Annotated in this window: 55 protein-coding genes (1 of these 55 cut by a window edge); 17 read left to right on the forward strand and 38 right to left on the reverse strand. The window is 62.4% G+C overall.

The features are described from left to right. The first annotated feature begins 153 nt into the window (after nt 1-153). The 6 genes from ACX3M4_RS24170 to ACX3M4_RS24195 all read left to right on the forward strand — a co-directional run bounded on the left by ACX3M4_RS24170 (nt 154) and on the right by ACX3M4_RS24195 (nt 7028). Complete coding sequence (locus ACX3M4_RS24170; RefSeq protein ID WP_459355522.1) at nt 154-1728, forward strand: acyl-CoA dehydrogenase family protein; 1575 nt, start codon at nt 154-156, stop codon at nt 1726-1728. A 562-nt stretch (nt 1729-2290) separates the two neighbouring features. After that, the gene (locus tag ACX3M4_RS24175) at nt 2291-3199 is read left to right on the forward strand and encodes a LysR family transcriptional regulator (RefSeq protein WP_459355523.1); all 909 of its coding nucleotides are present in this window, start codon (nt 2291-2293) and stop codon (nt 3197-3199) included. Between the two features lie 73 nt (nt 3200-3272). Next, nucleotides 3273-4112 (forward strand): putative hydro-lyase, encoded by an 840-nt coding sequence (locus tag ACX3M4_RS24180; protein ID WP_459355524.1) that lies wholly within the window; start codon nt 3273-3275, stop codon nt 4110-4112. Nucleotides 4113-4137: 25 nt separating this feature from the next. Then, on the forward strand, nt 4138-5178 hold the full coding sequence (locus tag ACX3M4_RS24185) for a TRAP transporter substrate-binding protein (RefSeq protein ID WP_459355525.1): 1041 nt from the start codon (nt 4138-4140) through the stop codon (nt 5176-5178). An 18-nt stretch (nt 5179-5196) separates the two neighbouring features. After that, on the forward strand, nt 5197-5745 hold the full coding sequence (locus ACX3M4_RS24190) for a TRAP transporter small permease subunit (RefSeq protein ID WP_459355526.1): 549 nt from the start codon (nt 5197-5199) through the stop codon (nt 5743-5745). Continuing rightward, nucleotides 5745-7028, forward strand: coding sequence for a TRAP transporter large permease (locus ACX3M4_RS24195; RefSeq protein WP_459355527.1), 1284 nt, complete (start codon nt 5745-5747; stop codon nt 7026-7028). The genes ACX3M4_RS24190 and ACX3M4_RS24195 overlap by 1 nt, the downstream gene beginning before the upstream one ends. A 244-nt stretch (nt 7029-7272) precedes the next feature. On the opposite strand, the gene ACX3M4_RS24200 is transcribed toward ACX3M4_RS24195, so the two are convergent. The 13 genes from ACX3M4_RS24200 to ACX3M4_RS24260 all read right to left on the reverse strand — a co-directional run bounded on the left by ACX3M4_RS24200 (nt 7273) and on the right by ACX3M4_RS24260 (nt 21835). Beyond that, the gene (locus ACX3M4_RS24200) at nt 7273-9456 is read right to left on the reverse strand and encodes a hypothetical protein (RefSeq protein WP_459355528.1); all 2184 of its coding nucleotides are present in this window, start codon (nt 9454-9456) and stop codon (nt 7273-7275) included. Between the two features lie 9 nt (nt 9457-9465). Continuing rightward, nucleotides 9466-11283, reverse strand: a complete 1818-nt coding sequence (locus ACX3M4_RS24205) for a hypothetical protein (RefSeq protein ID WP_459355529.1) — start codon at nt 11281-11283, stop codon at nt 9466-9468. 357 nt (nt 11284-11640) lie between these two features. After that, entirely contained in the window at nt 11641-12918 is a 1278-nt protein-coding gene (locus tag ACX3M4_RS24210; RefSeq protein ID WP_459355530.1) for an FCSD flavin-binding domain-containing protein, read from the reverse strand. 47 nt (nt 12919-12965) lie between these two features. Further along, nucleotides 12966-13721, reverse strand: a complete 756-nt coding sequence (locus tag ACX3M4_RS24215) for a c-type cytochrome (RefSeq protein WP_459355531.1) — start codon at nt 13719-13721, stop codon at nt 12966-12968. 24 nt (nt 13722-13745) lie between these two features. Continuing rightward, a complete protein-coding gene (locus ACX3M4_RS24220; RefSeq protein ID WP_459355532.1) occupies nt 13746-14846 on the reverse strand; it encodes a c-type cytochrome in 1101 nt (366 codons plus the stop codon). Next, a complete protein-coding gene (gene soxC, locus ACX3M4_RS24225) occupies nt 14830-16104 on the reverse strand; it encodes a sulfite dehydrogenase (protein WP_459355533.1) in 1275 nt (424 codons plus the stop codon). The genes ACX3M4_RS24220 and soxC overlap by 17 nt, the downstream gene beginning before the upstream one ends. A gap of 30 nt (nt 16105-16134) precedes the next feature. Continuing rightward, nucleotides 16135-17829, reverse strand: coding sequence for a thiosulfohydrolase SoxB (gene soxB / locus ACX3M4_RS24230; protein WP_459355534.1), 1695 nt, complete (start codon nt 17827-17829; stop codon nt 16135-16137). A 191-nt stretch (nt 17830-18020) separates the two neighbouring features. Further along, a complete protein-coding gene (gene soxA / locus ACX3M4_RS24235) occupies nt 18021-18869 on the reverse strand; it encodes a sulfur oxidation c-type cytochrome SoxA (protein WP_459355535.1) in 849 nt (282 codons plus the stop codon). A 52-nt stretch (nt 18870-18921) separates the two neighbouring features. Continuing rightward, nucleotides 18922-19248 (reverse strand): thiosulfate oxidation carrier complex protein SoxZ, encoded by a 327-nt coding sequence (soxZ, locus tag ACX3M4_RS24240; RefSeq protein WP_459355536.1) that lies wholly within the window; start codon nt 19246-19248, stop codon nt 18922-18924. Between the two features lie 98 nt (nt 19249-19346). Further along, nucleotides 19347-19796: a thiosulfate oxidation carrier protein SoxY gene (gene soxY / locus ACX3M4_RS24245; protein ID WP_459355537.1), complete on the reverse strand. Its 450-nt coding sequence runs from the start codon at nt 19794-19796 to the stop codon at nt 19347-19349. 23 nt (nt 19797-19819) lie between these two features. Continuing rightward, nucleotides 19820-20299, reverse strand: coding sequence for a sulfur oxidation c-type cytochrome SoxX (gene soxX, locus ACX3M4_RS24250; RefSeq protein ID WP_459355538.1), 480 nt, complete (start codon nt 20297-20299; stop codon nt 19820-19822). Between the two features lie 174 nt (nt 20300-20473). Continuing rightward, a complete protein-coding gene (locus ACX3M4_RS24255; RefSeq protein WP_459355539.1) occupies nt 20474-21067 on the reverse strand; it encodes a SoxW family protein in 594 nt (197 codons plus the stop codon). Nucleotides 21068-21100: 33 nt separating this feature from the next. Then, nucleotides 21101-21835, reverse strand: coding sequence for a cytochrome c biogenesis CcdA family protein (locus ACX3M4_RS24260; RefSeq protein ID WP_459355540.1), 735 nt, complete (start codon nt 21833-21835; stop codon nt 21101-21103). A gap of 90 nt (nt 21836-21925) precedes the next feature. Here ACX3M4_RS24260 and ACX3M4_RS24265 point away from each other — a divergent pair, with 90 nt between their 5' ends. From ACX3M4_RS24265 to ACX3M4_RS24275, 3 genes are all read left to right on the forward strand, one after another. Then, entirely contained in the window at nt 21926-22300 is a 375-nt protein-coding gene (locus ACX3M4_RS24265; RefSeq protein WP_459355541.1) for a transcriptional regulator, read from the forward strand. A 104-nt stretch (nt 22301-22404) separates the two neighbouring features. Continuing rightward, nucleotides 22405-22755 (forward strand): ArsR/SmtB family transcription factor, encoded by a 351-nt coding sequence (locus ACX3M4_RS24270; protein ID WP_459355542.1) that lies wholly within the window; start codon nt 22405-22407, stop codon nt 22753-22755. A 273-nt stretch (nt 22756-23028) separates the two neighbouring features. Next, nucleotides 23029-24135 carry a YeeE/YedE family protein gene (locus ACX3M4_RS24275; RefSeq protein WP_459355543.1) on the forward strand — a complete coding sequence of 369 codons (1107 nt, stop codon included), beginning with the start codon at nt 23029-23031 and terminating at the stop codon, nt 24133-24135. Between the two features lie 12 nt (nt 24136-24147). On the opposite strand, the gene ACX3M4_RS24280 is transcribed toward ACX3M4_RS24275, so the two are convergent. Beyond that, the gene (locus tag ACX3M4_RS24280; protein ID WP_459355544.1) at nt 24148-25086 is read right to left on the reverse strand and encodes an MBL fold metallo-hydrolase; all 939 of its coding nucleotides are present in this window, start codon (nt 25084-25086) and stop codon (nt 24148-24150) included. Nucleotides 25087-25210: 124 nt separating this feature from the next. Here ACX3M4_RS24280 and ACX3M4_RS24285 point away from each other — a divergent pair, with 124 nt between their 5' ends. Next, nucleotides 25211-26293 (forward strand): YeeE/YedE family protein, encoded by a 1083-nt coding sequence (locus ACX3M4_RS24285; protein WP_459355545.1) that lies wholly within the window; start codon nt 25211-25213, stop codon nt 26291-26293. 15 nt (nt 26294-26308) lie between these two features. On the opposite strand, the gene ACX3M4_RS24290 is transcribed toward ACX3M4_RS24285, so the two are convergent. The 3 genes from ACX3M4_RS24290 to ACX3M4_RS24300 form a co-directional block, all read right to left on the reverse strand. Next, nucleotides 26309-26935, reverse strand: coding sequence for a LysE family translocator (locus ACX3M4_RS24290; protein ID WP_459355546.1), 627 nt, complete (start codon nt 26933-26935; stop codon nt 26309-26311). Nucleotides 26936-27027: 92 nt separating this feature from the next. Continuing rightward, nucleotides 27028-27891 carry an alpha/beta fold hydrolase gene (locus tag ACX3M4_RS24295; protein WP_459355547.1) on the reverse strand — a complete coding sequence of 288 codons (864 nt, stop codon included), beginning with the start codon at nt 27889-27891 and terminating at the stop codon, nt 27028-27030. A 77-nt stretch (nt 27892-27968) separates the two neighbouring features. After that, nucleotides 27969-28385, reverse strand: coding sequence for a VOC family protein (locus ACX3M4_RS24300; protein ID WP_459355548.1), 417 nt, complete (start codon nt 28383-28385; stop codon nt 27969-27971). A 271-nt stretch (nt 28386-28656) separates the two neighbouring features. Here ACX3M4_RS24300 and pdxR point away from each other — a divergent pair, with 271 nt between their 5' ends. Both pdxR and ACX3M4_RS24310 read left to right on the forward strand, forming a co-directional pair. After that, nucleotides 28657-30105 carry a MocR-like pyridoxine biosynthesis transcription factor PdxR gene (gene pdxR, locus ACX3M4_RS24305; RefSeq protein ID WP_459355549.1) on the forward strand — a complete coding sequence of 483 codons (1449 nt, stop codon included), beginning with the start codon at nt 28657-28659 and terminating at the stop codon, nt 30103-30105. A gap of 158 nt (nt 30106-30263) precedes the next feature. Further along, nucleotides 30264-30896 (forward strand): LysE family translocator, encoded by a 633-nt coding sequence (locus ACX3M4_RS24310; RefSeq protein WP_459355550.1) that lies wholly within the window; start codon nt 30264-30266, stop codon nt 30894-30896. 100 nt (nt 30897-30996) lie between these two features. Here ACX3M4_RS24310 and ACX3M4_RS24315 read toward each other — a convergent pair whose 3' ends face one another. From ACX3M4_RS24315 to ACX3M4_RS24340, 6 genes are all read right to left on the reverse strand, one after another. Continuing rightward, on the reverse strand, nt 30997-32091 hold the full coding sequence (locus ACX3M4_RS24315; RefSeq protein WP_459355551.1) for a glycoside hydrolase family 88/105 protein: 1095 nt from the start codon (nt 32089-32091) through the stop codon (nt 30997-30999). After that, nucleotides 32081-33586, reverse strand: a complete 1506-nt coding sequence (pglA, locus tag ACX3M4_RS24320) for a polygalacturonase PglA (RefSeq protein WP_459355552.1) — start codon at nt 33584-33586, stop codon at nt 32081-32083. The genes ACX3M4_RS24315 and pglA overlap by 11 nt, the downstream gene beginning before the upstream one ends. A 65-nt stretch (nt 33587-33651) precedes the next feature. After that, nucleotides 33652-34929, reverse strand: a complete 1278-nt coding sequence (locus ACX3M4_RS24325) for an ABC transporter substrate-binding protein (RefSeq protein WP_459355553.1) — start codon at nt 34927-34929, stop codon at nt 33652-33654. A gap of 31 nt (nt 34930-34960) precedes the next feature. After that, nucleotides 34961-36079: an ABC transporter ATP-binding protein gene (locus tag ACX3M4_RS24330; RefSeq protein ID WP_459355554.1), complete on the reverse strand. Its 1119-nt coding sequence runs from the start codon at nt 36077-36079 to the stop codon at nt 34961-34963. Further along, complete coding sequence (locus tag ACX3M4_RS24335; protein WP_459359497.1) at nt 36079-36933, reverse strand: carbohydrate ABC transporter permease; 855 nt, start codon at nt 36931-36933, stop codon at nt 36079-36081. The genes ACX3M4_RS24330 and ACX3M4_RS24335 overlap by 1 nt, the downstream gene beginning before the upstream one ends. A gap of 66 nt (nt 36934-36999) precedes the next feature. Beyond that, entirely contained in the window at nt 37000-37884 is an 885-nt protein-coding gene (locus tag ACX3M4_RS24340) for a carbohydrate ABC transporter permease (RefSeq protein ID WP_459355555.1), read from the reverse strand. Nucleotides 37885-38036: 152 nt separating this feature from the next. On the opposite strand from ACX3M4_RS24340, the gene ACX3M4_RS24345 reads away from it, so the two are divergent. Then, entirely contained in the window at nt 38037-38168 is a 132-nt protein-coding gene (locus ACX3M4_RS24345) for a hypothetical protein (RefSeq protein WP_459355556.1), read from the forward strand. A gap of 38 nt (nt 38169-38206) precedes the next feature. Then, a complete protein-coding gene (locus ACX3M4_RS24350; protein WP_459355557.1) occupies nt 38207-39073 on the forward strand; it encodes a helix-turn-helix transcriptional regulator in 867 nt (288 codons plus the stop codon). A gap of 24 nt (nt 39074-39097) precedes the next feature. On the opposite strand, the gene uxuA is transcribed toward ACX3M4_RS24350, so the two are convergent. The 9 genes from uxuA to uxaC form a co-directional block, all read right to left on the reverse strand. Then, entirely contained in the window at nt 39098-40285 is a 1188-nt protein-coding gene (uxuA, locus tag ACX3M4_RS24355) for a mannonate dehydratase (protein WP_459355558.1), read from the reverse strand. Further along, nucleotides 40282-41751, reverse strand: a complete 1470-nt coding sequence (locus tag ACX3M4_RS24360; RefSeq protein WP_459355559.1) for a mannitol dehydrogenase family protein — start codon at nt 41749-41751, stop codon at nt 40282-40284. Before ACX3M4_RS24360 ends, uxuA begins: the two co-directional genes overlap by 4 nt. Further along, the gene (gene kduD / locus ACX3M4_RS24365; protein WP_459355560.1) at nt 41723-42451 is read right to left on the reverse strand and encodes a 2-dehydro-3-deoxy-D-gluconate 5-dehydrogenase KduD; all 729 of its coding nucleotides are present in this window, start codon (nt 42449-42451) and stop codon (nt 41723-41725) included. Before kduD ends, ACX3M4_RS24360 begins: the two co-directional genes overlap by 29 nt. After that, nucleotides 42448-43272 (reverse strand): 5-dehydro-4-deoxy-D-glucuronate isomerase, encoded by an 825-nt coding sequence (gene kduI / locus ACX3M4_RS24370; RefSeq protein ID WP_459355561.1) that lies wholly within the window; start codon nt 43270-43272, stop codon nt 42448-42450. The genes kduD and kduI overlap by 4 nt, the downstream gene beginning before the upstream one ends. Before the next feature lie 28 nt (nt 43273-43300). Further along, nucleotides 43301-43618, reverse strand: coding sequence for a cupin domain-containing protein (locus tag ACX3M4_RS24375; protein WP_459355562.1), 318 nt, complete (start codon nt 43616-43618; stop codon nt 43301-43303). A gap of 8 nt (nt 43619-43626) precedes the next feature. After that, on the reverse strand, nt 43627-44907 hold the full coding sequence (locus ACX3M4_RS24380) for a TRAP transporter large permease (protein WP_459355563.1): 1281 nt from the start codon (nt 44905-44907) through the stop codon (nt 43627-43629). A gap of 1 nt (nt 44908) precedes the next feature. Beyond that, a complete protein-coding gene (locus tag ACX3M4_RS24385) occupies nt 44909-45436 on the reverse strand; it encodes a TRAP transporter small permease (protein ID WP_459355564.1) in 528 nt (175 codons plus the stop codon). A 68-nt stretch (nt 45437-45504) separates the two neighbouring features. Beyond that, nucleotides 45505-46485, reverse strand: a complete 981-nt coding sequence (locus ACX3M4_RS24390) for a TRAP transporter substrate-binding protein (protein WP_459355565.1) — start codon at nt 46483-46485, stop codon at nt 45505-45507. A 23-nt stretch (nt 46486-46508) separates the two neighbouring features. Further along, entirely contained in the window at nt 46509-47951 is a 1443-nt protein-coding gene (gene uxaC / locus ACX3M4_RS24395; RefSeq protein ID WP_459355566.1) for a glucuronate isomerase, read from the reverse strand. Between the two features lie 93 nt (nt 47952-48044). On the opposite strand from uxaC, the gene ACX3M4_RS24400 reads away from it, so the two are divergent. From ACX3M4_RS24400 to ACX3M4_RS24410, 3 genes are all read left to right on the forward strand, one after another. Next, a complete protein-coding gene (locus ACX3M4_RS24400; protein WP_459355567.1) occupies nt 48045-48737 on the forward strand; it encodes a GntR family transcriptional regulator in 693 nt (230 codons plus the stop codon). A gap of 1 nt (nt 48738) precedes the next feature. Continuing rightward, nucleotides 48739-49677, forward strand: a complete 939-nt coding sequence (locus tag ACX3M4_RS24405; protein WP_459355568.1) for a sugar kinase — start codon at nt 48739-48741, stop codon at nt 49675-49677. 171 nt (nt 49678-49848) lie between these two features. Next, nucleotides 49849-50511 (forward strand): L,D-transpeptidase, encoded by a 663-nt coding sequence (locus tag ACX3M4_RS24410; protein ID WP_459355569.1) that lies wholly within the window; start codon nt 49849-49851, stop codon nt 50509-50511. 512 nt (nt 50512-51023) lie between these two features. Here the strand turns inward: ACX3M4_RS24410 and hpaI are convergent. The 6 genes in view from hpaI to hpaE are tightly spaced (at most 27 nt apart) and all read right to left on the reverse strand, a layout consistent with a single transcriptional unit that may run on beyond the window. Beyond that, nucleotides 51024-51800 (reverse strand): 4-hydroxy-2-oxoheptanedioate aldolase, encoded by a 777-nt coding sequence (gene hpaI, locus ACX3M4_RS24415; protein WP_459355570.1) that lies wholly within the window; start codon nt 51798-51800, stop codon nt 51024-51026. Nucleotides 51801-51813: 13 nt separating this feature from the next. Continuing rightward, the gene (hpaH, locus tag ACX3M4_RS24420) at nt 51814-52620 is read right to left on the reverse strand and encodes a 2-oxo-hept-4-ene-1,7-dioate hydratase (RefSeq protein WP_459355571.1); all 807 of its coding nucleotides are present in this window, start codon (nt 52618-52620) and stop codon (nt 51814-51816) included. Then, on the reverse strand, nt 52617-53471 hold the full coding sequence (locus ACX3M4_RS24425; RefSeq protein WP_459355572.1) for a fumarylacetoacetate hydrolase family protein: 855 nt from the start codon (nt 53469-53471) through the stop codon (nt 52617-52619). Before ACX3M4_RS24425 ends, hpaH begins: the two co-directional genes overlap by 4 nt. After that, nucleotides 53468-54886, reverse strand: coding sequence for a pyridoxal phosphate-dependent decarboxylase family protein (locus ACX3M4_RS24430; protein WP_459355573.1), 1419 nt, complete (start codon nt 54884-54886; stop codon nt 53468-53470). The genes ACX3M4_RS24425 and ACX3M4_RS24430 overlap by 4 nt, the downstream gene beginning before the upstream one ends. A gap of 27 nt (nt 54887-54913) precedes the next feature. After that, entirely contained in the window at nt 54914-55894 is a 981-nt protein-coding gene (gene hpaD, locus ACX3M4_RS24435) for a 3,4-dihydroxyphenylacetate 2,3-dioxygenase (RefSeq protein WP_459355574.1), read from the reverse strand. A gap of 26 nt (nt 55895-55920) precedes the next feature. Continuing rightward, nucleotides 55921-55927 carry the end of a 5-carboxymethyl-2-hydroxymuconate semialdehyde dehydrogenase gene (gene hpaE / locus ACX3M4_RS24440; RefSeq protein ID WP_459355575.1) on the reverse strand. 1505 nt of this gene lie beyond the right edge of the window, so the window shows 7 of its 1512 coding nt (coding positions 1506-1512); its start codon lies beyond the right edge, outside the window; the stop codon is at nt 55921-55923.

The raw sequence follows: 55927 nt of genomic DNA on the forward strand, positions 1-55927 counted from the left end.
ATCCTGAGGAGGTCCGCAAGGACCGTCTCGAAGGATGGGCTGCTTGCTCCGGAATATGCCGCCCATCCTTCGAGACGGGCTCGCGCCCTCCTCAGGATGAGGGTGAACGGGTGGCAGACGCACAACACTTTTCTTGTCATAGGCCATTGACCCATGAAGCCCTTTGCCGCTCCGCTGGACGATATCCTGTTCTCCTTGAACCATGTTGCCGGTGCAGGTGACCTGCCGCATTTCGATGCGGAACTGGCGGCTGAAATCGGCGGTCATTTTGCTGCCTTCGCGGAGGAGCAGCTGGCACCTCTGAATGAACCGGGTGACCGGCAGGGCTGCCGGCTGGAAGAGGGGCGCGTCCACATGCCGGACGGCTTTGCACAAGCCTATGCGGACTATGCGGAACAGGGCTGGCCGGGGCTGACTGTGCCGGAGGATTTTGGCGGACAGGGCCTCGATGCCATGGCGCTGGCGATCACCTCCGAGATTTTCACCGGGGCTAATCACAGCCTGCAGATGGTGACGAGCCTCGGGGCGGGAGCGGCCCGCACTCTGCTCGCCTTCGGCACGGACGACCAGCAGCAGCGCTACGTTCCCTCCCTCGCTTCCGGCGAGGCAATGGCGACCATGTGCCTGACGGAGCCGGAAGCCGGATCGGACCTGTCGCGTATCCGCACCAAGGCAGAGCGGTCTGGCAACGGCTGGTCGATTTCGGGCGAGAAGATCTTCATATCCGGCGGCGACCAGGACATGAGCGCGCGGATCCATCACCTGGTTCTGGCGCGCACTTCCGGCGAGGGCATCAGGGGCCTGTCGCTGTTTGTCTGTCCCTGCACGCTGGAAGACGGCAGCCGCAACGCGGTCAGTGTCACCCGCATCGAAGAGAAGATGGGCCTCCATGCCTCGCCCACCTGTCAGCTCAGGTTCGACGGTGCGACGGCAGAACTGGTCGGCGAGGAAGGCGATGGCCTCAAGGCCATGTTCACGATGATGAACCATGCCCGCGTGGATGTGGCGCTGCAGGGCGTCGCCCATGCCGCGCGTGCGGCCGATATCGCCACCGCCTATGCCGCCGAGCGTAAGCAGGGACGCGATGCGTCCGGCGCTCCGGCGACACTCAATGCCCATGCGGATGTCCGGCGCATGCTGGACGAGATCGACGCGCTGGCGCTGGGCGGGCGGGCGATCGCGCATCTGGCACTGGTGACGGTCGAGGCCGGCGACAATCCGGACCTCGCCGAATTCCTGACCCCGGTCGCAAAGGTGTTCTGCACCGAGGCCGGCATGCGGGCGACGGAGCTCGGCATGCAGGTGCTGGGCGGCTACGGGTACTTGAAGGAATACTTCCTCGAACAGTCCTATCGCGACGTCCGCATCACCGCGATCTACGAAGGGGCCAACGGCATTCACGAGCGTGCCCTGGTCACCCGGTTGTTGCAGGGCGCGGAAGGTCGGGCCTTCGAGGCGTTCCTGCGTTCAGAATGCGGGAGGAACGACACCGGCTGCACGAAGCTTCAAGAGGCACTGCGGCACTGGTGTTCGGTGCTCGACCGGCTGCTGCAAAGCGATGATCCGACGCCGATTGCACATGAGTTCATGACGCTGACGAGCAAGACACTGCTCCTGTTCCTTTGGGCCCGCATGGCGGAGAAGGCGGACATGCATCCGGATCCGGACCGGATCCGGCGGCTGGCGGGGAAGGTGCTGGATCGGACCGGACCGCAACTGACGGCCTGAGTGCGTCGTCTGGCTCTCCCTCTCCCGCCCTGCGGGTAGGTCAATCGCATTTGGAATAGTCATTCAGAAAACACTGGTGTCATCCCGGGCGAGCATCGCGAGATCCGGGGCCCACTCGTTTCCAGAGAGCATGAGTGGTGGCCACTTTTTCATGAAACATTGCGCGTTTCGACAAATGGCTCTGCGAGTAGGCCCCGGATCTGCGCTTCGCTTGTCCGGGGAGACACTGCGGAGGTGGTATGGCAAATGCGCTTGATAAGGATCTCTTGCATAAGCGGTTGCCCCACCCACTAGTGGAGCGAATTTGACATTTGAGTCCCGCTCGCGGCTAGGCTGATGCTCAAATGTCAAATTCAAAAGCTCCGCTAGAATCATATATTTATCTAGTGGTTCTTATGATTCTGACATTTGCTCCAGCGCTAGCAGCAGGGGGATGCAAATGTCAGAATCGAACCACTAGGGGGTGACCAGAGCAAGCTGCAGGGTCTGCGTCTCACCCAAAACTTTTCAATTTCCGCAGCTTCGCGCATGGTAGCCGGAATCGATCAATCCGGGATCCGTCATGCATCCGCTCAATCTCGATCAGCTCCGGGCGTTTCTCGCCGTAATCCGCCATGGCGGGGTGAACAAGGCGGCGCATAGTCTGAACCTGACGCAGCCGGCGGTGACGACACGGCTGAAGCGGCTGGAAGAAGCTCTGGGGACGGAGCTTTTCGAGCGCTCGCCCGGTCGGCTCAAACTGACCAAGCGGGGCGAGTTGCTGCAGACCTTTGCCGAGCAGTTCGAGCGGCTTTCCGACAAGGTGGAGGAGACGGTGGTCTCGGCCGAGGGCATCGACAGGCACCTGCGTATCGGTGCCTCGGAGACAATCGCCCAATGCTGGCTGCCGGATCTGGTGGGTGCGCTGCGCGAGGATTTCCCGAACCTCATCGTCGAAATCAATGTCGATATCTCGGTGAACCTGCGCGCCGGGCTGCTCGACCGGGAGATCGATCTGGCCCTGCTGCTCGGCCCAATCTCGGAATATTCCGTCGACAATGTCGACTTGCCCGGATTCGAGCTGGCCTGGTATGCGGCAGCCGGCACAGACATCGAGGGCGACAAGGCCAGGGCCTTGCTGCGGGAAAAGCCGGTGATCACCTACGCACGGCACACGCGCCCCTACCGGGAGCTGAAAACGCTGCTGTTCGAGCGGGTCGCGCCCGATGTGCAGATGTTTCCGTCCTCCTCGCTTTCCGCCTGTTTCCGTCTTGTGGAAGCGGGCCTTGGCGTCGCAGCCCTGCCGCAGGCGCTGGCCCGGCCCTATGTCGCGGGCGGGCGCATCGTTGCCTTCGATCCTGGCTGGGTGCCGGACGCCCTGAGGTTTTCGGCAAGCTACCTTGGCGACCCGCGCAGCCACATCGTGGCGTCGGCGGCAAGGAAGGCGCTGGAAGTCGCCAAAGCCTACTCAGATAATAAAAATCCTTTATAGTTTCCGCTAAAATCATTCAATTTGAGTTTATATGCATGATGCGGGAGCCTTTCTCCATTGGAGGAGGAAGGCCGTGCTGCAATCTTATGAAAGTCTCCGGCAGGAAAGTATCGAAGCGGTTCGCGCACAGATCCGCAGCGGCAGCTATACCGCTCATACGGCGGGGCTCGGCCGCAATCTGCTGCAGGCCAATCTGGCGATCATTCCTGAAGCCTATGCGCTCGATTTCATGCGCTTTTGCCAGCGCAATCCGAAACCCTGCCCGTTGATCGGCGTGTCCGACACCGGCAATCCGATGCTCTTCACCCTTGGACACAGCCTGGACATTCGCACCGACGTTCCCGCCTACGACCTCTATCGCGAAGGCCGGCTTGCAGGCTCCGTGACGGATCTGGGCGGCCTCTGGTCCGACGATCTGGTCGTCTTCGCCCTCGGCTGCTCTTTCACCTTCGAACATGCGCTGATCGAGGCGGGGATCGATCTCTGGCACATCTCCAACAATCTCACCGTGCCGATGTTCCGCTCCCTGATCGAGACGGTTCCGGCCGGACCTTTCCACGGGCCGATGGTGGTCACGTTGCGGATGATCCCGAATGACCGGGTCAAGGACGCGATCGCGATTTCGGCCCGCTATCCGCTGGCGCATGGGTCGCCCGTCCATATCGGCGATCCGGCAGCCATCGGCATTGCCGATCTGGGGTCTCCCGACTGGGGCGACCCGGTACCCGTCGAGGACGGTTTCACACCCGTCTTCTGGGCCTGCGGGGTGACGTCGCAGGCGATTATCCGCAGCGCCGGACTGCCGCTGCTGATCACCCACAAACCGGGGCACATGCTGATCACCGACATCCCCGACGACGCGGAAATTCCGATCCTCGCAACAAAGCCAATCATAACAACAAAGACAGAGTAAACTCGAACCTTCACGGAGTGGACACATGAACAAGATCCTGACTTCTCTCCTGGCGACAGCGGCCATGACGACGACGGCAAGCGCCGCGGAAGACCTTTCCATCGTCGGCAGCTGGTCCAGCCTGCCGCTGCACCAGCAATTCGAAGCGCCGTTCTGGCAGACCACCCTGCCGGAAGCCTCCGGCGGGACGATCGAGACCACGGTCACCACGCATAACCAGATGAATCTCGGTGTCGGCGAAGTCTTCCGGCTGCTTGGCCAGGGTGTCTTCGACGTCGGCATGACGGTCGCCGATTATGCCGTCGCCGACGCGCCGGAGCTGGAAGGTCTCGACGTCCCGCTGGTGGCCATGACCGCCGACAAGGCCCATGCGGCCGTCGAAGCCGCGCGGCCGATGGTGGAGGAAATCTTCGAGACTCGCTTCAATTCCAAGGTCCTGGCGATTGCGCCCTATCCGCCGCAGGTGGTGTTCTGCAACGCCGAGGTCGGCTCGCTCGACGACCTGAAGGACAAGAAGATCCGCGCTTCCGGCCGCATGACGGCCAAGTTCCTCGAAGCGCTTGGCGCGGAAGGCATCACCGTTGCCTTTTCCGAAGTGCCAGGTGCGCTTCAAAAGGGTGTCGTCGACTGCGCCGTCACCGGGGCGGGCTCGGGCTACAGCGCCGGCTGGTGGGAGGTCAGCACGCACCTTCTGCCGATCCCGCTCGGCGGCTGGGACCCGGTCGTCACCGCCATCAATCTCGACAAGTGGAATGCTCTCTCCGAGGAGACCCAGGGGCTGATCCAAAGCCAGATCCATTCGGAATTCGAGGCACCGGCCTGGGTTGCGGCGGAAGGTGCGCTTGCCAACGACATCGCCTGCCTTACGGGCGAGGGCGAGTGCAGCTCCGGCGACAAGCGCAGCATGGTGCTGGTCGAAGCCAGTGACGGCGACATCGACCGGGCCCGCCTGATCCTGGAAACGCAAGTGTTGCCGGAATGGGCGGAACGGGCCGGCGGCGACTGGGCCACGCGCTGGAACGACAGTGTCGGCGCCGTCGTCGGCGTTGCGATCAAGACCAACTAAGCGTCGGGAGAGGTCAAGGTGGCGGAGAAGCTCTTATCAATCCTGTCGCAGACCAACCGCCGGCTGGCCATTGCCGTCGGCGTGTTGTTCCTCACCTGTGCAGGTCTTGTTCTCATTGATATCTGCCTCCGCCAGCTTGGCGCTTCAATCGGCGGCACGGACGAGATTTCCGGCTATGTCATGGCCATCGGAACCGCCTGGGGCATGGCCTTCGGCCTTTCGGAACTGTCGCATATCCGGATCGACTTCCTGCGCCGCTCCGTCGGTGTTCCGAAATGGCGGGCGGTGCTGGATCTCCTGTCCATTTTCACCCTGTCCTCGACCGTCTCCGTCATCGCGCTGAAGTGCTGGCCGGTAGTCGAGACGTCCTTGCGCAATTCCTCGCGGGCGAACACGCCACTGGAAACGCCGCTCGCGCTTGTACAATTGCCGTGGTTTGCCGGCTGGGTGTGGTTTGCCATCACCGCCTGGCTGACATTCCTTGCCGGCACGCTGCTGGTGTTCAAGGGCGAGTTCTCGAAATCGGAACAGGCCATCGGTGCCTTTCCGGAAGGGGAGACGGCCTGATGCTGTCCTTTGTCTCCATCGGCCTTCTCGGCCTTCTCAGCCTCTCCATTCCGGTCGGCATCGTGCTCTTTCTTTTGGGCTTCGGCATCGACGAATTCTTCAGCGCCTTTCCGCTGACCCGCGGTCTCGGCTCCATGGTCTGGTCGACCTCGGAAAATTCCGCACTGATCGCCATTCCCTTCTTCGTCATGCTGGGCGAGATCCTGGTGCGGACGGGCATTGCCGCCCGGACCTATTCCGCGCTCGACCGCTGGGTCTCGTGGCTGCCGGGCGGGCTGGTCCACGCGAATGTCGCGACGGCCACCATGTTCTCCGCAACCTCGGGCTCTTCCGTCGCGACCGCAGCGACGGTGGCGACGGTTGCGATGCCCCAGGCCGACCGGCTGGGCTACGACCCGAAGCTCTTTTCCGGCGCGATTGCCGCGGGCGGCACGCTCGGGATCATGATCCCGCCGTCGATCAACCTGATCGTCTACGGCTTCCTGACCCAGACCTCGATCCCGCAGTTGTTCCTGGCCGGTCTGCTGCCCGGCATCCTGCTGGCTCTGGCATTCCTTGTGGTGACGGCGCTGGTCTGCCTGGTACGGCCGGATCTCGGCGGGGCGCGGCGGACCTTTCCCTTGCGCGAAATGGCGCTCGGGCTGGCGGACCTCCTGCCGATCATCCTGCTCTTCACCGCGATCATCGGCTCGATCTACAAGGGATGGGCGACCCCGACCGAGGCAGCGTCGGTCGGGGTCGCCGGGGCGATGGCCATCGCAGCGCTTTTCGGCGGACTGAACGTCCGCATGATCGGTGCGGCGATGATCGGCACGGTCCGGGTCACCGCAATGATCATGCTGGTGGTGATCGGCGCTTCGTTCCTGAACTTCACCCTGTCGGCCGCCGGCCTGTCGCAGGAGCTGCGCGGGTTTCTGGAGGGGTTGGGGTTCGGCCCGCTGCAGATGCTGATGGTGATCGTTGCGATGTATATCGTGCTCGGCTTCTTCATCGAGACGCTGTCGCTGATGGTCATCACCATTCCGATCGTCGTGCCCATCGTCATCAGTCTCGGCTATGACCCGGTCTGGTTCGGCATCCTGATGATCGTGCTGATCGAAATGGCGCTGATCACACCGCCGGTGGGGCTCAACCTCTTCGTGGTGCAAAGCGCCCGGCGCGGCGGCTCGATCGCCGAGGTGATGCTGGGTGCGATCCCCTATGTGCTTGCCATGCTGGCAATGGTCGCGGCGCTGATCGCAGTGCCCGAGATCGCACTCTACCTGCCGACGGCGATGCGCTAGAGCAAATCGCGTTTTATCGGAATCGCTTTTCGCTGTCTGAAATCAGAGATTTCAACGCAAAAAGCGATGCAAGACATTTCCAGTTAAACGCGACACGCTCTGGATCAGCGGACGCACAGCCGGAATCGATCGAGCGTCCAAAAGCTGATCGATCTTAAGGCGGTAGAGCATCTTCAACTCCTCCCCAGACCCTTGCCGGCCGCGCAGTCTTCTGCCCGGCCGGCTTTTTCAATCGGCAGCCGTGTCAATGCGCCGGTGCATTGCTGGCGAATAGAGCGTCAATGGCCTTGCGGGTGCCGGGACCAATGGCACCGTCAATGCCGCTTGTATAGAGGCCTTCGTCGGCGAGAACACACTGGAATTCGAGCCGCAGCTTCTTCTTCCAGTCCTGGAAGCCTGTCATGACCTCGTCATGGAGATAACGGTCGCCGTGGCGCAGTCCGTCCGCAATAAGGCTGGCCAGCTCCTGCGCCGACAGCCCTTTTTCCTCTTCGTCGTAAAGCGAGATCAGGGTCTTGACGGAAGCAGCGCTGCCCGCATTGGCGGCGATGCGGTGGTCGTTGATTTCCTTGAAACGTCTTTCGTCGTCACTGAGGTCTTCCTGTAACCATTTCGCCAGGGCTGCGCGGGCGGTGGGTTCGATTTGGCGGAGGGCTTCGTCCCGGGCCATGGCATAGCGTTGCCGGGTTTCCTGCGGCAACCAGACGGCGCTTTCCGGATCGAGTTTTTCCAGCGCGGCGACGGTCATCCGAGCCTCACCCCAGGCGCCCGCGGCATAGTCCAGCGAACCGATGATGCATTCCGCCTTGGTGTCCGACCAGCAATGCTCGGTGTTGAGCGCACTCTTGATGGCCTGGTCGAGGCTCTCCACGCTGCCGGAAGAGAATTTGTAGTGGTCGGCAACCTTTTTCCAACGGGCCACGCCTGCAAGGTGGTCATCGGACGAGGGTTTCCAGCTGCCCCGCACTTCCGTCTCGACCGTGTCCGCCTGAAGGCGCATGTCCGCAGCTGCCTCGGGTTGCCCCTCCTGATCCAGCCGGTCCGCCAGTTCACGCAGCATCTCCGCCATTTCAAAGGCGCGCACGCCCTGCCGGATCATCTCTCCTGCTTCCCCGAACCGGCCATTTGCCATCAGGGAACGGGCGGCGACCTTGGCGGCGCGGCCGAAATAATAGTCCATCGACTGTTCCCAAACGTCCCATTCTCCTTCCCGATTTTTCGTGGTTGCAATCGCCTCGCCGACCTGCCCCTTGGCCGTCAGGAGCAACAGGTCGGTCATGCGGCTGTAGTCGGTTTCTTCCCCCGAGAAGGCGATCACCTGCTTGCGGGCGCGGGCAACGCCGTCCATGTTGCCGATGGCAAAGGAAAGCCGTGCGACCATCACCGAGTAGTTCCATTCGCCGAGCGGATTGAACGGGTTGCCGCGATTGCTGCTGATGATCTTCAGCGCCCTTTGTGCCTGCGCAAGTGAAGCGAGGGCGTCGAAACTTTCCGGTTTTCGCCGCAGGATCGCTGTTGCAAGCGGTTGCCACTCTTCCGGGGAATGAAGAGCGAGCACGGCGTCGGTAAGCGCGGTCTCCTTCATATAGATGAAGTCCTTGTCCCACTCCCGCCGCACGTAGAAGGGATCTGTGGCTCCACTTGCCAGGGCGAGCTTGATCAGGTTCCTGACCTTGTAGTCATCGGATGCCAGCAACTCCTTCGGCAGGACTTCCAGAAAGGGCAGGGTTCTGTCGGGAGCAAAGTCGGTCAGGGTGCCGAGGGCATTCACAAGCCCGTCGAGATAGTCCTCCGGATCGTCGAAATCCTGTGCAGCGGCAACGAGGGCAACAATATCACCGGCTTCGTCGAGGTTCTCACGGAACCTGCCGGCTGCGTCCGAAGGCTCGTATTCCTGGCTGTGTCTCGCCGAAGCCGCTACAGCCGCCTTGTTGGCTTCCGCAGCAATTTCGGCGTTGCCGACATCCTCTGCCTCCCGGGCAATGGAGCTGAAGAGCCTGGTTTTTTTGGGCGTTGAATATGTGCTCTCGGGCGCCACATCGGGGAATTCGGTCGCGGCGGCCAGGGCGCGGCGAAAGAGATCGGTTTCCCTGGCGCGGATTTCCTCATCGAGCCGGGCAATTTCCTTGCGGACGCCATCGGCGTTCGCAGCGTCAGGCACCATCACCAGATATTGCCGGAACAGCATGGCGGCCCTGAAGAGATTGCCGTTGCGTGCGCTTGCCAGGGCAAAATTGAAGACAACGCCGGGATTTCGTTCCACCTCATTGTTGACGAGGTCGAGGATCTCGACGGCCTTCTTGAAATCGCCTGCCCTGGCCGCATCAAGGCCCCGCTGATACTCCGCCTTCCAGTCCCTGAGTTCCGCAAGCGCCGGCTGAGACAGGAGCAGGCAGGCGGCTGCAAGCAGGGTCAGGAACCGGGTCATGTCGGACACCTATTGTTGGGCCTGGACGATTTCCCCGGCGGTGGCAAAGGGATCGGTGAGGAATTCCGCAAAGGCGTCAAGCTCCTCCTTGCGCAGCCGGTCGCGGATCACTTTCCAGGGCGGTCTCAGCTTCGGATCGTGGCGGATCAGCACGTTCGCATCGAAGCGGGTCTGTTTCAGATCGCGCCAGGTGGCCTCCAGGCGGCTTTCAAGATCGGAGATCAGGAACACTTCACCGCTCGGCGTGTGGTCCTCTGCAAGCCCCATTGCGTGGAAATAGGCGAAGGTCGCGGCTTTGTCGTCCTGGAAGGCAATCGGGTCGAGCATGTCGATGGCGCCCTGATAATCGCCACTGCCGATGCGGATATAGGCTTCGGTGAGAGTGCGCATGTCTGCTCCAGTGGAGGCGCGCTCCAGAACCCGGCTCCGGAAATCGTCCCAGGCGGCCAGGCCCTCGACATATTGCAATGCGGCCCTCCGGTCGGGATCCGCGCGTGGATCGGAATAAAGGGAGCGGGCCCTGACCAGGTCCTCCCGTTCGACGTCGCTTAAAAGTTCATAAGCGCGGCTGTTCAGAAGCGACGCAAAGTCCTTGGGATAGCGCAGAGGGTCGGGGGGCGGGCAGACCAGCTTGCCGCAATTGCCGGTCCATTCGAGATATTGCTTCGTCTGGGCAAGACCGGAAACCAGTCCATAGGCTTCCAGCGCCCCGTAATCATCCGGATCGGCCAGGTAGCTTTCTGCCAGGTGGTTCGCCGCGATGTCGTAATTTCCGTCCATCCAGGCATCGATGCCCTGGCGGTAGCGGATGTTGTTCATTTTCGAAACCGCGAGCTGGCCCTGATAGAGGCCTTTCAGGTAGAGCAATGCGTCGCGGGCAGCCCGGTCGTCCGGATTGTCGCGAACAATCCCTTCCAGGTCCTCGATACTCTTTGTCCAGTCGCCCTGCCCAAGGGCGAGTGCATCGAGGAGGTAGTTGGCCTTGGCGGAGGAGACGACGGCATCCGCATCAAGGAAAGTCAGACCGATGTTGCCGGTGTCTCCGGTCTCGTCGGAGCCCGGCGTGCTCCTGGTCGCGGCAGCAAGAATGCGGTCCTGGCTCCGGTCGGCCTCCCGTTGCAGGTCGGCCAGGCCGGCGACCCGCTGACGGTTGCTTTTGACGTTTTCACAGCCGTCATCCGCTTCACAAAGGGTCAGCGCGGTATCGTAATGGGAGACGGCGTCAGCGTAGCGCTTCTCGTCCTTCGCCTTGATGGCATTGGCAAGAGCCAGGTTCCAGCGGTCGGCCTTGCACTTGCCGCGTCCTTTCTCGCAATAGTCCAGCGCTGCGGAACAGTGCTTGATCAGCGTCTCGATCTGGTCCTTCGTGTAGATAAGCGAGTCGAAGGCCTCGATGCACTTCTTGTTTTCCTGTGCGGATTTCCTGCGCAGGCCTGCCAGCCGGTTCTGCTCCTTGATCTTCTTGCGCTGGCTCACGCTCGGCTTCATCTTGCCGGTGTTTTTCCTGGTCGTGCCGGGTTGCCGGTTGCTCCGCTGCATCTGCTCGTACTGGTAGCTGTAGCCGCCGCTTCCGCCATAACTATCGGAATAGTCGTCCTGGGGCGGGGTGTAGCTGTAATCGTCGCAAAAAGCGACGCAAACGCCGTCGCCGACACCTGGTACCTGTGCGGTTGCGGGGAGGCAGAGGGCAAGGCATCCGATCGCCGCAATCGCGAGAAAGAGCAAGATCTTCAGAAGATTATCGGAGATTTTCGTCCAAAGGACGCCATGCCGCAGCGTACAGTTGCGGGTATCTGTTCCGGTGAAGTGCGTGCCGATCCTAATCATCGCGGTGAAACAGGCTGCTGAAAACCTGCCCTCGACTGGCTGTTCGATCGCGTCCGTATCATAGCGTTTTTTTCAGTTCAGGAAAATTGTCATTACTGCCCTTCAAATTGTAAGTATCTGGTGTAACTGGAAAAACTGCTCCCTTTGCGCGCAAGCGCCCGCCAGGTTGGGGCGGAGGCAAATTGTGGCGGCGAAATCAGGTGGGCAGCAGGACCGGGAAAAGCTCTAGACGGAACCGGTTTTTCGGGTCCACCAGCCGGGCGGCACAGCCCCGGTCACATCGGGATGTGGTGCTCCCGGCATTCCTTTTTGGCAATGGCCCGCGGCCGGTGAGGCTGGCCGCGGGGAGGGGGGCGATCAGCTGCCGAAGATATCGGCGGTGATGCCATTGTACCAGCCTATGGATTCTTCGTAGGTTGCCTGGCGCAGAGCTGCGTCTTCACCCGTCTGGCTGATGAAGCTCGAGGTCGAGGCGATCTTCTCGTCGGTCGGGGCGTATTGAGCGCCTACCTTCACGCCGTCATTGGTCTCGATCAGGCTCCAGCAGGTGTTGGAGTATTTGGCCGGGAACACTTTTGACCCGGTCAGGTCGCCGCGCACCGCCATAGCCGCGACCTTGGCCTGGCTGTTGGCGGAGAAGCCGGATTTAGGCATGTCGCCGGCAATCGAAGCGTCGCCGATGACAAAGATGTTCTCGTCAGCCGTGGACCGCATCGACTTCGGATCGATCGGGCAGAAGCCGCCGTCGTTGGTGAGGCCTGCCTTGGCTGCGATCATGCCGGCCTTCTGTGCCGGGATGACGTTGACCAGCGCGCCCTTGAAGGTGTCGAGATCGGTTTCCACCTCGCCGGTTGCCGGGTTGACGCTCTTGATGCCACCATGCACGTCCGGGCCATACCATTCGACCATGCCGGGATAGTGTTTCTCCCAGCCTTCCTGGAACAGGCCCTGCTTGGAGAACTTGTCCTTCGGGTCGATGACGATGATCTTGGCGTCGGTAAAGCCCTTCTGCTTCAGGACGTGGGCCATCATCGAGACGCGCTCGTAAGGACCGGGTGGGCAGCGATAGGGGTTGGGCGGGGCGACCATGACGATCTGCTGGCCGTTTTCGATCGCATCCAGCTTGGCTTTCAGGAGCTGCGTCTGCGGTCCGGCCTTCCAGGAATGCGGCATGATCTCGGCTGCTTCCTCCGAATATCCCGGCACGCTGTCGTAGATGAGGTCGATCCCCGGCGCCACGATCAGCCGGTCGTAAGGCACTCTGGAGCCGTCGGCCATGACTACTTCCCTGGCATCCCTGTCGACGCTGTCCGCCATGCCGTTGACGACGGATATGCCGTAGTTGGACGCCAGCTTGTCATAGCCGTGGGTAATGGATTCAAAGTCGCGGTAGCCGCCGAGATAAAGATTGGAGAAGAAACAGGTCGTGTAGAGCGGGTTGGCCTCGATCAGGGTGACATTGAGGTCCTCACCGGCATCCTTGGCCATGTAGCGGGCCGCCGTGGCGCCGCCGGCGCCGCCGCCGATGACGACAGCTCGTGGTTTGCCCTGGGCCCGGGCGTAAAAGGGCATCGCCAGGGTAGTGGTTCCGGCACCGAGCAGCAGGCCGAAGTGACGGCGTGTTAGATTTGGCATTTCCTTCCTCCCAATAAGGCAGCGGGCGGCGGGTTTTCCAAATGGTTCTACTGCGGCTCAAGAGAACCGAAGTAAGCCGCAAGTGCTGCGATTTCCTCGTTACCGAGATTGACGGTCATGTTCTGCATGACCTGATGGCTGCGGACATTGGTCTTGTATTCAAACAGGGCCCGGATGAAAGGGGTCTTGGGCCAGCCGATGATTGACGGAATGCCGTCGGCGCGGCCGGAAATCTGGTGGCAGGTGACGCATTCGCTGGAGAGGTACTCGCCATAGTCCCTGTCGCCTTCGATTTGCATCGCGGCTGCCCCGATTTCAGGACGTTCCGCCGCCGCCCGCATGGGATCTTCGGCCGGCGCCTCCTGCGACTGGGCTTTCAGATAGGCGATCACGTCCGTCCGCTCCTGCTTGTCTTTCATGCCGAGAAAGGACATGCGCGTGCCAGGCACGTAGGCACGCGGCTTTTCAAGATACTGGTCGAGCGTGAAATCGTTCCAGACGAGACCTTCCTCGCCCAGTCTTTTCATGGCTCCGGAATATTTGAAGCCCTCGATGGACCCGGCCCGGCGCTCGAACAGGCCATCGAGATGCGGTCCGATCCCGTTACGGGCCCCGGCGCCGACCTGGTGGCAGGATTTGCAGGCCTGAAAGGCCTTCTCGCCCTTTTCCGGGTCTCCTGCCCAGGCTACGGCCGGGACGCAAAGCAGCAGAGTTGCTGCAAGCCACCTTGTCCTGACACGAGGTCTCCGGTCTCCCCCTCCAGAGAGCCGGAGCCTGCGTCTGTCTTGCCTTGCTCCGTCCATCGCGGGTCCTCCCAACCCGTGAAATCAGTCGACACCTCCTGCGCCGGCAGCCTCGTCGTCATCCACCGAGCCCGGCGTCACGTCAAGGATGCGTGCACGCATGGTGATCTCAACCGGAGCCGGTTTGCAATCCTTCATACAGGGGTCGGACTTTTGCGCGTAGTGCGGTTCGTCGGCGCGGGTGTCGGCAATGAAGTTGTCTTCGTTGGGCAGGCGAATATCGGCGAAGTTCTCATTCGACAGCTCGAATTCCTCGTCGGTCACGACGTCGTTCAGATAGAGAAGGTAAGCCGTCAGCGCATAGACCTCGTCGTCGGAAAGCGAGCGGGCATTGCCGTAGGGCATGGCGCGGCGGACATAGTCGTAGACGGTCGACAGATACGGCCAGTAGGAGCCGACGGTCTTTTCCGGGCGATCGTCCTTGAGAGTGTCCTGTCCACCGGCCAGGACAGGCCAGCGGCCGACGCCCTCGCCGAAATCTCCGTGGCAGACGGCGCAGTTGTCGGTGAAAAGCACTTCACCATCCGCCACTGTGCCCCTGCCTTCCGGCAGGCCCGTGCCGTCGGCGCGCACATCGATGTCCCAGGCGGCGATTTCGTCCGCCGTCGCGACCCGGCCGAGACCGAAGACGCCGCCGTCGCGCGTGGCGGAGACCGGCGTTGCCACCACGGCAGCTGCGGCGGTCTCCGTTTCCTCCACTGGTTCCGGTTCGGCGGCGCCCTGCTGATCCGCGGGGGCGGCGCTGGAGAAGCTCGCGAGATAGGCGATGACGTTGTCGAGGTCTTCCTGTTTCTTCAACCCCGCAAAGGCCATCTTGGTGCCCTTGATCATGTCCTTGGGCTTGGTGAGGTAGGTTGTCAGGCTCGTCTCGTCCCAGACCAGTCCACCGTTGCCGGCCTCGACCATGGCGTTGGAGTATTTGTAGTCTTCCAGAGAGCCTGCCGTGCGGCCGAGAATGCCGTTGAGCTCCGGCCCGACCTTGTTCCTCGCCCCGTCGCCGACGGCATGGCAGGCAGCGCATTTCTTGAACACCTTCTCGCCCATCGCCGCATCGCCGGCCGATGCCGCAAACGGCAGGGTGGTCAGAAGGGTTCCGAGGAACAGAGTTTTAAGAAACTTCGACATTTTCCACCATCCCGTCTGCTTTGACATGCCAGGTCTGGATGCCGTTGTTGTGGTAGATCGAGTTGTCGCCACGGGCGGCGCGCAGCTCGTTCTTGGTTGGCTGGAAATACCCGAACTCGTCCGTTGCGCGGGACTGGATCAGCATGTCGGAGCCATCCCAGTTGATGTCGAGATAGAAGCGGTGCAGGGCCTTCGGCAGGCTCGGTCCGTCGATCCGGGCTGTCTGCCAGTTGCGGCCACCGTCTAGGGAAACGTCGACGCGGGTGATGCGACCGTTGCCGGACCAGGCAAGGCCGGAGATCACCATCGGGCCCTTGCCATAGGTGACCGGTGCCTGCGGGCTCGGCGAGGTGATGACGGATTTCGGGTCCATGACCCAGGTGAAGCGGCGGGCCTTGCCGTTTGCAAGCAGGTCCGTGTACTTGGACGTTTCCTCGCGCTGCTGCCAGGGCTCGTCGCCGATCTCGATGCGGCGCAGCCACTTGATCCACATGTTGCCTTCCCAGCCGGGAACAACCAGGCGCAACGGATAGCCCTGTTCGGGGCGAAGCGCCTCGCCGTTCATCTTGAAGGCGACAAGGCAGTCGTCCAGGGCCTTTTCAAGGGGGATTGAGCGGGTCATGGCGGAGGCGTCCGCGCCTTCCGGCATCACCCATTTGGCATTGGTCTTGATGCCGGCCTCTTCCAGGATCAGCTTCAGCGGCACGCCGGTATACATGACGCAATGGACCATGCCATGGGTGTACTGGCAGCCGTTCAGCTGCGAGCCGCGCCATTCCATGCCGGAATTGGCGGCACATTCCAGGAAGTAGAGCCGGTTCTCGCGCGGGAACCGCTTCAGGTCTTCCATGGTGAAGACGAGCGGCGTGTCGACAAGGCCGTTGATCATCAGCCGGTGTTCGGCCGGGTCTATCTCCGCGATGCCGCCGTGATGGCGTTCGAAACAGAGGCCGTTGGGGGTGATGATGCCGTCGAGCTCATGCAGCGGCGTGAAGTTGACGGAGCTTTCCGTCGAGGCGGTCAGCCATTCGACGTCGCGGCGGATCACATGCTCCTCGAAGAAGGACGGCGTGCCGTAGGGACGCGCCTGCACACCTTCGCCGAGATACCGGTTCCAGTCCTGGATCTCGGTGATGGCGGGATCACCGGCGGCGCGGGCTGCGCCAGCGGTGCCGGCAACTGCGCCGGCGGCAAGGCCCGCCTTCAGGAGGGAGCGCCTGGATAGATGGGGTGTCCCGGAAAGAATTTTATCGGTCATTTTGGTCCTCAGGATCTTCTGAAGATAGCGTCAGCCCGCCAGCTTGACGGACTGGTTGTCCGGCAGCTTCACAACGGGGTTCTTGATGAGATGGTTCTCGACGACGTCCCAGACTGGTGGGCCTTCGGTGGCCTCGTTAACCGAGGCCCAGCCGGCGACGACATAGTCCTTCGCCGGATCGATGGCCTCGCCGGTGGCAAGCAGCGTCATGTTGGAGATGCGCTCGCCGATCTCCTTTGCCGGGTCGATCGTGTAGCCCATGCCGCCGACACGGACCATGTCGCCGCCCTGCTGGTAATAGGGGTCCTTGTTGAAGAGGTTGTCGCCGACATCTTCCAGAATGTCCTTCAGCATCTGCCCGCTCATGGAGGAGCGGTAGGCCGCCGGATAGGTCATGGCGCAGACGTTGTGGAGGTCCTCAAGCGTGATCTCCTGGCCCGGCAGCAGCGAGGTGCCCCACCTGAAACCTGGGGAGAGGGCAATCTGGGCATCGCGTTCACTCAGGAGCGCCTGGCAGATCAGGTCGTCGAAGGTGCCGTTGAAATTGCCGCGCCGGTAGAGAAGGTCCTCGGTGCGGCCGAGCACGCGGGCAAGGTCCGCCTCGTAAGGCGCGCGCACCTCGTCGATGAGGGCAGCCATGTCGGCATCGGGTGAGATCACGTCCGAGAAGACCGGGATCAGCCTGTAGGCATAGCCGGCGAGCTTGCCGTCCTGGATATCGAGATCGAGGCGGGAGACGAACTTGCCGTTCGAGCCGGAGGCAATCACCAGCGTGCCGTTGACGATCACCGGTTCGGGCAGGGCATCGTGGGTGTGTCCGGTCAGGATCACATCGATGCCGTCGACGCGCGAGGCGAGCTTGCGGTCGACGTCGAAGCCGTTATGGGAAAGAAGCACCACCAGCTCCGCGCCTTCGTCGCGGGCCTCAGCCACATGCTTGGCAATGTCTTCCTCGCGGATGCCGAAGGACCAGCCGGGGATCATCCAGCTGGGATTGGCAATCGGGGTGTAGGGGAAGGCCTGACCGATGACGGCGACCTTGGCACCGCCGCGCTCGAACATCTTCCAGGCCTCGAAGGCCGGTTCGTCCCATTCCGCGTCGTAGATATTTGAGCCGAGGAAGGCGAAGGGCAGGCTGTCCAGGATCTCCTGCACCCGGTCGGTGCCGTAGGTGAATTCCCAATGGCCGGTCATGGCATCCGGGGCGAGCGCGTTCATGACCGTGATCATGTCCTCGCCCAGGGTCTTGTTGGCAGTATAGCTGCCCTGCCAGGTGTCGCCGCCGTCAAGCAGCAACACGTTGTCCTCGCCGCGCTCGGTGCGGATCCGCTTGATGACCGTAGCCACCCGGTCCATACCGCCCATCCTGCCATAGGTCTTCGCCAGGGCCGTGAAATCTTCGGAGGTCAGTGCATAGGCATCGGGCGAACCGGGCTGGATATTGTAGAGCTTCAGGAAATCCGCACCGGTCACATGCGGCGGCTTGCCGGCGACATCGCCGACGCCGAGATTGATCGACGGCTCGCGGAAATAGATCGGCTTCAGCTGGGCGTGGATGTCTGTGACATGCACCAGGGTGAGACTGCCTTTCGGCTCCATGCCGAGCAGCAGATCTTCTGTCAGGGTCTGCTGAGCCATCAGCCGCGACCAGGACCCAGCCATGCCCGATCCGATCAGGGCGCTGGTTGCGGTTGCCGCCATCAGGAACTCGCGTCTGGAAAACATGCCTGCCTTCTCCAAGCCGGGGCCGGAACGCTCCGGCCGAATGCACAGTTTTATCGTCGAGGCGCGTTGGTCCACGCGCACCGTGTTATCCCGAAACGGGGCCGGTTTTTTAAGTCGCTCGGCCCTGAAAGGTGCCGATCAAAAAGGTCCGGCGCGGCGGCTGTCACCGCGCCGGGGAGGAGACGGCCGGCCTACTGGCGGACCGCCGGGGTTTCGACGCCAAGGCCGGAGCCGCGCCATGTGACATAGACTTCCAGTGCCATCAGGTCGTCCGAGAATGCTGCCGGGAAGGCCCCGCGCGTGTCGCGGATGCAGCCGCGGAAGCGGTTGTGCAGGGAAACCATTTCCGACTGCTTCAGACGATAGGTCGGGAAGCCGTTGACATTGCCCTGGCTGAGGTGGTCGGCACGAATGTACATGCCGTTGTAATCCTCGTGGCAGTTGGCGCAGGCGAGGTTCAGCTGGCCGGTGCGCGTGTAGTAGAGTTCCTTGCCCTTGTCCCACCAGGCCTGCATGTCACCCTCAGTCAGATCGACCGCCATCGGTGTGCCGAGCGACTGGTGCTTGATGAAGGTGGTGAGCGCCTTCTGGTCCGCCGCATCGAACTTGTAGGGCTTCGCCTGCATGTTCTTTTCGCGGCACTGGTCGATCTGAAGTTCGATATTGAAGGGCTTGCCGGCGTCCGCGTTCCATTTCGGATAGTTGGCGCCGATGTCCTTCAGGAACTCCGCACCGTCGCCATGGCAGGAGGCGCAGGACTTGCCTGCATCGCCTTCCACGGTGTTCCAGATCTCCTGGCCGCGCTCCACGTAGAGCATGCCGGGGTTGGCAAAACTGTCGGCTTCCAGTTCACGGGTTTCGTCGGTGCGGTAATGCCAGCCGGAAATGACTTCGTCGAAGGGGTGTCCCTCCGGTGCGGCGACCCGCGTCGGGATCTCCAACTCGCCGTCAATGACAAGCTTTTCGTCGACCGGCCCCCCGGCCAGGCTCACACTTGTGCCAACCATAAGGGCTGCGAACACGGTGGCGATGCGTTTCATGTTATTGGCCAAATCGTCTCCTCCCGATTTGTGCGGTCCTTAAGCCCGCCACTCATTCGACCGTGATCTCGTTCTCCGTCTCGTAGACGCTGCCGTCATCGTCGACCCAGCTGAACTTGAACGTGCCGGATTCGTTCACCTTGGCGTTGAACTCCATGTAGGGGTTGGCCGAGACCGCCGGGTCCATGTCGCACGAAAACACGACCTGGCCGTTGAACTCGCAGGTGAACTTGTTGATGATCTGCCGCGGAACAAGATTGCCGTCCTTGTCCTTGCGCTGGCCCGATTCCATCGGGTGGCTGATAAGCGTCTTGATGGTGATGACTTCACCCGCAGCTGCCTTCTTGGGCACTTTCACGCGGGGTTTCGAATCTGCCATGGTCTACAGTCCTTCATGTTCCTGGTAGGCCCGCCCGGCGCCTGTTCACTCCCTTTCGGAGCCCGGCTGCCATGGCGGGGGCTTGATGGTGTGCCGCCTTAACCGCCGCAGCCGCCGATCGTGACCTTCACTTCCTTCCTGTCGATGAAGGTGGAACCGTCGCTCATCCTGGCGACTGCGATCACGTTCTGCGTCTTGGCGAGGCGGATGCGGGTCTTGGCATCGGCGACGCCGCTCATGGCGGTGAAGTGGAAGGTGGCGACAGCCGGGTTGGGGTTGCCGTCGGCGAGGATCAGCACGGATTCGACATAGTTGTCGGCCGTCATCGGGCTCTCGACGGAAACGCCGACCGGCACCGTGTTGCCGTTTTCGGCGATCTCCGGCGTGTCGAGGCTTACCTTGCCTGCGGCCGGTTCCGCCCCGCCTGTAAAGGCCTTGATGGCAGCGTCCGTCTCGGCAGCTGCGGCAAAGGCCATGCGCGGGCCGGTGGCCAGAAGGACGGCGGCACCGGCTGTAAAGCCAATCACCTGGCGTCTTGAAAAGGTCATTGCTTGCTCCTTGAAAGCCGGGATCAATTTTCTTTCAGCGTCAGAAGATAGGAGACGACGTCTTCCACTTCCTGTGCGCTGAGGATGGTTGTTCCGGCGAATTCCTCGTCGACATTGACGCCCACCTTCATGGTGTAGAAGCCGGGCATGATGCTCTGGTCGCCGAAGACCTCCTTGCTGTTGACGACGATGGCACGCAGCTGGGCTTCTTCCCAGCGGTCGGCAACCCCGTCGAGCGTCGGGCCGACCTCGCCGTGGAAGAGTTCTTCCTTCAGGTCGGTGTTGGCGTGGCAGGCGAGGCAATTGCCCTTCTTGCGGTCGGCGAAGGCCTCGCGGCCGGCGGCCGGATCTCCGGCAACGTCCGTCAGCGACTGGGTCAGCGCCATGTCCTCGATCGGCACGCTGTCCGGAGCGACCGTACCCGCGGTCGCCGCCGATGCGGCCAGAATGGCAAGTCCGGCATAGGCCGCCGGCAAGCTCAAATGTGTCGCGCCCTTCAACATTGTGTCGGCTTTCCTCCTCAGTGCGGACAGGCCGGCTTTCTACCGGTTCCCGTCCAACGGCAGGTCCGATTCCCCAGCCTGTCCGTTCTCCTCATATTAAAAGATATGATTTTTTGCATATGTTATGCAAGTGGCCTTTTGTCGAAGGCGCAATTTTCCTTGAGGCGAGGGCGCCTATTCGGCGTCGAGACGGCCCTTTTCCCGCAATTCGTTGATGGTCCGGGCGTGATATTTCTGGAAGTGCTCGTCGCCCTCGTAGCCTTTTTCCCGCACCCAGCGAAACATGTTGAGGAAGGTCCACTTGCCGAATGCGCCGGGCATGGTGGCAACGGCGACTTCCGAAACCGTGCCCTCGGAGGGTGCTTCCTCGGGCAGGAAAACGATGGTGGGCGTGAAGACGTATCCCCATTTGCGGGCCGCGGTCTTTTCGGTCAGCTCCTCGCCGTCGAGGTCGATCACCTCCTCGTCGCCGAACATGTTGTACTGGACGACCATGAAGTTCTCTTTGATGTAGTCGGTGACTTCCGGGTCGGAGAGTATCTTCTCGTGCATCTGCCGGCAGTAGATGCAGCCCCGCTGTTCGAAGATGATGACGAGTCGCTTGCCGTCGGCGGCGGCGGCCTCGATGTCCTCGGCCATGTCGCGGAAGGTCACCGTGAACCAGTCTTCCTTGTGCAGGCCGTCGTCGCCCATCGTGGCGGCAAGCGATGCCCCGCCGGAGAGCCCGGCGAGGAAGAGAGCGAACGTCAGAAGCTTCAGGATACGCATGTCAAAGTCCTCCCTGGACTGGGGCGGCAGCTGTCAGCCGATAGTGGAAAACGCCGGAAAGGTTTCGAGTAGCCAGTTGGCGATGAGGGACATCTGGCCTGTCAGGATCAGGAGGCCCGTCAGCACCAGAAAGCCGCCCATGATCTTTTCCACCGTGCCCATATGCTTGCGGAAACGCCCGGCAAGCTTCAGGAACTGGCTGGCAAAGGCGGCGGCCAGGATAAAGGGCAGGCCGATGCCGAGGGCATAGAGCGCAAGGAGGCCGGCACCCTTCCAGATCGTGTCGGAAGACCCGGCGACAAACAGGATCGTTGCCAGGACAGGACCGACGCAGGGGGTCCAGCCAAAGGCGAAGGCGAGGCCGATAACGAAAGCGCCGAGAAGTCCGGCGGGCTTGCGGTCCACATGGAACCGGGCTTCGCGGAAGAGCAGGCCGATGCGGAAGAGCCCGAGGAAATGCAGGCCCATGACGATGATGATGGCGCCCGCGACGTAGGAAAGGATGTCGTAATAGCGGGCGATCGTCTGGCCGACCACGCTGGCAGTCGCGCCGAGGGCGACGAAGACAACGGAAAAGCCCAGCACGAAGGCGACGGCCGCGAAGATGACGCGCCGGCCGGTGGCCGCCGTCGCGGCGTCGCCCTTCAACTCGTCGACGCTGACGCCCGCCAGGTAACACAAATACGGTGGTACGATGGGCAGGACGCACGGCGAGATAAAGGACAGAAGGCCCGCCAGAAAAGCGCCGCCAAGGGAAACATCGAGCATCCAGATCCTCCCGGTGAAACCCGATTTGGTTGCTTTAAAATATTCAAAAGTTCCTATATATTGCAATCCAAGAAATTCGGAGATCGCCAAATGGTGTTCGCAACACGTGTCCTGGCCGCTGCCGCGGTGCTGATCGGCAGCCTCGCCGGCACGCTGCCTGCCTGGAGTGCGGAGCTGATCATGCTCGAGCAGCCGGGCTGTGTCTGGTGCAAACGCTGGAACGAGGAAGTCGGCATCGCCTATCCCAAGACGGCCGAGGGAATGAGGGCTCCGCTGCGCCGTGTCGATATCACCGGCGACTGGCCGGACGACCTCGCGGGCATTACCCGCGAACGGTTGACGCCGACCTTCGTGCTGGTGGCCGACGGGGTCGAGATCGACCGGTTGCGCGGCTATCCGGGTGCGCATTTTTTCTGGCCTCTGCTCGACGAAATGCTCGGCAAGCTGCCGGAAAAGACGAACTGAAAGATGAACCGAGATTGTTGATCGGCCCATAAACTTAAGGCATGTATCAATGTTACCGGTTTTGTGCGTTGCGAAACCGATTCTGACTGGGATGTAATCACCGGATGATACTGCCGGCCCTGAGCAAGGACATGACCGAGAAGGACCTCGACCTGCTGATGGAGCAGGCGCGGAAGGCGAGCGACTTGCTCAAGGCCCTGTCGCATGAAGTCCGCCTGGTCATCCTGTGCCTGTTGTCGGAAGGCGAAAAATCGGTATCCGAGCTGGAAGAGATCCTGACCATGCCGCAGGCGGCGGTGTCCCAGCAGCTTGCGCGGCTCCGGCTGGAAGGCCTGGTGCAGTCGCGGCGCGACGGCCGCATGATCTATTACAGCCTGATGAATGACGAGGTGAGTTCGATCATCTCCAGCCTCTATGACCTCTTCTGCAAGGAGGTGCGCGCGCCCGACAGGTAGCGCCGCCAGCCGCCGCGATCCCGCGTGCGATGCAGCAAGGTCCCCGATTGCTGCGGTTTTGACCGCCTGCTACGTTTTGAAAATCGCCGCAAGATCAGCGGCTGTGCAACCGGTGCAGGTTGCCCAGCCAAAGCTGATCGCCTCTTGTGGAGCGAATTTGACATTTGCTCCAGCGCTAGCAGCAGGGGGATGCAAATGTCAGAATCGAACCACTAGGGCAAAAGAGCGATCGGGAGGGTTGCCGGTACGGCGGCCCGGGGAGGAAAGACGCGCATGATCATACTCGACCCGGTGGTGCTGACACCGCTGCTCGGCGTGATTGCCGGATGTGTTTTAGGATTTGTCGCCCGATCCACTCATTTCTGCACCTTGAGCGCACTGGAACGGCACTGGTATGCGGGCGACAGCAGCGCCCTTCGAACCTGGGTTCTGGCAGCCGTCACCGCCCTGATCGGCACGCAGTTGCTTGTTGCCTTCGGGTTGGCCGATCCCGGCGCATCCTTCTATCTGGACCCGGACTTTCCCTGGACGGGCGCGATCCTTGGCGGATTCATGTTCGGCATCGGGATGGCGCTGGTGGGTACCTGCGGTTTCGGCGCCGTATTGCGGCTCGGCGGCGGCAGCCTCCGGGCGCTGGTGGTGCTGACGGTGATCGGCCTGTCCGCGCTTGCCACGCAGCGCGGTATTATCGGCATCGTCAGGGTGCCGCTTGTCGATGATCTTGCCGTTTCCCTTGAAGCGAGCGGCAGTCAGTCCATCGGCGATATCGTTTCCAGTTTCTTCGGTATTCCGCTGCAGGGCGTTGTTGCCGCACTGATCGCCCTTGCGGGTCTTGCGTGGATCTTCAGGCCCGCCTCCTACCGCCGCCAGACGAGCAGGATCGGCTCCGGCATCCTCATCGGCAGCGTCATCGCCTTCGGCTGGTGGGCGACCACCTTTGCCGCCGCACGCTCCTTCGAGCCGGTGCAGATCGAGGCCGGATCCTTTGTCGTACCGGTGGGCGATACCATCATGCAGCTGATCACCTATACCGGCACCTGGCCCGACTACGGCGTCGGCCTGATTGCCGGGACGCTCCTCGGTGCCGTCGTGGCGGCGCTGTGGAACCGGGACATCCGCTGGGAGGCCTGCGACGATGCCCGCGAACTCGGACGGCACCTTCTCGGCGGTACGTTGATGGGCATCGGCGGGGTCTTTGCCATGGGGTGCACGGTGGGGCAGGGCATCACCGCCTTTTCGGCGATGGCCATTTCGGCGCCTGTCGTCATGCTGTCCATGGCACTCGGCGCCAAGGTCGGGCTTGCCTGGCTGGTGGAAGGCTCGGTGCTGGCCGCGTTCCGCCGCAGCCATGACGGCACCCATCATTCGGCCGCCGAGTAATCCTGAAGACGGTCAGTCCGCCACGAACCGGTACGCCGTCCCCGAGCGTTCGACAAAGCCGCCACCCGGATGCGGGAAGTGGTAGCCGATCACCCGGGCACGGTCCTGCGCCAGCCGGTCGAGAAGCGCCATCCGGGTCTTGATGCCGAGGTCGCGATCCTGATCCGAGCCGGAGACCCAGTCCGGCCGCTCAAACGAAATCACGGAGTTGGTAATCGCGTCGCCGACCACCAGCAGGTTCTCCGCGCCGCCGTGGATCATGTAGGACATGTGGCCGGGCGTATGTCCGGCCGTATCGACCGCCTCGACGCCGGGCAAGACCTCCTGCCCGGGCGTGACCATGGCAACATTGTCCTCGATGGCCTCGAAGCGGGACTGGGCACCGACGACGAAGGCCTTGCGTTCGTCCGGCATCTTTTCCAGCGTGTCGTCCGCGCGCCAATAGTCCCACTCCGCCTGCGGCACCCACAGCCGGGCTTCCGGATAGAGCGGGTCGTCGAACTCATCAAGAATACCCCAGAGATGGTCAGGATGAGCGTGGGTAAAGACGACGTCGGTAACGTCCTCGGGGGCAATGCCGGCCGCCTCGAGGTTTGCCGGCAAAGCTCCGGCCGTCGGCTGGAAATTGGGGCCGGCGCCCGTATCGAACAGCACCACCCGGTCGCCGGACGTCATCAGCGTGACATTGCAATCCGGTGTCAGCATGTCGGTGGCAAGGCCGTGCGGCGACAACAGGGCGGCGATTTCTTCCGGGCTCTGTTCGGGCAGGATGAAGTTCATCGGCAGGGACAGGTGGCCGTCGGAGAGGACTGTGATTGTGTGATCGCCGATGGTGAGGCTTGCCCTGGCGGCGGCCAGCCTCGGGAAACCGGTGAGACCGGCCACGGTCACAGCCAGGCCCGTCCCCAGAACGCTGCGCCGCGATAGTTCTTTCCCTCTTTGCCCGGCCATGTCGATCTCCACATATTCAAACTTTTGAATTTATCTATGTTTCCTTGAGAAAGGTCAATGCCCGTTCGCGCGGGGAGGGAGAGGGTGGCGGGGAGGAAAGTGGGACAATGCGCTGGAGAGCCCGATGGATCTGACAATCCTGCTTGAGGAACTCCCCGAACCCTGGCTGCTTGCGCTTGGCGGGCTGGCCGTCGGTGTGCTCTTCGGCGCCTTCGCGCAGCAGAGCCGCTTCTGTCTGCGGGCGGCGAGCCTTGAGTTTGCGCGCGGCAAGCCGCAGGACCGGTTGCCGGTCTGGCTTCTGGCCTTTTCAACCGCCGTGCTCGTCACCCAGATCCTGGTCCGGCTGGACGAGGTACAGGCGGGCGAAGCGCGCCAGCTGGCATCGCCGCAGAGCCTTTCCGGAGCCTTGCTCGGAGGGCTGATGTTCGGGGTGGGCATGGTGCTTGCCCGGGGCTGCGCCAGCCGGTTGCTGGTGCTGTCGGCAACGGGGAACCTCCGGGCTCTGCTATCCGGCCTGGTCTTTGCCGTCGTCGCCCAGGCGAGCCTGCGCGGGATACTGAAACCCGCGCGCGAATGGGTCGCCGGGCTCTGGACGACGGGCGAAATCGGCGGCAACGACCTGACCGCAATGTTGGGCCTCAGCACCGAAATGGTTCTTGCATTCGCCACTCTCTGGCTTGCTGCCGGGCTGGTATTTGCGTGGCGATCCAGGGTGAAGGCCTGGCAGCTCGTGGCAGCGGCAGGCGCCGGGCTGGCCATTCCACTGGCGTGGTGGTTTACCTCCGCCATGGCGCGGCAGGCCTTTGACCCGGTGCAGGTGGAGGGCGTCACCTTCACCGGTCCTTCCGCCGACACCTTGATGCTGGTGCTGTCGCCGCCGGGCGATGTGCTCGATTTCGATATCGGCCTGGTGCCGGGCGTCTTTCTGGGGTCGTTCCTGGCGGCCCTGGTGACCCGGGAGCTGGCCCTGCAGGGGTTCGAGGGCGGCCGCTCGATGGCGCGCTACCTGACCGGAGCAACGCTGATGGGCTTTGGCGGCATGCTGGCCGGCGGCTGCGCGGTCGGGGCCGGGATCACCGGTGCGTCGATCTTTGCACTGACTGCCTGGATCACGCTGACGGGGATCTGGTTTTCCGCCGGCATCACCGACCGTTTGCTCAGAGGCAGGGATGGGCTCGACCCCGGGATGGCCACACAGGTGCCTTGATGCGGGTGCTTCAGGTCAGCGTTCCTGCAGGGCGAGGCGAAGGCCGAGGGCGCAGTAGAGGCTGCCGATGACCTTGCCCTGCCACTTCAGGACGGCGGCGTTGCGGCGCAGGAAATTGCCGAGATGACCGGCACCAAGCGCAAAGACCACCGTGCTGAAAAGCCCCAGCAGCACGAATACGGTGCCGAGAATGGTCAGCTGCAGCGCGACGGCGCCGTTTTCCGGATGCACGAATTGCGGCAGGAAGGCCAGGAAGAAGAGGGCGGTCTTGGGGTTCAGCACTTCCGTCAGGATCGCCTGGCGAAAGGCCTTGGCGGCGGTGATCGGCAGGGCGGCCTTGCCGGGGCCTTTTGGTGCCTTTTCCAGGATCGCACGGATGCCGAGATAGATGAGATAGGCGGCGCCTGCATATTTGATCAGGCTGAAGAGCATCGCCGAGGTGGCGATGATGGCCGACAGACCGACGACGGCCATGGCCGTGTGGAGGATATCCCCGAGCGCAATTCCGGCACCGGTCGCAATCCCGACTTTCGTGCCCGACCCGGTCGCCCGCGCGACGGTCAGAAGGGTTGCCGGTCCCGGAATGAAGACGAAACCCAGCACGATGGCAATGAAGGTCAGCAATGTCGTGAGATCGACCATGAGTGGCTCCGGCGTGGCAGGGAAAGTCGAATGCAAGACTTGCCCGCTTTTCGCATCGCGGGCAAGTCTTGCGATTGTTGCGTGCCGAGAGCTTACTCTTCGAACATGCCCTTCGGCGTTTCTCCGGCGAGGAACGGTTGGATGAAGGCCATCAGAAGATCGGGCTGATTGATCACCGCCGTGTGCGATGTCGCGGGCAGGACGGCAAGGCGCGAGGCGGGCAGGGGGACGCCCATGTCGCCCATGACACCGCCGCCGAGCAGCCGGAACATGGCGACCGCATGCTCCAGGGTACCGAAATCCGCATCGCCCGTGATGATGAGAACGGGATGCTTCAGGGCTGCCACGTCCTCGCCCCAGGCCTGCGGCTCGTGCTCCAGCGCGATCAGCTTTTCAGCAAGCGCGGGAAAACCGTCCGGGTCGACCGCCAGTTTCTTGTAGTCCTCGACAAAGGGCAGGGACGACATCATCTCCACCGTCATGTTCGGCAGGAATTCCTTGAAGGCAGGCTGCCAGCCCTCGACATCGTAAGTCACCGAGGTGGTGATGAGCCTGTTGACCTTGTCCGGGTGGCGGATGGCGACTTGCAGGGCTGCAGCAGCACCCATCGAATAGCCGAACACATCCGCCTTCTTGAGGCCGACCGCGTCCATGAAGGCGGCGACATCGTCGGCGAGCGCGGGATAGGTGATCGGCCGGTCGATATCGTTGGTGCGGCCGTGTCCCTGGAATTCCAGCGCATAGACCTTGCGATGTTCCGCCAGTGCCGGAACGATCCCGCCCATGGCGGGAATGTTCATGTAGGCACCGTGCAGCAGGATTAGCGGATCGCCCGATCCGGAGACCTCGTAATACATTTGCATGCCGTTGACGTCGGCATAGCCGCTTTCTGTGTCGTCGGCGAGAGCCGGGCTGGTGCAAAGGAGGGCGGCAACGGCAAAGAGGAAGCGTTTCATTTTCATCCGTCCGGTTTCTTCGGGAAGCGGCCTTGCGCTGGCCGCGTTGGGGACCGGGACCAGCTGGCCCCGGCCGGTTATGCCTGGCCCTGGCTGGCGGCGGCCATGTCCATCCAGATGGGTTCGAACACATTGCCGTCCGGATCCTCGAAGGAGCGGCCATACATGAAGCCCATGTCCATCGGCGGGCGGACGTCCGCCTTGCCGCCGGAAGCACCAGCTGCTTCGGTCACCTTGTCCACCGCCTCGCGGCTGTCGAAGGAAAGCGCGACCAGGTGCCCGCAGGCTTCGTGCGCATCGGCGATCCGGCGCGGCGCGAAGTCGGCGAAACGGTCATGCGTCAGCAGCATGAAGAAGATGGTATCCGACCAGACCATCGAGGCGGACTTTTCGTCGCTGAACTGGTGGTTCTGCGTGCAGCCGAGGGCCTCGTAAAAACGGATCGAAGCGGCAAGATCCTTCACGGGAAGATTGACGAAAATCATTTTGGTCATGTCGTTTTCCTGAACGAAAGCAGTGGTTTGTTTCACCGGTGTGCGAAGGTTCCGTTGAATGAAGAGAACATACCGACTGGTTGGTATGTTGTCAATTCCCGTTTTCGTTTTTTTTGAAGAAGGCGGCTGCCAGGCTTTTCAAAGGGTAGGGTCTGCCGGTGCCGGCAAGCATTTTCCAGGGCAGGAAGATGGCCGGAAACACGGGCTAGGCCGGTCTCTTGCGCCAAGGGAATGTCAACTTTATGGTTCTGAAAAAGAGCCAAAATATGAAATGTCTACGGTACCAATTCTGAACATCGCGATCGCGCTTCCCGGAAGAGGGTCGCGCGAGTTGCTGCGGACACTGCACCGGCAACTGAAGACGGCGATAATCGACGGGCGCCTGAAACCGGGATTGCGCCTGCCGCCGACCCGTGCGCTCGCCAGGGCGCTTGGCATCTCGCGAAACACCGCAATTGCGGCCTATGACATGCTGCTCAGCGAAGGTTATGTGGAATCGCGTCAGGGTGCCGGCACATTTGTTGCGGATCTCGGAACCCGCTTCACCCGGCCGGAGCCGTCGGCGGATGGCGATGAGGGAGACCCACGGCTCGCCGCACCGTGGCGGGGGGCGCGGCCGGTGAAGGAATTCAGCGGCGGGGACGGCTACCGTTTCGACTTCGTCGCCGGAGTGCCGTCGATGACCTTTCCCTTCGACATCTGGCAGCGGCTTCTGGTGCGGGCCTCACGCCGCGTGGCCCGGCGCCAGATGCAGGAGCGCGATCCCGCCGGTGAGCCGGAACTGCGCGCGGCCATCGCCAACCATGTCTCCTTCGTGCGTGCGGTTTCCTGCCGCGCGGAGGACATCGTCGTCACCGCCGGGACACGCCAGGCGATCGACCTCATCGCCCGCATTCTTGTGACGCGGGGTGAAACCGAAGTGGCGGTCGAAGATCCGGGCTACGGCCCGACCCGGCGTTCCCTGCAGACGGCGGGAGCGCGGCTGAGGCCAATTCCGGTCGATGGCGAGGGATTGATCGTGGAGCGCCTGCCCTCTTCGGCACGCATTGTCTGCACCACGCCCTCGCACCAGTTTCCGCTTGGCGTCGTTCTTTCCGCTGCCCGCCGCGCCGCACTCATGGAATTTGCTGTGCGCAACAACGCGGTGATCATCGAGGACGACTACGACAGCGAGTTCCTGCATGGCGGTTCGCCGCTCGACGCTTTGCAGACCCTCGACTGGTCGAACAGCGTCTTTTACGTCGGCACATTCTCCAAAAGCATGTTTCCTGAGTTGCGGCTCGGTTTCGTCGTGGTGCCGGCCTGGGCGCGCACAGCGCTGACCCTTGCCAGGCAGTTGTGTGACGGGCACTCGCCGCTCATCCCGCAGCTGGCCCTTGCCGACTTCATCTCCGAAGGCCATCTGGCGCGGCATGTGCGCCGGATGCGGCGGGTCTATTCGAAGCGCTACCTTGTGTTGTCCAGTTCCATTCAGGAGCGGCTTCCGGCCCGGTTGCAGCCCTATCCGGCCCGGGCCGGTGTCCATCTTGCAGCCTGTGCGGACAAGGATTTCGACGAGCAGGCTCTGGTGCGCAAGGCGGGTGAAAACGGTATCCGCGTGGAGGATATCGGCCGCTATGTGCTCGGCTCTGCCGGCCAGCGGGGTCTGGTCTTCGGCTTTGGCATGATCGAGGCAGCGGATATCGACCCGGCCATAGAGACACTCGCCCGACTTTTCTGAGCGACCGAAAAGTGAAACACGGCGACGGGAGGTATATTGGCTCCATTGAAATCTATGTATCCGGATCTTTTCAGGGGCCATTACTCCGGCAAAGATCGTTCCTTTCAATCGCGACGAAGCGGCCGTAAACGGCTGTTTCGCCCAGACGGGAGCCGGTCATGTTCGACGCCACCTGTTCCGGATTGCTGCTTGCCTGGAGCGCCTATGGTCTCGGTATCCTGAGCCCCGGCCCCAATGTGCTTGCCGTCATGGGAACCTCGATGGAAGACGGACGGCGTGCCGGGCTCACGCTTGCAGCCGGCATGGTTGGCGGGACGCTGGTCTGGGGCACGATGACACTGCTCGGGCTGACGGCCCTCCTGGCGGTCTACGCTTCCGCCCTGACCGTAATCAAGTTCGCAGGCGCTGCCTATCTGTTGTTCCTGGCGTGGAAATCCTTCAGGTCCGCCCTGCGATCAATGCCCGACCAGGCGGCAAGAGCGGTTATGCCCGGCAGCACACGGCACTTCTTCGGCCGCGGACTTGCCATCCAGCTCGGCAATCCGAAGGCCGCGCTAACCTGGATCGCGATCATGTCGCTGGCCTTGCGGGACGGTGCTCCCGTCTGGACAGGACCTGCCGTCGTCGCCGGCTGTCTTGCGATTTCGCTCGCGGGTCACATGGTCTATGCGCTGTTATTCTCCGCGCCCCCGGTTGCCCGGCTTTACTTCAGCGCCCGCCGCTGGATCCAGGGCGGTCTCGGCTTCTTCTTCTGCTTTGCAAGCTACAAGCTGGCATCGGCCCGGCTGTGAAGTGACCGGTCACAAATTCCTAAGGGACGGCGTCCGGGGCGGGTCAAGGCAAGCGTGGGTCGTCCCTTGCGAAAACGGCGTGGATGTTCGGCTGCAACCTTCAACCGGCTGTCGCGAGTGTTTGCACCGGCTGGCGTGCTGTGGCGAGTGCCACGCACATCATCAGCGGGCCGACGCCCTTGGCGTCGTCGGCGACGACGGGCTCGCTCAGGTAATATTCCGCCGACCCGTCGCGGAAACGGCCCTCGAACCCGCCGAGACCGGCAACCTCGCAGATGCCCGCCATATGCAGCTTGCCGTCCTCGCCCCGTTCCAGCGCCTTGCCGGTGAGAACGGACACCAGATCGCGATCCCCCAGGTCCACCAGTCCGAGGGACGCCCCCCGTTCCAGGGCATAGACGAACATTGCCGATGCTGAAGTTTCCACATAATTGCCGGGTAGGGCGGGAGCGTCGATTACCTGCAGCCAGAGGTCACCGGGTTGACGAAGCTCGGCAATTCGCCGCAGGAGGCCGGAAGTTTGCTGTTCGAGCGGGGAGAACGCCTCAGGCCCGACCAGTTCGGCGATATCGACGAGACACATGGCCAGCCAGCCGAGCGCCCGCGACCAGTGTGCTTGCGACCGGCCCGTGTCAGCGTCTGCCCAGGCCTGCTGACGGGCTTCGTCGATGCCGTGGGCATAGAGCCCTGTCTCCGGCACATAGGTCTGCGACAGCGCCGTCGCGACCTGAGCGAGTGAATCCCCGATGAGGTCCTGCCTGCCGGTGACATGGGCATAGGCGATCTGAAAGGGAGCGGCCATATAAAGGCCGTCCAGCCAGATCTGCCAGGGATACCGCAGCTTGTGCCAGTAGACGCCGGACCTGGTGCGCGGATGGGTCGCCAACTGATCCGCCAGCAGATGTGCCGCGCCGAGATATTTCGGGTCACCGGTAATTGCATGCAGGTAGAGCAGTGCGCAGCCCGGCCGGATGTTGTCGATATTGTATTCGGAAAGGACATAGCCGGAGAGCTTCGGCCCGGCGAGGATCTGCCGGTCGACAAGGCGCTTCAGATGCGCCCGCCAGCGATCGTCGCCGGTCGCCATGTGCAGCAGCTCCAGGCCGCGGTAGACAAGCCCGTCCTCATAACACCAGTTGCCGCCCTTGTAAGGCGCGTAGTTTCGCGCAAATCCGTCGAAAAACTCAAGAAGCATGGCGGATATCCTTGTTTGTCACGGTCACCTGGCCGGAAACTTCGGCCCGTTCGCAAAGCAGTGTCTCGTGCCTGCAGGCGGCAACGTCCGAAGCCATCAGCGGCACGCCGGGCCGGGCGTCCGGGTCGAAACTGACAGTCATGTTTTCGATACTGACGCCGGTTATCGGAGCTTCCGGCAAACCAAGCAGGGCGACTGCTGCGAGCTGGACATTGGCGGCAGTGACATTGTTCACGCGAATGCCCTCGATTGCCGGTGTGCCGTCGTCCACAGGCATCGACTGGCGGGATTGCACAAAGTCGCTGGTCCCGTCGGCATCGCAGAAATAGTGCGCATTGGCTGAAACGGCGGTCGCGACACGGTCCATGACCACATTCGACATGGATACCCGCGCCACCTTGCCGCCCCGGCCCCGGCGCGTCTTGATCCGCAATCCCCGGTCGGTGCCAATGAAGTCGCAGTTGCTGACACTGACGTCGAAGATGCCGCCGCTCATCTCGGAGCCGAGAACGACGGCACCGTGACCCCGCTCCATCAGGCAGTGCTCAACGGAAATGTCCCGGGACGGTGCCAGATGAGCAGTACGCGTACCGTCACGCTTGCCCGCCTTGATGGCGATGCAGTCGTCTCCGACCGAGAAATGCAGGCCGGTCAGCCTGACGTGTTCACAGCTCTCCGGATTGAAGCCATCGGTGTTCGGACTGTCCGGAGGATTGGATATGTACAGCGCCGCGGCGTGCACGCCGTGACAGCAATAGGGGTGGATCGTCCAGGAAGGAGAATTGCGGACGGTCAGTCCGGTCAAAGTGGCATTTCGGCAATGGGCGAGGAAGACGGTGCGGGAACGCCGTGCACCGCGTCTAGTTTCCTTTGGCCAGGTCCACCAGTCTCCCCGGTCGCCGCCGCCGTCCAGCGTCCCCTTGCCGGTAAGGATCAGGTCGTTGCAGCCCACGGCGTTCACGAGCGCGGCAAAACTCGGCTCGGGCAGGCCCTCCCAGGTGCCGATCACCCGGCCGGCTTCGTCGTGCGCGGGCAGGACCGGCCAGGCCTGCCAGCGGTCGATTGCTGCCAGCTCGGATCCTTCGTCCAGATGCAGCGTCATCGAGGACTTCAGGAACACCGGTCCGCTGAGGTACCTTCCTGCCGGAACCCGCAGCGTGCCGCCTTCCGGAACGGCCGCGATAGCCTGCTGGATCAGCTCCGCATTGTCGTCCAACGAGGGATCGGCGCCGTAGTCGCGGATGTCGATCTGACCGCGGCAGGCAGGTGTCCGGAAATCTGTCCGTACCCCCGCTGTGTGCAGGACATAGCGGCTGTCGGGAGCGAGGTCCGTCAGGTGCAGCACGGCCGTTCCCGCCTCGCCGGAACAAACGGTCGCACCGGTTTCGTCGGTGAGCGTATAGGCGAGGGGCTGCGGCTGCCAATAACGGGTGCCTTGGGGCGCAAGCAGGGCGGTTGCCGTGCGTGACGACAGCGCGACGATCGATAGGGTCATGCGGCAATCACTTTTTTGAAGAGGGCGGGCAGCCGCAGTCCTGGCTGCCCGGACAGTTCCCGCGATTACGGGCGGTAGTCCTCGATGGCTTCGTTGATCCCTGCGATGATTTCCTCCGCCGCTGCCTCCGCGTCGATCTGGCCGTAAGCATAGAGTTCGAGCGTATCGAGGAAGACGGTGCGCACTTCCGGGTGCTCGTTCAGGGGCGATACCGTCGGGCCGGAGGCCGCCATGATGATTTCATTGGCTTCCGCCAGTTCCGGCTTGATGCTGCCGGCTGCCTTGAGCTGGTCGGCGGCTGCCTTCGACGCCGGCAGACCGCGCGTCGTGCCGAGCGCCGCGATGCCTTCCGGCTCGTTGAGGAGGCAGTTGAGGATCTGTGCCGCCGCTTCCGGGTTCTGCGAGCGCCTGGAGATCGAGAACATCATGGACGGTTTGCGGTAAATGCCGTCCGTGAGCGCGCCGTCGCCTCTCAACGTCTTGACCGGCACCAGTTTCTGCCCTTCCTGAAGCGGATCGGAGAACTTGAAGTAGGTCGAATCCCATTCGTAGGAACCGGCGATGTGTCCGTCCGCCCACTCGGGCTTTTCATAGAGATTGGCGTTGCCTGCGGCATTCGCCTTCTCCTGGCTCATGACGACGCCGTCCTGCATCATCTTGCCGTAGAAGGCGATGCCGGCAGCGAGTTCCTCCGGGCTCCAGGCCACGGTCACGGTGGCCGGATCTATCATGTCCTTGCCGGTCTGCTGCGTGGTGTGGAGCGAGACGAGCAGCGCCGCCGTTTCCTTGATGGCATTAAGCGGATAGGTGTCTTCTCCGAGTGTTTCGCGCATCTTGCCGGCCGCCGCGAAGAGCTCCTCGAAGCTGCCGGGCAACTCGACGCCCGCTTTCCGGAAGGTGGTTTCGTTGAAGAAGAAAACGCGCCCGGTCGTGGAGACCGGCAAGCCGTTGAGATGGCCGTTCACGGATGTCGAGGCGAGCTGGTCGCCGGTCCAGTTGTCGAGCTGAATAGTGCCCGAAAGATCGTTCAGATCGGCAAATCCCTCACCATTGGCGGAGAACAGCGGCAGCCAGGGCCAGTTGATCTGCATGATGTCGGCTTCCGTTCCGCCGGCGATCTGGGTCGTTACCTTTTCCAGATGCCCGGACCAGCCGGTGAATTCCGGCTTGACGGTATGGCCGTGTTTCTCGCCGCAGGCCTTCAGGGCCGCCTGGGTCGCCTCGTGGCGGCTGTCGCCGCCCCACCAGCTCATGCGCAGTTCCGCCGCTTGTCCGAGTGATGCGGTCGATGCAAGTGCGGTTGCCGTCATCAGGGCAGCTAATCCAAGTTTCAGTCCTGTCATTTCATCCTCCCATGACAATCCGGTCCGGCTGTCAGCCGAGCGAGATGTTTTGCTCTGTTTGCCTGTCGAACAGATGGATCCGGTTTCCGGCCGGCTTGAGCGCGACGGTCTTGCCGCGGCCGGGAACCGAGGCAAGACGATCGCCGGGAACCACGGCCACGAAGGCTTCGGCCCCGACGCTGAGGTGCAGATTGATTTCGTGGCCGAGGAATTCCACGTTGGTCACCATGCCTGAAAACGTGTTTTCGGTGCCTTGCGGAAGGATCTCGACATGTTGCGGCCGGATACCGAGTTTCACCGGGCCCGAGCCTGTTGCCAGCCGCTCGCCAAGACCTTCGTCGACACGGATGGTCTGTTCGCCGACGGTCAGGTAGGGCGTCTTGCCCTCCATGATCAGCAGGGCATCCAGCAGGTTCATTTCCGGCATGCCGATGAAGCCCGCCACGAAGGCGTTTGCGGGCCGCTCGTAAAGGGTGGTCGGATCTGCGACCTGCATGATGTGGCCCTCGCGCATGACGCAGATCCGGTCCCCCATGGTCATCGCCTCAACCTGATCATGGGTGACATAGACGACGGTTGCCGGGCGGCCTTCCGCCTTCAGCTTCTTGTGCAGATCGGTGATCCGCACCCGCATGGCCGCGCGCAGCTTCGCGTCGAGGTTGGACAGCGGTTCGTCGAACAGGAACACTTCCGGCTGCTTGATCAGGGCCCGGCCAACCGCAACCCGCTGGGCCTGCCCGCCGGAGAGCTGCTTCGGCAGGCGTTCGAGCAGCTGCTCGATTTCCAGCACCCGGGAGACGTCGCCGGTCGCGCTCTCGATTTCCGGCTTTGGCCGGCCTTTCAGGCGCAGGCCGAAGGAGAGATTGTTTCTGACCTTCATGTGCGGATAGAGCGCGTAGTTCTGGAACACCATGGCGAGACCGCGCTTGCCCGGAACGACGTCGTTGACGACGCGGTCACCGATGCGGATCTCGCCGTCGGTGATGGTTTCCAGACCGGCGATCATGCGCAGCGTCGTCGACTTGGCGCATCCGGACGGGCCGACCAGCACCATGAACTCGCCTTCCTGCACGGTCAGGTCGATGCCATGGACGGCCTTGAAGCCGCTGCCGTAGGTCTTCTCGACGGATTTCAGTTGCAGCTCAGCCATCAGCCCTTCACCCCTCCTGTCGAGATGCCTTCGATGAAATATTTCTGTGCGAGGAAGAACACGGCCAGCGACGGGGCCAGCGCCAGCACCGACATGGCCAGGATCTGGTTCCAGTCGAAGGCTTCCGTGGTGTCTATGGACAGCTTCAGCGCCAGGCTGACCGGGTATTTTTCAACCGACGAGATGTAGATCAGCGGCCCGAGGAAGTCGTTCATGGTCCACATGAACTGAAACAGGCAGACCGAAATGATCGCAGGCATCAGCAGGGGAACGACAATGTAGACCAGCGTCTGCAAGGTGTTGGCGCCGTCGACCCTCGCAGCCTCCTCCATGTCGCGCGGGATGGCGCGCAGGAACTGGATCAGCATGAAGACGAAGAAGGCATCGCCCGCGACCGCCGAGGGAACCCAGAGCGGCAGGAAGCTGTCCAGCCAGCCGATGTCCCGGAACAGCAGGTATTGCGGTATGCGGGTGACGACGTTCGGCAGCAGCAGGGTCGCGATGACGGTCGCGAAGAGGATCTTCTTTCCCGGGAAATCGAACCTTGCGAAGCCGTAGGCAACCAGCGTGCAGGAGATGGCCGTTCCGATGACTTTCGGCGTGATGATCAGGAAGGTGTTGCAGAAGAACCGGCCGAACGTATAGGGCGTCGAGGTCTCCCACCCCTTGATGTAGCCCGAGAGGGTCGGATTTTGCGGCCAGAAGGACGGGCTGGCAAAGATCTCGGCATTGGTCTTGAACGACGCGCCGATCAGCCAGATCAGCGGGTAGAGCATGATCAGGCCAAAGACCAGCAGCACGCCGTAGCGGATGCCGCTGGACAGGCGGCTGCGGCGGCGAAGCTTTAACTCCATGGCCGTTGCCGGTTCACCCGGTTCCATGAGCCTGCGCGGATTGAGATCGAAAGAGGCGGTCATCGGTCAGCTCCTCTTGTCGCCGGCGTAATAGACCCACTTCTTCGACGACCAGAAGGCGATCAGGGTCAGCACCATGATGATGGCAAACAGCACCCAGGCAATTGCCGAGGCATAGCCCATGTCGAAGCTCTTGAAGGCCTTGTCGTAGATGTAGAGCGGCAGCAGATAGGTCGACTTGAGCGGGCCGCCCTGGGTGATGATGTAGGGGCCGTTGAACTCCTGGAACGCCTGCACCGTCTGCATGATCAGGTTGAAGAAGATCACCGGGGTGATCAGCGGCAGCGTGATGTAGCGGAACAGGTGCCACTGGTTGGCGCCGTCGATGGAGGCGGCCTCGTAGAGGGACTTGTCTACGGACTGCAGTGCCGCGAGGAAGATCACCATGGCGGAGCCGAATTGCCAGCACCGCAGGAGCGTGATGGTGATCAGGGCGTTCGAAGGGTCTCCGAACCAGTTGACCGGCTCAAGCCCGAAGATGCCGATGATCATGTTGACCAGGCCCGCTTCGGCGAAGATGTAGCGCCAGAGCACGGCGATGGCGATGGAGCCGCCCAGGATCGAGGGCACATAGTAGGCCGTGCGGAAGAAGTTAATGGCCTTCAGCCGGTAATTGAGGATGACGGCGACAAGCAGGGCAAAGGCCAGTTTGACGGGCACTGTCATGAAGACATAGAGCAGCGTCACCGTCAGCGACCTGTCGAAGGTGCGATCCCGGGTGAAAAGCTTGGTGTAGTTTTCGAGGCCCGTCCATCTGGGCGTGGACAGGAGATCGTAGTCGGTAAAGCTCAGATAAAAGGACGCGGCGAAAGGAAACGCCGTGAACAGGAGCAGCCCGGCCACATAGGGCGCCACGTACAGATAGCCGAGATACTTGCTGTCACCACCCACGGGAATGCCTCCGGTCGCCTGGATACCGGGTCAACCATGCGTCCGGCAGCTTGACCGGACAATGCGCAATTGGACGGCATTCAAGCGCGGCGCCGGGCAGCCTGCCTGAGTTCGGCGGTGCGGTATTCGGGTCCGGATATTCGGAATGGTTCATGTCTGTTGTAGAATATGCCGTTCGCCTGGCCGCCGGACAGCTTGGTCCAACGGGCGCTCTGACACTTTCTCCTCCCGAGAAAGAGCAAGTTCTGGTACTTTTTGCTCTTGTTGTAGTGATCTTACCGTGACATGCGGCAAACCCGAATGAAGGCAAATAAACAAAAACATGGAGAAAAACGAACATAGCCCTCTGGGCAGGATTCCGGTCCAGGCCCTGTCCCTGCGGCTGGCGCGAACGCCGATCCGCATGCAGCACGGGCCGAGCTGGAGGATCGACAAGATCAACCCGGTGCACGACCTTGTCTTTTGCCTGACGGGACGGGCGCAGTACCGGATCGGTGAGGAACGTTTCACGCTGGAAGCAGGCGAAGCGATGCTGATCCGGGCAAGGGAGAGGTTTCGCGGCCTTCATGCCGGCGGCGAGGTCTACTCCGGCGTTGCGCAGCATTTCAGCCTGGATCTGTTCGGGCGGGCGGACCTGATCGATCAAATGAACTTGCATCGCAAGGTGATGCTGCGCGACTGGGATGTGCTGCAGCCACTTGTCGCGCATTACCGGGCTACAGCGGCAACAACCAGTCCGACGCTGGTGCAACACCACCAGTTCATGGTCATGCTGCTGGCCTTTCTCGAACAGGCTTTTGCAGGCTGGCGGGAGGAAGGTGACCTGCTCGCGACTCAAGGGCAGCTTTCGCTGCAGATCATGCTGATCGCCTCCCGCCTTGCCGCCAATCCGCTGGCGGAAAGCGTGCTGGAAAAGGCGCTGGATCAGGTGCCTTACAACCCCGATTATTTCCGGCGTGCCTTCAGGGAACGGATCGGCATGACACCGCAGAAATACCTGGAACTGAAACGGATGGAATATGCCGTGCACCGGCTTGGCCTCGGCCACAGCGTCAAGGAGACGGCGGCGGAACTCGGCTACTCCGATCCGTATTTTTTCAGCCGGATGTTCAAGCAGTATATCGGTGCCAGCCCGTCCAGCTACCGGCTGAAACGGACAGCCCGGTCGAAGTACCGGTTCGTCGAGTAAGAAGCCGGTGCCGCAGCGGCCCCCTCATTGGGGTCTCATTCCGGCGGACTTCAGTCCGGCAATCACGCCGCGCAGTTCGGCGAGACCGCGCAACCGGCCGATAAGCGGGTAGCCTGGATGGGTGCCGCGTTCGGCGTCATTCAGCAATTCGTGGCCGTGATCGGGACGGAAGACGATTTCGCTGTCCGGACGGCCCTCCTGCCGGCGGCGTGCCTCTTCGCGCAACAGCACGCCGACAAGCGCCGGCATGTCGGTGTCGCCGGACAGATGGGCGGCTTCCTCGAAGGAGCCGTCCGCTTCCTTGGCGACATTGCGCAGGTGCGCAAAGTGTATTTTGCCGGCAAACTTCTCCGCAATCGCAGGAACGTCGTTGGCGGGATTGGCCCCCAGCGAGCCGGCGCAGAGTGTCAGCCCGTTGGCGGGGCTTTCGACCGCCGACAGGATCCAGCCGATGTCCTCCGCATTGGAAACGATGCGCGGCAGGCCGAGCAGGTCGCGGGGCGGATCGTCCGGATGGACGGCGAATTTGAGCCCGAGCTCCTCGGCGGCGGGAATGACCTCTTCCAGGAACCGCCTGAAGTTTTGCCTCAGGGCCATCCGGTCCAGTCCCTGATAGGGAGCGAGAGCCGCACGCAGACCGGCCGCGTCATAGCGGTCATAGGCGCCGGGAAGCCCGGCCATGATGGAGGAGGTCAGTTGTTCGAGGTCCGCCGGGGTGGCCTTGTCGTACCAGCGTTTGGCGGCTGCAAGGTCCTGTGCCGTATAGTCTTGCTCCGCACAGGGGCGCTTCACCATGTAGACCTCGAAGGCGGCCATCTTCGGCGTCGAGAACCGCAGGCAGGTGCCGCCCCTGCGGACGGGGGCGGCAAGATCCGTCCGTGTCCAGTCGAGTAGCGGCATGAAGTTGTAGCAGATGACCTTGATGCCTTCGGCGGCAAGGTTCGCCATCGACTGGCGGTAATTTGCAAACAGCGCCGTCAGGTCACCTTCGCCGCGCTTGATGGATTCATGCACAGGCAGGCTTTCGACGACCGTCCAGTCGAAGCCGGCGGCAATGATCCGCGATTTCACCTCGGAAATGGTCTGCTGCGGCCAGACCTGGCCATAGGGGACCTCGTGCAGGGCGGTAACGATGTTCGCCGCGCCAGTCTGCGCGATTTCGGAGAGCGAAAGGCGGTCGAAGCCGCCATACCAGCGCCAGCCTTCGATCATGACAGTGCCTCAAGAGAAGCGCGGACTCCCTGAGCCTTCAGCCGGGCGTAGGCATCCGTGATCGCGGGGCGCAGCGCCCCGGCGAGGGTGGGATCGAAAATATCGGTGACGCCGATGAGGGCTGCGACCCTGGACGCGTCATCATGCGCACCGTCCGACAGGGATTTCAGCCGCTCGCTCAGCGGGTCGCGCACATCGATGGGCTCTCCCTTCAGGTCCATGCCGCCGACATAGATCATCCAGGCGGCGACGGCGTGGCAGAGGCCCGGGCAGGAGCGCCCGGCAGAAAGGTTGTCACGCAGGGTTCCGAGAATGCGCTGGGGCAGTTTCTGGCTGCCGTCCATGGCGATCTGCCAGGTGCGGTGGCGGATACCCGGGTTGGCGTAGCGGGCAAAGAGCGCGTCGGCATAGGCGACGAGATCGACGCCCGGCGGTGCCTTGAAGGACGGGATGATCTCGGTTCGCCAGAGTGCCTTCACGAAGCGGGCGAAGACCGGGTCGGCGACCGTGTCCGAGATGGTCTCGTGACCGGCGAGGTAACCGAGATAGGCAAGCGAGGAATGGGTGCCGTTCAGCATCCTGAGCTTCATGTGCTCAAAGGCGGTGACATCTTCCACCAGTTCGACACCGGCCGCCCCGAGATCGGGTCTTGCCTCCTTGCCATAGGCGGGAACGAAATCGTCCTCCACCACCCATTGGCGGAAGGGTTCGTGCAGAACCGGCGCGGCGTCGTAGTGCCCGGTCCGGGTAGCGAGGGCGTCGACATCCTCGGGTTTGGTGGCCGGTACGATCCGGTCCACCATGGTAGCCGGGAAGCGGCCTTCGGCAGCAATCCAGGCGGCAAGTTCCGGATCGAGTCTTTCTGCAAGGTCCTGCACGATGCCTTTTACCAGGCGGCCGTTCTCGGGAAGATTGTCGCAGGTGAGAACTGTGAAGGGCGGCACGCCAGCCGCCTTGCGCCTGGCGAGTGCGCGAACCAGAAAACCGGGCGCGGAGACCGGAACGGCATTGCTCAGGTCATGACAGATATCCGGATGGTCAAGGTTGAGGCGGCCTGTTGCCGGGTCGTGGCAATATCCCTTTTCGGTCACTGTCAGCGTGACGATGCGAATGGCGGGATCGCTCATGGCGGCCAGCACCGCTTCCGGATTTTCCCGGGCAACAAGGACATCGCGGATGATCTCCACCTGGCGAAGGGTTTCTCCGTCCGGCCCGAGTTCCTGTGCGGTATAGGCAAAGTCCTGCGGTGCGAGCTGGTCGTGCATGCGCGGGCTCTGCAGGCTGACGCCGATGATGCCCCAGTCGGAATTCCGGCCGCCCGAACTCCGGATCGCATCCTCGATATAGATCGCACCATGGGCCCGGAAGAAAGCGCCAAGGCCGAGATGGACGATGCCTGCTTTCGGGGCAGGGTTCTTGCGGGAAAGGCGCGGCAGATCAGCGGGCAAGCCAGCCTCCGTCGACATTGAGAATTGCTCCGTGAATATACTTGGCGGCCGGTGATGCAAGGAAAACCGCGGCCTCGCCGATATCGCTTGCCTCGCCCCAGCGTCCGGCCGGAATGCGCTCCAGGATCTGGCGGTTGCGATCCGGATCGTTGCGCAGCGCTTCGGTGTTGTTGGTGGCGATATAGCCAGGCGCAATGGCGTTGACGTTGATGCCTTTCGCCGCCCACTCGTTTGCCAGCAGCTTGGTGATGCCGGCAACGCCATGCTTGGCGGCTGTATAGGACGGCACGCGAATGCCCCCCTGGAAGGAGAGCAGCGAGGCGATGTTGACGATGGCGCCGCCGCGACCTGCATCGATCGCTGCCTTGCCGAAGGCCTGGCAGGTGAAGAAGACCGCCTTCAGGTTGACGTCCATGACGTCGTCCCAGTCGGCCTCGGTGAAATCGACGGAGTCCGCGCGGCGGATGATGCCGGCATTGTTGACCAGGATGTCGATCCGCTCGTTTTCAAAGAGGGTTGCAGCCGCCATCGGGTCGGAGAAATCAAGCGGCACATGGCGGCCGTTTTGAATGCCGGCCAGCGTCTCGTCGCAGTCGCGGCGGGCGGCACACAGGACTTCCGCACCGGCTTCACCCATGGCGATCGCGATCGCCTGGCCGATGCCGGTGTTGGCGCCCGTCACAAGGGCGCGCTTGCCTTGCAGCGAGAAGGAACTCACCTGAGATCTCCCATCGCGACCATGTCCATGTCGGTGAAGTCGACATTGTCGCCGGCCATCGCCCAGCAGAAGGTGTAGGCGCCGGTGCCGGCACCGCAATGGATCGACCAGGGCGGGGAGATCACGGCATCCTCGTTTGCCATCACCAGGTGCCGGGTTTCCTCCGGCTTGCCCATGAAATGGAAGACGCGCTGCTCGGGGCCGAGTTCGAAGTAGAGATAGGCCTCCATGCGCCGGTCATGGACGTGAGCCGGCATGGTGTTCCAGACGGAGCCCCTGGCGAACTGGGTATAGCCCATCAGCAGCTGGCAGCTCTCGGCGACTTCCGGGTGCAGGAACTGCAGGATGACGCGCTCGTTGGAGGTTTCCGCCGAGCCGAGTTCCACCCGGCGGGCGTCCTTGACGGTAATGAGCCGTGTCGGGCAGGTGCGGTGCGCCGGGGCCGAAAGAATGTAGAAACGGCCGGCACCGGAAAAGGTCACGGGCCCCGCGCCCATGCCGATATAGAGAACGTCGCCCTTGCCGACCTCGTAGGAGGTGCCGCCGACCGCGACTGTTCCTGCCTCGCCGATATTGAGGATGCCGAGTTCGCGCCTGTCGAGCAGCGACGGTGTGCCGGCCTCCTTGACCTCGTCCAGCACCAGAGCACTGGTGCCCGGCACGGCGCCGCCCAGGATCAGGCGGTCATAATGGGTGTAGACCAGGTTGATGCGGCCTTCTTCAAACAGCCCGGCAGCGTGGAAGTGGCTGCGCAGGCCGCTTGTGTCGAGCGACTTTGCGGTCTCCGGGTCGATGGCGTAGCGGGTTTCAACAGTCAACATGGCAACAGTCCTGAAAGCGGGTTTGGTTTTAAAGAAAATCGTCGCGGCGGGGTGTGAAGGTGTCGATGAGCGTGCCGGGCTCCAGGCAGAGGCAGCCGTGCATCGCCTTGGAGGGGATGACGAAGCTGTCGCCCGGACCGACCTCGAAGGCCTCGCCGTCGATGGTGAAGCGGAAACGGCCGCTTTCCACATAGGTCGACTGCACATGCGGATGATTGTGCAGCTTGCCTTCGGCCCCCTCCGCGCCGAAGCGGAAGGCCACCACCATCAGGTCGGGACTGTCGGACAGCACCTGCCGTCGGATGCCGGGGTCGGCGGGAACTTCGGGATAGGTTCGGACGAACATTTTTTTCCTCAATGGAACAGGGACGGCAGCCACAGGGACAGCGCCGGGATGTAGGTGACCATCAGCAGGGTGAAGATGGCAGCGCCGTAGAACGGCCAGATGGTCTTGATGGCATCCCAGACCGAGATACGGCCGACGGCGCAGCCGACAAAGAGCACGGTGCCGACCGGCGGGGTGCAGAGGCCAATGCCGAGGTTCAGCACCAGGATGACGCCGAAATGGACCGGGTCGACGCCGAAGGCCGTGGCAACGGGCAGGAAGATCGGCGTGGTGATGACGATCAGCGGCGACATGTCCATGAAGGTGCCGAGCATCAGGAGAACGAGGTTGAGCATCAGCAGGATGATCAGCGGGTTCTCAGAAACGCTCTTCAGGAAGATCACCAGTTCTGCGGGGATGCGCAGGAAGGCGAGCAGCCAGCCGAAAGAAGCCGCGCAGCCGATGACGAGCAGCACCATCGCGGTGGTGCGCACCGCTGCCTTGGTGGCGGCGACAAATTCCGGCCAGTGCATGGTGCGGTAGGCAAGCGTCGTGACCAGCAGTGCGTAGACGGCGGCAATGCACGAGCTTTCCGAAGCGGTGAAGACGCCTGACCGCACGCCGCCGAAGATGATGAAGATCAGAAGCAGGCCCGGAATGGCATTGACGAAAAGGCCGCCGAGCGCACCGAAGCCCGGGAAGCGCTCCGTCGGGTACCCGGCACGCTTGGCGACGAACCAGGCGGTGACCATCAGGCTGGCCGCCAGCAGCAGACCGGGAAGAATTCCGGCCGTGAAAAGGTCGGCAATGGAGAGCCGTCCACCGGCGGAGATCGAATAGATGATCATGTTGTGGGAGGGCGGCAGCATCAGCGCGATGATCGACGAGACAACCGTGACATTGACGCCGTACTCGACCGAATAGCCCTTTTCCTTCATCTGCGGGATCATCAGTCCGCCGATGGCGGTGGCATCCGCCGCGGCCGAGCCTGAGATGCCGCCGAAGAGCACAGAGGCGGTGATGTTCACCTGGCCGAGGCCGCCGCGCATATGCCCGACGACGGCCCCCGCGAGTGCCACGAGGCGGCGGGCAATGTCGCCGCGCACCATCAGTTCGCCGGCGAAGATGAAGAAGGGGATTGCCATCAGGGCGAAGACCGAGACGCCGGAATTCAGCCGCTGGAAGACGACGACCGGCGGCAGGCCCATATAGATCACGGTCGCGAGAGAGGCGGCGCCGAGACAGAAGGCGACCGGCGTGCCGATCAGCAGCAGGATCGCGAAGGTGCCGAAGAGGATAAGCGGTTCCATGTCAGGCCACCTCCTCGATGGCGTCTTCGCCGAAGCGGGCGGTGGGCAGGCCGGCGGCGCGGCGAATGAGGCGTTCGAGAGAGAACAGGAAGATAAGGCAACCGCCGCCGACCAGCGGCAGGAAGTCGATGGCGCCGGAAACGCCGAGCGAGGGCAGTTTCACGTCCCAGGCCGAGAGGGCAAGCTGGGCACCGAAATAGGCCATGCCGGCGCCAAAGGCGGCGACGACGGCATCGGACACGCTGTAGAGAAACAGCTTGGCACCGTCCGGCAGGAAGTAGAGCAGGACGTCGAAGCTGAGGTGATAGCCCTCGCGGATGCCGACCGCGGCACCAAGGAAAATGAACCAGCCCATCAGGATGACCGAAGCGGGCTCGGACCAGACGAGGCTGTCGTTCATCACGTAGCGCATGAAGACCTGCGCGGTGATGAAGACGGTCATGAGAATGAGGCCGCTGCCGGCGAGCCACAGGGCCGCCGTCGAGATGAGGCGCATTGCCTGCGCGGCTTGGGTCAGATGGGGCTGCACGTCGATTTCCCGAAGGCTGGAACCATGAAACGAGCCTGCGGCCGGGATGGCCGCAGGCCCATGGCAGATCAGTCAGTCGCGCGGATGCGGGTGACCATGTCCTTCAGCTTGTCGGACGTGACGTGCTTCTCGTAGACGCTGTCCATGGCGGCCATGAACGGTGCCTTGTCGATTTCGGTCACGACCTCGACCCCGGCTGCGCGGACTTTTTCTTCGGAAGCCTTTTCACGGGCCTGCCACTGTTCACGCATGAAGGGAACGCTGTCCTTGGCTGCCTGGCGCACGGCGGCCTGGTCTTCCGGAGACAGCTTGTCCCAGGAGGCCTTCGACATCACGAGCACTTCCGGCACGATCAGGTGTTCGTCGAGCGTGTAGAAGCCCGCGACTTCGTAGTGCCCGGAGGACTCGTAGGACGGCCAGTTGTTTTCTGCGCCGTCGATGACACCGGTCTGGATCGAGGAATAGACCTCGCCGTAAGGCATCGGCGTGGCATTGGCGCCGAGCGCCGACATCATGTCGACGAAGATGTCGGACTGCATGACGCGAACCTTCATGCCATCAAGGTCTTCAATCGATTTAATCGGTTTAACCTTGTTGTAGAAGCTGCGCGAACCGCCGTCATAGAAGGCAAGTCCGACATATCCATGCGGTTCGAAGGCCGCCAGGATATCGTCACCGATCGGACCGTCCATGACCTGGTGCATGTGGTCGACGCCCTTGAAGATATAGGGCAGCGAGACGACCTTGGTTTCCTCGACGAGGTTGTTAAACGGCCCCATGGAGACGCGGTTCAGGTCGATGACACCGAACTTGGTCTGTTCGATCGTATCTTTTTCCTCGCCGAGCTGGGCCGAATGGAACACCTCGACGCAAAGACGGCCGTCGGTGCGTTCTTCAAGCAGCTTGCCCATCTGCCTGACGGCTTCAACTGTCGGATAGCCGTCCGGATGGGTGTCGGACGATTTCAGGGTCACTTCGCAGGCAAGCGATGCGGATGTGAGGGCGGCGGTAGCCAGAAGGGCTGTCGCCAAGGACTTCAATACTTTCATACTCTCCTCCCGTGGATGGCTCGTCAGAGCCGGTAGGCTTGCTTGGCAAGCCTGTAAGTGAGGTCGTGAGCGACCTCGTAAGCCTCGTCCTCGTCCATCCTCCCGGATGTCACGAGCGATGCGAGGTAAGCGCAGTCGACCCGGCGGGCCACGTCGTGGCGGGCAGGGATCGAACAGAAGGCGCGGGTGTCGTCGTTGAAGCCGACGGTGTTGTAGAAACCGGCGGTCTCGGTGGTCAGTTCCCGGAAGCGGCGCATGCCCTCCGGGCTGTCGTGAAACCACCAGGCCGGACCCAGCTTCAAGGTCGGATAGACGCCTGCCAGCGGGGCGAGTTCGCGCGAATAGGTGGTCTCGTCCAGCGTGAAGAGGATGATTGACAGGTTCTTTTCCAGACCGACGGCGTCGAGCAGCGGCTTCAGCGCCTTCACGTAATTGGTCCCGGTCGGGATATCGAAGCCCTTGTCGCGGCCGAAGGCACTCATGACCCCGGCCGAATGGTTGCGATAACTGCCCGGATGGATCTGCAGCACCAGGCCGTCGTCCAGGCTCATTCGCGCCATCTCGGTCAGCATGTGTCCCCGGAAGGCGTCGGCTTCCTCCGCCGTGCAAGAGGCTTTGAGTGCCTTCTGGAACAAGCCTTCGGCTTCTGATGCCGACAGGTTCTCGGTGCGCGCGGTGGCATGACCATGATCGGAGGATGTCGCCCCGAAGGACTTGAAATAGGCCCGCCGGACCCGGTGAGCGTTGAGGTAGCCCTGCCAGCTGGTGGCGTCCTCACCGGCAAGCTCGCCGAATTTTTCGATATTGCCGGCAAAGCCTTCGAATTCCGGGTCGACAACGGCATCGGGGCGATAAGCAGTCACAACCCGGCCGGACCAGCCGCTGTCGCGGATCTGGCGGTGCCATTTCAGGTCGTCCAGCGGTGATTCCGTCGTCGCGATCACCTCGATGTTGAAGCGTTCGAACAGCGCGCGCGGGCGGAATTCGGGACGGGTCAGGCACTCTGCAATGTGGTCGTAGGCTTCGTCGGCCGTTTTCGCCGAGATCCGCCTGGTCCAGCCGAAAACCTCCTGAAAGGCATGCTCCAGCCACATGCGCGACGGGGTTGCCCGGAAGAGATGGAAGTTCTCGGCGAAGACACGCCAGATCTTGCGGCTGTCGGTTTCGCTGGGGCCGCCGTCGACGCGCGGCACACCCAGGTCGGCAAGGTCGATGCCTTGCGAGAAGAGCATGCGGAATACGTAGTGGTCCGGGACGATGAAGAGCTGTGCCGGATCAGGGAAGGCCTCGTTCTCGGCATACCAGCGCGGGTCCGTGTGGCCGTGCGGGCTGACGATCGGAAGGTCCTTGACGGTCGCATAGAGGCTTGCCGCCAGGGTGCGCGAAGCCGGATCTGCCGGAAACAGGCGGTTCGGGTCGAGCCCGTTTGCAGAAGCTGCCTGTTTATCCGCTAGTCCCAGTGGCATTCAGCCCTCCACCTGTGTTTTTGCTCATGTCCAATGTTGCGACTAGTAAACTGATATGCTAGTTGAGTAGACGAGTCAACGGAGAGAATGCCGATGTCAGAAATCAGCGCGCTGAAGGTGCTCGAGCCCCTCAGGATCCCGACCGTCGCGGACACGGTGTTCGAGGAATTGCACCAGCAGATCCTGTCGCTGGATCTGGCGCCGGGGACGCGCATGTCGGAAATCGAGGTCGCCAAGGCCTTCGGTGTGTCCCGCCAGCCGGTGCGCGATGCCTTCTACCGCCTCTCCCAGCTCGGCTTTCTTCTCATCCGGCCACAGCGGGCAACGGTGATCACCAAGATTTCCGAGGCAGCGGTGCTGCGGGCGAAATTCGTGCGCACCGCGCTGGAGATCGCCTGCCTGCGTGCGGCGATCGATGTGATCACGGACGATCAGGTCAAGGATCTGGACGCGCTTTTGAAGGAGCAGAAGGCGGCCGTGAAGGCGGATGAACGCCAGCTGTTCCACAAGCTCGACGACATGTTCCACCGGCGGATGTGCGAGATCTCCGGCCACGATTACGTCTGGGCGCTGATCCGCGAACAGAAGGCGCATATGGACCGGGTGCGGTTCCTGTCGCTTGCCTCCGGTGCGCAGGCTGCCCTCGACGATCACGTCACCATCATGGAGGCGGTGCGCAAGCGCGACGGCAAAGCGGCCGAGGCGCTGATGATCGCCCATCTCGGCCGCATCTCGGCCATTCTCGGCCGGATCCGGTCCGAGAACCAGGCACATTTCGAGGAATAAGATGCCGTCCCGGTTCCTTGCCATTGGCGAATGCATGGTCGAATTCGCGCCGACACCGGAAGGCACCTTTGCGGTGGGTTTTGCCGGCGACACGTTCAACACGGCCTGGTATGTGCGCCAGCTTGCCGACCGGGAGAAGCTGGAGGTCGCTTACCTGAGTGCCGTCGGCGACGACGCACTCTCCGAACAGCTCTCGGATTTCACGGAAGCGGCCGGCATCACGCCGGTCCTGGCACGGATCGCGGGCGCGAGCCCCGGCATGTACATGATCTTTCTCAGTGAGGGCGAGCGAAGCTTCCAGTATTGGCGCTCGCAATCTGCAGCCAAGCGCCTCGCCGACGACCTCGGCGCGCTCGATAGCCTCGTCGCGGGCGACATGGCCTATTTCTCCGGCATTACCATTGCGATCCTGTCAGATGAGGGGCGCCGGCGGTTGCTGTCAGGGCTCATCGACGCGGGCGCACGCGGTGTGGAGGTCGTCTTCGATCCGAACCTGCGGCCGCGCCTGTGGACGTCTCCTGAGGAAATGTGCGGCTGGACAATGCAGGCGGCCAAGGTGGCGGGCATTGTGCTGCCGTCCTTCGAAGACGAGGCCTGTCATTTCGGCGATGCCGGTCCCGAGGCTACGGCAGGGCGCTATCTGGCCGTCGGCGCGCGGCTGGTCGTCGTGAAGAACGGGTCTGGACCGGTCCTGGTGCGGGCCTCCGATGGCGATGGCTTTCAGGTTCAGCCGGAACCGGTGGCGAGCGTCACGGACACGACCGCGGCGGGCGACAGTTTCAATGCGGCCTTTCTGGTCGACTATCTGGACAGGGCACGCGCACGCGATGCCGTCAGGGCCGGGTGCGCGCTGGCCGCCCATGTCATCGGCAGCCGGGGCGCACTGGTGCCCGTCAGCAAAATCGATCTGATCGCCTGCCGCAACCGGGTGAGGGCGTGACCGCCCCGCAACGCTGCGCCAGAAAAGTGTCGATCTTAATCAACCGTTTACCATAAACATGTTGCTTTCCTTCAGGGATCGCGTGATGAGTTCCATGAATTTTCTGATCCGGATGGGACCGCATATTTTCGTCGATTGACGGTCCGCGCATGCCGCTGAAAGGACGCGAATATGGCGCTGAGGATGAGCCGACGCTATTTTGTCGCCGGAATACCGCTGCTGCTGGCCGCTTGCCAGAGCCAGCAGAGTTCGACCATACAGGCCGGGTTGACGCCGCTGGCCGATGGAACTCCCGACTACGCCACAGCCTATGCCGCCAGGACGGACGGCGGATTCAGGCTGCCGGCGATCCAGTACACGAAATTCGACCCGAAATACCTGCGCCAGGTGGTGTTCTATCCGAGCCGCTATCCCTCCGGCACCATTGTTGTCGATCCGAACAACAGGTTTCTCTATCTGATCCAGCCTGGCGGCCGGGCGATCCGCTACGGTATCGGCGTCGGCCGGGCGGGCTTCGCCTGGAATGGCGAAGCGGAAATCCGCTTCAAGCGGGAATGGCCGAAATGGTTCCCCCCGGACGAGATGATCGAACGCGATCCGAAACTTGAAAAATACCGCGAGGGCCAGGAAGGCGGTCCGAGCAATCCGATCGGCGCGCGTGGCCTGTATCTCTGGCAGGGCAACAAGGACACGCTCTACCGCATCCACAGCACCAATGCACCTTCCAGCATCGGCACCAATGCCTCCAGCGGCTGCATCCGCATGTGGCACCAGGACATCATCGATCTCTATGAGCGTGTTGGTGTCGGCACCAAGGTGGTGGTGCTGGGCTGAGCGGAAATCCGGAGCGGGTTTCAGAGGGCGGGAGCGATCCCGCCCGTTGTTTTTTGACCACGCGAGCCGTTGTCCTTTCGGCCCATGCTCACTCCTCAACCTCATCCTGAGGAGGGCCGTCAGGTCCGTCTCGAAGGATGGGACGCTTGTTACGGAGTGTGCCGTCCATCCTTCGAGACGGCGCTTGCGCGCTTCCTCAGGATGAGGAGCGAGGGAGGCGCCTCCTGTGACACCGCGGTGCCTTTAAAGCGTGTCGCGTTCCTCTGAATTCACGTGACCCGCTTTATCTCTTTTTTGACGCACGTCTTTTTGCGAAAAACCGGTATCCACTTTTTCGCGACGTGCTCTAGTGGAGCGAATTTGACATTTGAGTCCCGCTCGTGGCTAGGCTGATGCTCAAACGTCAAATTCAAAAGCTCCACTAGAATCATATATTTATCTAGTGGTTCTTATGATTTTGACATTTGCTCCAGCGCTAGCAGCAGGGGGATGCAAATGTCAGAATCGAACCACTAGCCAAGCATTTCCTTCGCTTGCCTTGCCGCATTCCGGATAGCGGTTGCATAGAGTGTCACATCGATGGAGGTGGCAACGAAGGTCGCGCCGAGCTCCAGGCACCTCTTTGCAAACTCAGGATTGGTGGTCAGGATGCCCGGAGCCTTGCCGGAGGCCTTGATGCGTTTTAGCGCATCTTCGACGGCTGCAACGACGTCCGGGTGCATCGGGTCGCCGAGATGGCCGAGGTCGGCGGCAAGGTCGGCCGGGCCGATGAAAACACCGTCGATGCCGTCGACCGACAGAATGCCGTCGAGCTCGGCAAGACCGGCGCGGTTCTCCACCTGCACCAGCAGGCAGATCTCCTTGTCCGCAGTCGTCAGATAGTCCGGAATGGCGGAGAAACGGGAGGCACGAGCAAGGGCCGAGCCTACTCCGCGCATGCCCGACGGCGGATATGTAACGGCGCGCACGAGCTGTTCCGCCTGGGCCTTGCTTTCCACCATCGGGATCAGCAGCGACTGGGCACCGGCGTCCAGGAATTGCTTGATCATCCAGGTCTCGCCGATGGGAAGGCGGACCACAGGCTGGCTCACTGAGGTTTCGATCACCTTGAGCTGGGCCATCATGGAGCGCAGGTCGTTCGGCGCATGCTCGCAGTCGATCAGCAGCCAGTCGAAACCGGCGCTTGCGGTGATCTCGGCAACATAAGGATCGGCAAGGCCCACCCAGCAGCCCATCTGCGGCTGACTGGCGGAAAGGGCGGCTTTGAAGGCATTCTGCAGCGCGGGCATTTTTCAAAAACTCTTATGCAAAGGAACAGGAGACGGACCCGAACGGGCCGAAATCGGCGTGGATCCTTGAACCGGACGGGCATTCCACCGGCCGGATGAAGGATCCGGAGAGAATAACCTGACCCGCCTCGATTGTCTGGCCGTAACCGGCCATGCGCCGGGCAAGCCAGACGACGCTCTCCACGGGATCGTTGAGCACGCCTGCGCCGAGACCAGTCTCTTCCACTTCGCCGTTTTTGGTGACGATGGCACCGATCCAGCGAAGATCCGTCGTGCCGGCATCATGCTTTTCCGCACCCAGCACCAGACCGGCATTGGCAGCGTTGTCAGCGATCGTGTCGAAGATCTTGCGGGCCTGGCCGGTTGCCGGGTCGACACGCTGGATGCGGGTGTCGAGGATTTCCAGGCTCGGGCAGACGTAGTCGGTGGCGGCAAGAACGTCCTCCCGGGTGGTGCTCTCACCAGCAAGCGGCGCCTTCATCACGAAGGCGATCTCGGCCTCGATGCGAGGCTGGATGAAGCGGCCTTTCGGTACGCTAGCACCGGTCTGAAACAGCATGTCGTCGAAGAGAACGCCACTGTCCGGAATGTCGATCTTGAGCGCATCCTGCATGGCCTTGGAGGTGAGGCCAATCTTCCAGCCGATGGTCCTGCGGCCTTGCGCCAGCTTCGCCTTCGCAAGCTCTTTCTGAATGGCATAGGCACCGTCCATATCGAGATCCGGATGGCGCAGGGTGAGGAGGCCGATCTGCTTACGGGTTGTTTCCGCATTCAGGAGATCGGAAGCTGCCTGTGCAACCTCTGCAGCTGTCAGGGTCATCGTTCGTCCTCTACGCCGTTTCGCAAGGTTCCGATGCCCTCGACCTCGATCTCGACAACGTCGCCGGGTTTCAGATACCGGGGCGGATCGAAACGCGCACCCGCGCCGGTCGGCGTACCGGTGACGATGATGTCGCCGGGCTCAAGGGTCATGAAGGTAGAGATATAGGCGATCTCCTCGCGGATCGGGAAGGTCATGCGCTTCAGGTAGTCGTCCTGGCGCAGCTCGCCGTTGACCCGCGTTTGAATGCGGGCCTCGTCCAGTTGCGCGGCATTCTCGAAAGGCACGAGCCAGGGCCCAATCGAGCCGGAACGGTCCCAGTTCTTGCCCTGGGTGACATTGAACTTCGCATGCCGCACCCAGTCGCGGATGGTGCCTTCGTTGCAGAGTGTCAGGGCGCAGATGTGGTCGTATGCGTCCTCGGCCCTGATGCGCCGGCCGGCTTTGCCGATCACGATGGCAACTTCACCTTCATAATCGAGCGTGTGGTTTTCCGGCGGCCGGATCAGCGGCCGGTCATGGCCGGTGAAGCCGCTGGCAAAGCGCGGGAACAGGGACATGTATTTCGGCTGGTCGCTGCCGTCCCTGTATTCCGCATTACGGTCAGGGAAATTGACGCCGACGCAGAGAATGCGCGGCGCGTTCGGCAGGACCATTTCATAGGTGAAATCGGTATGCGTTACGGTCTTGCCCTTTGCAGCGGCGACGAGGTCCGGCAATCCTCCGGCACGGATCGCGTCATAGAGTGTCGGCCAGGCGGGCAAGTCCGGCGACAGGGCGATCATGCCCTCGTCAGTGACGGCGCCGTAGAAGGTTTTGCCCCCGGCGCTGTAGGTGGCGATGCGGGTCATGCGGGCTCCATTCCTCGGGCGATTTCCAGAATGACGTCGAAGGCAAATGCGACGTCCGCCTCGGTACAGTCGAACTGGCCTGCCTGGAAGCGAATGACTTTTTTGCCGTCGAGCAGTGTCTGGGTCAGGTAGATCCGGCCGTCGTCGTTGATCGCATCGACAAGGCGCTGGTTCAGCGTGTCGAGATCTGCAGCACCGTTTGGCGTATAGCGGAAGCTGAAAAGAGACAGCACCGGTTCGGAAGTGATTTCGAAATCCGGTTCTGCCCGAAGGCGTTCCGCCAGGGCTCCGGACCAGGCGACATGGTTGCGGATGCGGCGGCGCAGGTCCTCCAGGCCGTAGGCGCGGATCATGAACCAGAGCTTCAATGCCCGGAAACGGCGGCCGAGCGGGATCGACCATTCGGAATAGTTGATGACGCCGTCATGGCCGTGGGTTTTCAGATATTCCGGCCGGATCGCCAGCGTGCGCACGAGATCTTCCGGATCGCGCACGAAATGGGCCGAGCAATCGAACTGGGCACCGAGCCACTTGTGCGGATTGAAGACCATTGAATCGACGCCGTCGACACCGGTCCAGAGATCCCGGAACTCCGGCACGATCATTGCCGCGCCCGCCCAGGCGGCGTCGAGATGCACATAGAGGCCGAACTCTTTGGCAACGTCTACGACGGAGGCAACGTCATCGGAAGCGCCAACGCCGGTGCCGCCGGTGCAGGCGATGATGCCAGCCGGCAGAAACCCGGCGGCAAGATCGGCCTCGATGGCCTTGCGCAGGGCGGCCGCGTCCATGGCGCGGTTCGGGCCCTTGACCGGAATGCGGATCAGGTTGTCCTGGCCGATGCCGGAGATCCAGATGGCCCGGTCGATGGAGGTGTGGACCTCGTTGGAGGAATAGACGCGCAAACGCTTCTGACCGGTGAGGCCCGCCTTGTTGCCGTCCCAGGCGAGGGCCCGCTCGCGCATGGTGAGGACCGCGGCGAGGGTCGCCGTGGAGGCGCTGTCCTGGATGACGCCGGTGAAGGTCTCCGGCAGGCCGATAGCCTGGCGCAGCCACTCCATCATCCGGGTTTCCATCTCGGTCGCCGCGGGCGATGTCTGCCACAGCATGCACTGGGCCGCGATGGCGGTGACGAGGTTTTCGGCCAGCATCGAGGGCGGCGAGGCGTTGGCCGGGAAATAGGCGAAGAAGCGCGGATGCTGCCAGTGGGTGATGCCCGGCAGCACGATCTTCTCAAAGTCGGCGAAGATCCGTTCCATCTCCTCGGCCAGCTCCGGGGGAGCGGCCGGGAGGGCATTCAGGATCTCGCCGGGCCTAACCTGGGCACGGACCGGGCGCTCACGCAGGCTCAAATGGTAGCCGGCCGTCCAGTCGGCGATACGCCGGCCCCAGCCGGCAAATTCATTCCAGTTCATTGAAAGCTTCCCAACCGTTGTTTGTTTTTATGGCGCGACAATCGGTTGGGCAGCAAGGGTGGGGGTCTTAACTTCGGTACCCTCGAAGAGCGAACCTTCCTCGAACCAGCTTCTTGGAGCTGGCGCGCCCCACAGCGTCTGGCGCTGCGGGTCCTTCAGGTCCCACTTGATCGGTTCCAGATCCGGATCGACGGTCTGGTAGTCGGAGCAATAGATCTCGATCCGGTGGCCGTCCGGGTCGCGGATATAGAGGAAGAAGGCATTGGAAATACCATGGCGGCCCGGACCGCGCTCGATATTCGACACCCAGCCGGTGGTGGCCATCAGGTCGAGCAGGTCGATGATGTTGAGCGGCGTCGGTACCCAGAAAGCGGTGTGGTGCAGGCGAGGGCCCCGGCCGTTGGTGAAGGCCAGGTCGTGGACGCCGCCCTTTCTATGGGTCCAGGCGGCCCAGAGGCGGCCGCTTTCCTCGTCCTCGGTATATTCGGTCACCCGGAAGCCGAGCTCGTTGTAGAAGGCGACGGAAGCATCGACGTCCGGTGAGAAGCAGTTGAAGTGGTCGATGCGGAGCGGCTTCACACCCTTGTAGAGCGCGTATTTCTGATGGATCGGCGGCAGGCGGTCCATGCGGGAATAGAATTCCAACGGAATGCCGTGCGGGTCGCGGGTGCGGAAGGTGCGCGACTGGTAGGGCCGTTCGACCCAGTCGACCGGCAGGCCTTTCTGCTGAAAGAAGTGCGCCGCCTTGTCGAGATTGTCCTCGTCGAACACCTTGAAGCCGAGATCGCGGGCCGAGGGCTCGGTTTCCTTGCGCAGAACCAGGCAGTGATGACCGCGCTCTTCCATGGCGCGCAGGTAAATGACGTCTGCAGTCTCGTCGGTCACCTGCAGGCCGAGCGTATCGACATAAAAGGCCCGGCTTTTTGCAAGGTCCGTGACGGCGAGTTCAACATGGCTGAGACGGATAATGTTGAAGGGCGGGTAGAGATTGGGTGCCGGAATAGGCATGGTTTCCTCCCAGAAGGACTTTTGGATCAGGCG

This window comes from Roseibium sp. M-1, from assembly GCF_054515675.1.

Coding starts and splice junctions, on each gene's coding strand:
- ACX3M4_RS24170 (WP_459355522.1), top strand. CDS start 154: ATGAAGCCCTTTGCCGCTCCGCTGGACGATATCCTGTTCTCCTTGAAC.
- ACX3M4_RS24175 (WP_459355523.1), top strand. CDS start 2,291: ATGCATCCGCTCAATCTCGATCAGCTCCGGGCGTTTCTCGCCGTAATC.
- ACX3M4_RS24185 (WP_459355525.1), top strand. CDS start 4,138: ATGAACAAGATCCTGACTTCTCTCCTGGCGACAGCGGCCATGACGACG.
- ACX3M4_RS24195 (WP_459355527.1), top strand. CDS start 5,745: ATGCTGTCCTTTGTCTCCATCGGCCTTCTCGGCCTTCTCAGCCTCTCC.
- ACX3M4_RS24200 (WP_459355528.1), bottom strand. CDS start 9,456: ATGACCCGGTTCCTGACCCTGCTTGCAGCCGCCTGCCTGCTCCTGTCT.
- ACX3M4_RS24205 (WP_459355529.1), bottom strand. CDS start 11,283: ATGATTAGGATCGGCACGCACTTCACCGGAACAGATACCCGCAACTGT.
- ACX3M4_RS24210 (WP_459355530.1), bottom strand. CDS start 12,918: ATGCCAAATCTAACACGCCGTCACTTCGGCCTGCTGCTCGGTGCCGGA.
- ACX3M4_RS24215 (WP_459355531.1), bottom strand. CDS start 13,721: ATGGACGGAGCAAGGCAAGACAGACGCAGGCTCCGGCTCTCTGGAGGG.
- ACX3M4_RS24220 (WP_459355532.1), bottom strand. CDS start 14,846: ATGTCGAAGTTTCTTAAAACTCTGTTCCTCGGAACCCTTCTGACCACC.
- soxC (WP_459355533.1), bottom strand. CDS start 16,104: ATGACCGATAAAATTCTTTCCGGGACACCCCATCTATCCAGGCGCTCC.
- soxB (WP_459355534.1), bottom strand. CDS start 17,829: ATGTTTTCCAGACGCGAGTTCCTGATGGCGGCAACCGCAACCAGCGCC.
- soxA (WP_459355535.1), bottom strand. CDS start 18,869: ATGAAACGCATCGCCACCGTGTTCGCAGCCCTTATGGTTGGCACAAGT.
- soxZ (WP_459355536.1), bottom strand. CDS start 19,248: ATGGCAGATTCGAAACCCCGCGTGAAAGTGCCCAAGAAGGCAGCTGCG.
- soxY (WP_459355537.1), bottom strand. CDS start 19,796: ATGACCTTTTCAAGACGCCAGGTGATTGGCTTTACAGCCGGTGCCGCC.
- soxX (WP_459355538.1), bottom strand. CDS start 20,299: ATGTTGAAGGGCGCGACACATTTGAGCTTGCCGGCGGCCTATGCCGGA.
- ACX3M4_RS24255 (WP_459355539.1), bottom strand. CDS start 21,067: ATGCGTATCCTGAAGCTTCTGACGTTCGCTCTCTTCCTCGCCGGGCTC.
- ACX3M4_RS24260 (WP_459355540.1), bottom strand. CDS start 21,835: ATGCTCGATGTTTCCCTTGGCGGCGCTTTTCTGGCGGGCCTTCTGTCC.
- ACX3M4_RS24265 (WP_459355541.1), top strand. CDS start 21,926: ATGGTGTTCGCAACACGTGTCCTGGCCGCTGCCGCGGTGCTGATCGGC.
- ACX3M4_RS24270 (WP_459355542.1), top strand. CDS start 22,405: ATGATACTGCCGGCCCTGAGCAAGGACATGACCGAGAAGGACCTCGAC.
- ACX3M4_RS24275 (WP_459355543.1), top strand. CDS start 23,029: ATGATCATACTCGACCCGGTGGTGCTGACACCGCTGCTCGGCGTGATT.
- ACX3M4_RS24280 (WP_459355544.1), bottom strand. CDS start 25,086: ATGGCCGGGCAAAGAGGGAAAGAACTATCGCGGCGCAGCGTTCTGGGG.
- ACX3M4_RS24285 (WP_459355545.1), top strand. CDS start 25,211: ATGGATCTGACAATCCTGCTTGAGGAACTCCCCGAACCCTGGCTGCTT.
- ACX3M4_RS24290 (WP_459355546.1), bottom strand. CDS start 26,935: ATGGTCGATCTCACGACATTGCTGACCTTCATTGCCATCGTGCTGGGT.
- ACX3M4_RS24295 (WP_459355547.1), bottom strand. CDS start 27,891: ATGAAACGCTTCCTCTTTGCCGTTGCCGCCCTCCTTTGCACCAGCCCG.
- ACX3M4_RS24300 (WP_459355548.1), bottom strand. CDS start 28,385: ATGACCAAAATGATTTTCGTCAATCTTCCCGTGAAGGATCTTGCCGCT.
- pdxR (WP_459355549.1), top strand. CDS start 28,657: ATGTCTACGGTACCAATTCTGAACATCGCGATCGCGCTTCCCGGAAGA.
- ACX3M4_RS24310 (WP_459355550.1), top strand. CDS start 30,264: ATGTTCGACGCCACCTGTTCCGGATTGCTGCTTGCCTGGAGCGCCTAT.
- ACX3M4_RS24315 (WP_459355551.1), bottom strand. CDS start 32,091: ATGCTTCTTGAGTTTTTCGACGGATTTGCGCGAAACTACGCGCCTTAC.
- pglA (WP_459355552.1), bottom strand. CDS start 33,586: ATGACCCTATCGATCGTCGCGCTGTCGTCACGCACGGCAACCGCCCTG.
- ACX3M4_RS24325 (WP_459355553.1), bottom strand. CDS start 34,929: ATGACAGGACTGAAACTTGGATTAGCTGCCCTGATGACGGCAACCGCA.
- ACX3M4_RS24330 (WP_459355554.1), bottom strand. CDS start 36,079: ATGGCTGAGCTGCAACTGAAATCCGTCGAGAAGACCTACGGCAGCGGC.
- ACX3M4_RS24335 (WP_459359497.1), bottom strand. CDS start 36,933: ATGGAGTTAAAGCTTCGCCGCCGCAGCCGCCTGTCCAGCGGCATCCGC.
- ACX3M4_RS24345 (WP_459355556.1), top strand. CDS start 38,037: ATGTCTGTTGTAGAATATGCCGTTCGCCTGGCCGCCGGACAGCTTGGT.
- ACX3M4_RS24350 (WP_459355557.1), top strand. CDS start 38,207: ATGGAGAAAAACGAACATAGCCCTCTGGGCAGGATTCCGGTCCAGGCC.
- uxuA (WP_459355558.1), bottom strand. CDS start 40,285: ATGATCGAAGGCTGGCGCTGGTATGGCGGCTTCGACCGCCTTTCGCTC.
- ACX3M4_RS24360 (WP_459355559.1), bottom strand. CDS start 41,751: ATGTCGACGGAGGCTGGCTTGCCCGCTGATCTGCCGCGCCTTTCCCGC.
- kduI (WP_459355561.1), bottom strand. CDS start 43,272: ATGTTGACTGTTGAAACCCGCTACGCCATCGACCCGGAGACCGCAAAG.
- ACX3M4_RS24375 (WP_459355562.1), bottom strand. CDS start 43,618: ATGTTCGTCCGAACCTATCCCGAAGTTCCCGCCGACCCCGGCATCCGA.
- ACX3M4_RS24380 (WP_459355563.1), bottom strand. CDS start 44,907: ATGGAACCGCTTATCCTCTTCGGCACCTTCGCGATCCTGCTGCTGATC.
- ACX3M4_RS24390 (WP_459355565.1), bottom strand. CDS start 46,485: ATGAAAGTATTGAAGTCCTTGGCGACAGCCCTTCTGGCTACCGCCGCC.
- uxaC (WP_459355566.1), bottom strand. CDS start 47,951: ATGCCACTGGGACTAGCGGATAAACAGGCAGCTTCTGCAAACGGGCTC.
- ACX3M4_RS24400 (WP_459355567.1), top strand. CDS start 48,045: ATGTCAGAAATCAGCGCGCTGAAGGTGCTCGAGCCCCTCAGGATCCCG.
- ACX3M4_RS24405 (WP_459355568.1), top strand. CDS start 48,739: ATGCCGTCCCGGTTCCTTGCCATTGGCGAATGCATGGTCGAATTCGCG.
- ACX3M4_RS24410 (WP_459355569.1), top strand. CDS start 49,849: ATGGCGCTGAGGATGAGCCGACGCTATTTTGTCGCCGGAATACCGCTG.
- hpaI (WP_459355570.1), bottom strand. CDS start 51,800: ATGCCCGCGCTGCAGAATGCCTTCAAAGCCGCCCTTTCCGCCAGTCAG.
- hpaH (WP_459355571.1), bottom strand. CDS start 52,620: ATGACCCTGACAGCTGCAGAGGTTGCACAGGCAGCTTCCGATCTCCTG.
- ACX3M4_RS24425 (WP_459355572.1), bottom strand. CDS start 53,471: ATGACCCGCATCGCCACCTACAGCGCCGGGGGCAAAACCTTCTACGGC.
- ACX3M4_RS24430 (WP_459355573.1), bottom strand. CDS start 54,886: ATGAACTGGAATGAATTTGCCGGCTGGGGCCGGCGTATCGCCGACTGG.
- hpaD (WP_459355574.1), bottom strand. CDS start 55,894: ATGCCTATTCCGGCACCCAATCTCTACCCGCCCTTCAACATTATCCGT.